The following is a 57359-nucleotide window of genomic DNA, read 5'->3' as shown; positions in this document are numbered from 1 at the left end:
GCGCGACCCAGTAAGTGAATAAAGTTGAGTTCTACAAACCGATAGGGAGCACAGGACTCAAAATAGCGAGAGCGATAGAAGTCCGACTTGGCAACGACCCGGACAAAATCTCGCACACTAATCGAGCGATCGCATAGCTGGGATTCCGCTGTCACCAGACGTTCGCTCTCCATGATGTGAGGATTGCCTAACACTTGTTTATAAACTGCTCGAATCACAGCCTGGACATCATTTAAGGAACTGGTAGAGCGCAGCTCTATAGGATCAGTATTAATAACACCGCTGCCCATGAAATTTCTCCCAATTAATTCAAAAACTGTAAACTGATAGCCTTTGGTAGATTACTTACGAAGCATAGCGTTGAGTACTACTTTGACATTAATCAAGCTACTAATCCTATGCTTCTCAATCTATTTATACGGCAGTAATGCTGGCAATCACTCCGCCCTGGCGATGAATTCGCTGATAGGTGGCAGACAACTCACTGAACGGCACTAAATACACCTGGTTGCTACGCCGGAACTGCGACACCGCTTTCACTGTCTTACTACGGTAGCCTGTCACCTCAATCCGGTAGACCTTACCCTTGTCATCCGCTCCTACACCTAACCGTGTTCTCGCACTACCACTCGGATCTGAGAATGTCGCGCCACTACTACCTGGAGAGACAACGGCGGTGGGAATCGCTTGAATCACCAGCGCATTCAGTCGCGGTGAAGTTCCAGCTAGATTCCCCTTCAAGCTACTACTGGATGCCCCTCGCACTAACTGAAAGGTGTGAGTAAACTGCACCAGACTTTGGCATGCCTCACTCTGATACCCACGAATGTAGGGCACGATGTTCTCGCCAAAGGTCGATTGATACTCGTCACTATCGACGTAGGCATCAATCTCCGCTGCAAAGCCCTGGGTATCGAGAATCATGCTGTGGTAACGCATTTCTTCCAGGTCGCGGGGCGATCGACCCAACAGATGGCGAAAGTTGAGTTCGATCGCCCGGTAGCGGGCACAACTGGTAAAGAAGCGAGCGCGATAGAGGTCAGACTGGGCGACGGCGCGGACGAATTCGCGCACACTCAGGTCACCCCGTTTGAACTGGGATTCAGCCACTGTAAGGCGTTCGCTGTCCATGACATAGGCATTGCCGAGGACTTGGCGGTAGACGGCGCGAATCACCGTTTCGGCAGTATCGGGGGTGTCACCGGACACCCATTCAACGGGTGGGGTTTCATCGAACAGGCTCACCCCTAAACGAGAAGCAGGTCCAAAAGGCATGGATGTTTTCTCCAGAAACAGAACAGAGGCTGGGAAGCGGCGGGTTAGCGGGAACTGCTCCGAACCTCTGTAGAATTAGAGGATCGCATACTTAGAGTAAGGAAACGGGTAAGAGAATGGTAAAGAAACCGGAAAGAATGAAAAGATTTCATATTTTTTAAAATTCTATTTTCCGAGTAAAACATTTTTCAAGAAAATGGTAAAGAAATCGGAAAGAATCTGGTGAGGTGAATGAATTTGACAATTCAAAATTTATCGATCAGCACTTTAGGTAATAAGCAGAACTAATTAGTATTGAATAGATGTTGTTGGTAACTGGCACAGTCAGTATGTTTTTTCTGATAAACGTAAAATTAATTATGCTGTTGGTCGAACTTAACATGACTTTAATTTTAGACAGCATTTAAAGGGCAAATTCTTGTAAAATTAGGTTGTGATGAGTAATACATTTTTTCGATCGTTGACAAGCGAGCTAATCAAAGCTGGTTGCTTGCTAAACCGTGGCAATCTATTCTCCTTAACCTTCACACGATGAGGATTCTCTTGGTTGAAGATGATGTGCGTCTGGCAGAAACGTTGGCAGAAGCACTAACCGATCAGCACTATGTTGTTGATGTCGCTAGTGATGGAGAAGTTGGCTGGCATCAAGTGAAAACTCTGGACTATGATCTGCTGTTGCTAGATGTGATGTTGCCTGAGTTAGATGGCATTAGCCTGTGTCATCGGTTGCGATCGCATGGCTACAATCTACCAATTCTGATGCTGACGGCTTGCGATACGATTAGTGACGAAGTTACTGGGTTAGATGTCGGTGCCGATGACTATGTGATTAAGCCTGTAGATCTGCAAAAGCTATTTGCCCGAATTCGGGCGTTACTGCGACGTGGGAGTGTCACCGGATCGCCTATTCTGGAATGGGGAAATTTACGGCTCAATCCCAATAACTACGAGGTCAGCTACGGAAAAACCTTAGTACATCTCACTCCTAAAGAATATGCACTCTTAGAGTTACTGCTGCGGAATAGCCGTCGTGTACTTAGTCGCAGTGTAATTATTGAACATGTTTGGTCACTAGAATCGCCCCCAGAAGAACATGTGGTGAAAGTGCATATTCGTGGGTTGCGGCAAAAGCTGAAAGCGGCTGGAGCTTCGGAAGATTTAATCGAAACAGTTCATAGTCGCGGCTATCGTCTCAATCCCTTAGAATGCCAGGTGAAACAACAGCATTAACCTTTTCTAGCACCCAGCACCTTCAAAACACATTCCAGGCAATTGTGGATTTAGCTCATTGGTACTTCATGGGCAAAACTCTGACGCTTTTCAAAGCATAGTGGACCATGCTCTGACCCCCAAACCTGTTGGTGAGTATTGATGTCCATACCTCTGTCCAAGCTAACCCAAGTAGTTTCTGTAATTTCGACTGAACTATCCAGATAGGTCTGACACCCATTTTTTTCAATCAGGCAACGGTTGCCAGGTTCAACACTGCCTCGAAAGCGATCGCCCTCCCATTTAAACACCATCGAGCAGTGATAGCGTCGTTCGATACAATCGGGAGTGATAGTTTGCAGAATGCTTAACTCTCGTGCGGCCCCCGCATAGATCAACGCATTCTTTAAACTATAGTTTTCAATGTAAATTTGATCACCTTGATCAACTAAGCGGTGAACTCCCTGACGATAAGGTAGCCATAGATCATAGTCATACACTTGTTCTGAATAAAACCCGATTCCAGAGAAAAATTCAAACGGTAAGGGGCGAAAGAAAATATGAATATGGGCGTAATCTTTAGCATTTCCTAACGCCTGCTGGTAGTTGCTAAAATCCCCAGCCATCCAATAAGCTAACCTGATTAAATGGCTGGTAGTGGCATCCGAAGACGGTAACGGAGTAAGTGACATAGCGAGATGAATCGAGAAGGCTTAACGCTGACTTTGCCGAATTTCGGAGGAAAAAGAGGCAGTCACAACGCCTGTCCCTGCACTCGTTTTGATCAAAGAAACGCGACATCGTACATCTGGATTAACAAACCAGATTTTCTCTTCCGCTGCGGCTCGATCGTAAGCGGTAACTAGCACAAAAGTGCCATCCTCAGTCAATGTATAGTCGCCTGCGGCTGCGATCGTTTCAGCATAGCCTTGATCACGCAATAGCTTGCCCCGATTTGGCTGAACTGGATCGGGAACAGGGACTAAAACGCAAGTGCCTTTGACAGCTTCACTGTCATCCCAGTCCGATTGCCCTTCCCAACTCATCCGAAAGGGAGATACGGCTGACTCTGGATCAACCTCATAGGTTTTGCACAGATCGAGTACCGCTGGATCTGTGATGGATAGGGCAACAATATCAATTTCGGATTGAATCGCTTCAAAGTGACCAAAGGCTAAATGATGGGCACTCCGCTGCGATCGCCAGTGCCCGATCGAACGCGCCACAAACTCCGTAATATCCATCAATCTGCCTAAGCGACTTCAGTCACACTGAGAATCTTGCCGCCAGTTTTCTGCAAGCTTTGGAGCTTTTGGGAGAGCTGGTTGTAAGCCACATCAAATGTGGTAGTTCCTTGAGTCACCCGAGGTCCATAATTCGCCTTAGCCACAACAATCCGAAAGCGTTTTCCGGTATTACCAGCCGCCCCTGAACCGCCCGTAGGCGCAACAATCCGGGTGGGTAAGTTACCACCAATGTCACTAATTAATTTGGCGGATTTACCAATATCGTTGGCAGCAAATCCGCGCATCAAGGCAAACGTGCGGTTAAAGCTGACATTCTTCATCCCAGTTTGAGTCTGATTACCCCGCGCAAATGGCACAACCCGATCGCCAAAGGCTTGGATATATTCCGCACTATCAAGGTAGGAATTGATTTCAGCCGCATAACCGTGATTGTTATAAATCTGCACATGCTGCGAGATTTCCGCTTGATCCTGCGGGGCACGACCCAAAAGATGCTTAAAGTTCAATTCCACAAACCGATAGGGAGAGGAAGTTTCAAAAAACAGTGATTGATACAAATCAGACTGAGCGATCGCCCGCACAAACTCTCTCACGGTAATATCACGGTTCCGCAATTGAGATTCGGCATGGGTTAGCCGTTGATTATCCATCACATGGGCATTTCCCAAAACTTGCCGATAAGCTGCCCGAATCACTGCCTGAAGATCATCTTCTGTAGCATTAGGACGCAATTCGATCGCCTCAGCCTCAATCCAAAGTGCCATATCTCATTCTCCCAAGTAGTTTTTGACGGTGTGTTTATTGAAGGATGCTATTGACTCAAAAAGATTCCATCTAAATTAGTTTGCTAAGCCCTCTAGAGTTAGGGACCTGGGTAGCTTGACTCCCCTCAGAATTGCTACGGTGTACACAGATGCCTGATAGAGTCGCAGATTCGGGTTTGATCCCCCTAAATTCCCCTTGTTAAGGGGGACTTCAAACAGCCATTGACCTGGTTTCCTCCTTGTTAAGGAGGGCTAGGGAGGATCGGCTCGATTTATGTGTACACCCATAGCCTCACAATTGGGGCATTCACTTAAACGGCCGTGATACTGGCAATCACTCCGCCCTGGCGATGAATTCGCTGATAAGTGGCAGACAACTCACTGAACGGCACTAAATACACCTGGTTGCTACGCCGGAACTGCGACACCGCTTTCACTGTCTTACTGCGGTAGCCTGTCACCTCAATCCGGTAGACCTTACCCTTGTCATCTGCTCCTACACCTAACCGCGTTCTCGCACTACCACTCGGATCTGAGAACGTCGCGCCACTACTACCTGGAGAGACAACGGCGGTGGGAATCGCTTGAATCACTAGCGCATTCAGTCGCGGTGAGGTTCCAGCCAGATTCCCCTTTAAGCTGCTGCTAGAGGCTCCCCGTACCAACTGGAACGTGTGAGTAAACTGCACCAGACTTTGACATGCCTCACTCTGATAACCGCGAATGTAAGGCACAATATTCTCGCCAAAGGTCGATTGATACTCGTCACTATCAACGTAGGCATCAATCTCCGCTTCAAAGCCCTGGGTATCGAGAATCGTGCTGTGATGACGCATTTCTTCCAGGTCGCGGGGTGATCGCCCCAACAGATGGCGGAAGTTGAGTTCGATCGCCCGGTAGCGGGCACAGCTAGTAAAGAAGCGAGCGCGATAGAGGTCAGACTGGGCAACGGCACGAACGAATTCCCGCACACTCAGGTCACCCCGTTTGAACTGGGATTCAGCCACTGTAAGGCGTTCACTGTCCATGACGTAGGCATTGCCGAGGACTTGGCGGTAGACGGCGCGAATCACCGTTTCGGCAGTATCGGGGGTGTCACCGGACACCCATTCAACGGGTGGGGTTTCATCGAACAGGCTCACCCCTAAACGAGAAGCAGGTCCAAAAGGCATGGATGTTTTCTCCAGAAACGTACCCAGAGACCGGAGGGCGGTAATGATTCCAGACCTCTGTAGAACTAGAGAATCGCATAGCCAGAGTAAAGAAACCGGTAAGAAAGTGGTAAAGAAATCGGAAAGATGAGAAAACTTAATATTTCTTAAGGTTTCTCGTAGGGTAAGTCATCTGCTTTGGTTAAATGCCTGAAGAGGGCGCACAGATCATGCGCCCAGAGCTTCAAACAGCCTATGAATCTATGTTTAATGGAACTGTTTCAGTTGTTCAATTAGAGGGTCGAAGTAAGGAGTAATCTGAGGCTGTTGTTCTGGCTCTAATCGCTGCAAACTGGCGGCTTTAATGTTCTCCAGCCCAACGATCATGGCATCCAGGGGCACATGCAGTTCCTGATACAACAGATTCATATAATGCAATCCTTCTGGACTGGTGTAGTCGGTGCGATCGCCCGCAATCCCATAGGTGATGCAACGCAGAAAATGCCAGAAGTCGCGCCAACAGGCATCAGCTCGCTCCGGCGGATACAAGCCACCACCGGGTTGAGTAATCGTCGGGAATGTGGTTAATAATTGAGCGCGAGCTTGATCAACAATTTCCTGGACTCGATCGCGCAATTGTTGAGCTACAGGCACAAATGTCGCCATTGCTGGAACCTGCTGCTGAATCTGCTGGAAATCTTCATCCGTGAGGTAGCGACCTTGATCATCCGCCAGTTGGAAGCGTTGGATGATGTCACTTGGATGAGTATCTTGCCAGGTAGCGAAACTGACGATGCGGGCTTTTTGAATCAGTTCCCGAACTTTTTCACTCAGCTGTGGTTTGGTCATTGTTAAAGCTTGATCTGAACATTACATTTTATCCTGCCTGACCCTGCCAGTACTTAATTTCAGCATCGGTTGGGGCGATCGTGACTACAAGAAGCTGACCTTTTGATAGAGTTCATCAATATCACTTGTCAGTATCACTGTAACTAGATGGTCTTGGAAGCTCACATCTGCCGTTGTGATGCTTTCTCTAAGACAATGCAGTGACTGAATAGGAGTGTTATTAACATGACTGGACAGATGTGCTGGCTGTCTAAATTTGGTGGCAATGGGGATTTAATTCTCCACCTAAGGTTTGAACCCCATCAGCCCTGGAAACCCTATACTCAGTTTGCTGGACTTGCAGTGCCAGACTACCCCATCCCCGGAGCCTCAAAAGGGTTTGCCACCTCTCAAAAACTATTAGCTGAGAATTGGAAATTGCTGTCGGCGGAACAAGCTAAAGCCACGTTTGACCCTCGCAAGACGGCTTAAGCTCATCAGGCAGTAGCATTAGCTCGAAATACCGGAATGAGACTGGGTAAAAAATGCAGATCTCACACTTGTTTCTTTTCCATAGGAGTATCTTCAGGTCTAAAGTGGAAACAATGTTGACGATCTGCACCTATGGACCTGAATCAAATTACAACCAATCTGCAAAATCCGGATTTTCAATATCGGATTAAGGCGATCGCAGCTCTCAAAGCCTATACGCCAGAGATAGCTGTACCGTTACTAACCAAGCATGTCTATGATCCAGAGTTTTTAGTCCGAACCTTTGTCGCTCGGGAACTTGGCAGACAACAAACCTCAGAATCTCTCGCTAACCTGCTGCAAATCATCCGGTTTGATAACACTCCCAATGTAAGAGCCGAAGCCGCCAATTCGTTATCGTTGTTTGGCAGAATTTCCGTCAGTTATCTCGTCCAAACCTTTTTTACCGATGATCATTGGCTCGTCCGTCGCAGCATTTTAGCCGCTTTGGTCGAAATGGACTGTCCAGAGGAGGTGCTGGAGGTTTGCGGGTTAGGGTTGGGCTGTGACGATGCCGCCGTACAAGAAGCGTCGGTTGAGGCATTGGGGACCCTAGCCGGGTCGCGGCAGTCAGAGGCAGCGCTGACGCTCCTCCTCACGCTCAAAGAGTCTGAGTTGGACTACATTCGGGTCAAGGTGGCTTACGCGCTCAGAGGGTTTGCTACCCCGGCAGCGAGAGCAGCCTTGGCGCAACTGAGACAGGATAGCCATCATCGGGTGGTGGGAGCGGCGATGGAAAATTTGGTGTCTTAACATCGCCCAGAGTGCAACCTCATGTCTGGATTAACAGCCCAAAAGTACCTCCAGAGGACGAGTTTTCCTGCATCAGATCACTTTACAGTGGATTTGCTTGTATATAGCCATTTGGTGAAAACGTCTAGATTTCATGTCATCTTCTTTACAGAATTTAACGTTCAAATTGGCAGAATGAGACAGGGCAAAGTTTGACTTGTTAAGGTTGACCCGATCGGGAGAACACTATGACTGATATTCCTACTGGTGGCGAAATGCTCTGGAAGCTGGAAGGCGACGATCGCGTCCTCCATCTACGCCATAATTCCTCTGAACCCTGGCGACCGTATGAGGAGTTTCCGCAATACGTCTTGCCCGATCCCGATGGCTTTTCTAAAGGAATTGCGACGTTTCTCGCCTTGTTGAAAAAAAATTGGACGGCAATGAAATCTTAAGAGAACGTTTTGAAAGGATTAATGTAATTCACTTGCCCCCTAAATCCGCCAATTCTGGGGGACTTTGAATCCGGTTCCCCCCAGAATTGGGGGGCTAGGGGGGCAGTTCAGGTCACTATCTTGCCTCGTTAAACAACCTCTCAAGCAGGTTTGCATCAGGCTCCCATCCTTATTCACTTAAACTGGCTAACGTTGTTTTCAGGGTTAAGGGATGGCGAGTGGCTAATTCATCCGCAGGGTAGCTGAGTAAGCGCGATCGCAGGGCTGCACTTAACCCTTGAACTAAGCTAAAGTCGGCTCCAGCCACGCTCTCAAGCTGATCAAATTCAACTTCAGTCAGATCAGCGGCTCGCAGATCCACTCCCGCTAAATTGGCTCCCTGCAATCGCGCCTGACAGAGTAATGCACCCGTCAAACTGGCTCCCCGCAAGTCTGCTTGTACCAACCGGGCACCGCTTAAGTTGGCTCCAGTCAAATCGGCTCCACCCAAATAGGCTCCCAGTAAACTCGCTCCTTGTAAATCGGCAGATCGCAGGTTCGCGGTATTTAGTGGGGCACCGTTGAGATTTGCTCCTGGTCCGATCGCCCCTGAGGATTTGTAGGCAAAATTGGCGGGAAAACAAGTTTGCGTATCATATAGAGCCCCTTTTAGCCTGACATCTGTTAAATCCGCTTCGCTCAGATCCGCTCCCCGCAAATCAACGCGATACAGGCAAGCCCCTTGTAAATTTGTATTCTGCAATACCGCTCCACTTAAGTCTGCTCCTCTTAAATCGGCTCCACTCAGGTTGGCGTGACTGAGGTTAGTTTGACTCAGATTGGCTCGAATTAGGGTCGCTTCCAGTAGATTCACAGTCTGTAAATCTAGCCGACTCAAATTGACCTGGTATAAATCCGCTTTGGTAAACGATTGTCCGGCTTTGAGGGCAACCACAATGTCTGGAATAGTTTTTGGCATTGTGTTGGTTAAGAGGGACTGTAGTTGTGACATGATGCTGAAGTGAGGTTTCCCTGTCTACAATTTTAGAATTGTAGCGTTACCACGATCGGTTTTTATTGAAGACAACTTGAGTAGAGGTGAATATATGGGGTTTGTGCCACCCATGACCATGATGGACTTTTTTCGGAAAAGTGCAGGCATCTGGTTTACTCAACGGACTGTCCATCACTTTGATGCCGTGACGGATGAATCGGGAGAGTCCAAATTATATGTGCAGGTGGTGGATGCCAGTGACTCACGAATTAAATCAATTTGTGAATTGCAGGGGATTGATCCGACGATCGCGGCTGGAGGAGCCAGTTTTATGTGGCAACCGCATGAAGCAGAACAACCTCCCGATGCCGATCACGCGGCTGTGTTAGTAGATATACCTGACGATGAGACGAGGCAATCTGGCAAGCTATTACGGAATCAGGGATATGTAGAAAAGATTCCCGTGGTGAGTCGGTATTGGTTTGGCAAGGATGGCATTTTGACGATCGACACCGATTATGAAAACAACCAAGGTCAGGAACGGTGCTGGTTTATTACCGATGATTTTCGCGTCCGGGTCAGCACAGTGCGAATGCTGAATGGCATTTATTTAATGACCTATTGCTCGGAGCGGCGGTATGTTACCGATGCCGACTTAGCGGCGATGATTCAATCCAACCAGTTCAAAATAACGGCATCACTGTCACCCTAATTGTTAAGGATCGTTACTTTGTTTCTCAGATTCGAGACGGCACGTTTGTCAGTCCCTTACGCTCCAAGGATCAAGACATATTCGCCGCTCAATTTATGTATCAACCTTTTTTGCTGCACTTGAGACAGTCATTGTCTCAACGCTTTGAGTTGCAAAATCGTTCGATTCCAGCAGGGCTAGAACTTCGGGTGAGCGATCGCGGTAAACACCCTGCCACAATTCAAAGCTGGTGTTATCAATGTCCTGAACTCCGGAAGATTCGCTACACCTATATCGATGCGGGTGCCAGTGCCCAAATTTTTAATAGTGTGATTTATCCCAGTCACCACTATGATTTACCGTTGCTAGGGATTGATTTTCTCTCCTTCGGGCAGGTGAAAAACCTGATTGTGATGGACTTCCAGCCGCTATTTCAGGATGAAGCCTATCTCGCTAAATACATCCACCCACTAAAAACATTGCGCGATCGTTATCCTGATCTGGCACAGGATCTGGAAATGAAGTTTTACGATGCCAACCAGTATTTCTCCAAATACTTACTGTTTGCCAAAACAGATGCAGCGACAGTGAAAACGCGAGTGTTTGCAGCCTTTCAGGATTATCTGAATCTGTACTGGCAAATGCTGTCGGAAGCAGAAGTACTCGATCGTCCAGCCGATATTCGCCGAGTTGCCAAAGCCCAAACAGATTACGACCAATACAGTGCCGATCGCGATCCCGCCTCAGGATTATTCAGTAGTTACTTTGGGCATGAATGGTCAGAACGATTTCTGTATGAATTCTTGTTTGAAGAGGCGATCCCGTTTGCTGCCGTCGCGGCTGGATAGGCGGCTTGTCCAATTACCCATCATCTGATTTCTGACGACTTCCCATGACCCTCTACCAACCATTTTTGGATTATGCGATCGCCTGTTTACAGGAGCATTTGGATTTGCAACCCTACCCTATTCCATCTGGGTTTGAGTCGAAATCAGCGATCGTGGGCAAAGGCAAACATCAAGAGACGATCCAGACCACTAGCTACGCCTATCAGTCGGCAAAACTGCGACAAATCCGCGCGGCTCATGTTCAGGGAGGTGATTCCCTTCAGGTCTTGAACTTCGTGATTTTTCCCCACCTCCACTACGACCTCCCCTTTTTCGGTGCAGATCTGGTGACTCTACCGGGCGGTCATTTAATTGCCCTGGATATGCAACCCTTATTTCGCGATCGTCCGGATTATCAAGCGAAATATACCCAGCCAATTCTGCCGATTTTTGAGGCGCACCAGCCGCATTTACCGTGGGGCGGTGAGTTTCCCGCCGAAGCTCGTCCCTTTTTCTCACCCGCGTTTCTATGGACACGTCCGGAGCAAACTGAAGCTGTGACAACCCATGTCTTTGCAGCGTTTCAAGACTATCTCCAAGCGTATCTCCAGTTTGTGGCTCAAGCCGAACCCATTACGGCCCCCCAAGCGCTTCAGGAAATTGAACAGGCGCAATTGCGCTATTTGCGATATCGAGCCGAGAAAGATCCAGCCCGAGGCATGTTTACCCGGTTTTATGGAGCCGAATGGACAGAGGAATACATTCATGGTTTTCTGTTTGATCTGGAACGCCAATTAAGCGATTGTAAAAGTGCCGCGATCGCAGTTTAAGATCAAAAAAGAAGATTGAGCCATAGATGTTTAGTAAGTTGCATTAAGGAATAGATTGATATGACAGATACGACTGAAATGCAGGCGATCGAGCAAGCTAGTCCGGAGGAACTGGCTGAAATCATTCGTGAATTGGAACAATACCGGGAACGCCTGGTCAACGATACTCTATCAATGGCACAACGAGCCAAAGTGATGAAAGCCCAAGCTCTAGCTGCCCTGGAACCGAGTCTGGCTCAAATTGATGCCAACCTGGAAGCATTGCGCCAACGGCAATCTATGCTGCTGGCTCGCCAGTAAATCGTTGTTCTAGTTCTTGATCTCAGAGAATTCGTGATGAGCCAATCTCTTAACTCCAAAGCGCCAGCCGTGGATGATATTACCCAGCGGATTCAGGATGAAAACGATGCACTCCTGCAACAAGTTGATGAACAAATTACCTTAGACACCCTGAATATTACCGATCACTTACTGTTAGAACGATTGGTTGAGGGGTTGGGTGATCCGCGCGGATTAATTCGCTTACGTTTTGCCGAAACGTTAGGTGAGATTGGTGAACCTGCGACACCATTTTTGGTCAAAGCCTTAGCCAATCATGCCAATGTTGTGGTGCGACGAGCCGCCGCTAAAACATTGACGATTATCGCCGATCCGGCGGCTGTACCTGCGTTACTCCATGCCTTTCTCAACGATGAAGATACCGTTGTCAAAGGTTCATCAGCCGGGGCATTAGCCAGGACAGGAGAAGCGTCTGTACCGGCGCTGCTGGAGATTCTAGCCTCTCCTGAACATTCCGAGGATATTAAAGGTCATGCAGCTTGGGCATTGGCATTTATTGGCTCTGAAGCCGCAGATTACTTGTATGCCGCCTTAAATGATGCCTCTTTAGATGTTCGCTGTGCGGTGATCGGCGCTTTAGGTCATGTCGCTCAGGAGCAATCGGATGAACGAGCGTGTAATTTGCTGATTTCAGTTCTCACTGATCCAGAACCACTAATTCGGACAGAAGCGGCGGCGGCATTGGGTCAGGTAAATTATCTCCCAGCCATTCCACACTTAATTTTGGCGCTGCAAGACCCGGATTTAGATGTCAGGAAAGCCGCGATTAATTCTCTGGGTAAATTAGGTGATCCCTTAGCCTTAACACCGTTACAGGAATTACTTGATGATCCGCAAGATGTGATTCGAGTTCTGGCGAAACTCGCGATCGCGCAGATTGAGCGTCAGTCTGAGGCTAAGGATGATTGGTGATGTGGTGTCTCTGGAGTTAGCTGATGATGCGCGGTGATGCGTGTCACAATTCAGCTGGCTAATTCTACCTCTATGATCAATAGGTTTGAATTGGAACTTGTTTAGGCATGGGAATTAAATCACTCCGCATCTTTCTGTACGGGCGCGGCATTTGGTAGAGATCTCTGGGATAATGGCAAGAACTTTCTACCAAATGCCACGCCCCTACGCAAATCTACATCTTAATCAATCTGCAATCCTTAAATATGCCAATTCTATTGGGTTGTGGCTGTATTTAGCGAAAGTTAAATATGGTCACAGTTAATTTTGTCATTTTAAATTGATCTAGAAGTTGCCTCACTTAGAAGTAGGAATTTATTCAAGTGTAGTTCCTGGCGTAGGGGCGTGGCATCGGTAAAGAGTCTTTGCGATCGACCCAAAATCCTGTGCTGGATGCCGCGCCCGTACAGGTCAAGGGTTAAGTTATTCAAGTTATTTCATTCTCATTTCTTTAGGTGTAACCAGAGCGATCGTTGTAATAATGCGAGCGATCGTTCTGTTTTTTTTGTAAAGCAATCAGAGAAATATTAAGGATTGTTGCTTTGTTTTTCATAATTGAGACTACAATCCGCTTCATCTTTTATGGTCTTTATTGTCTTGTTCAACTAACAAGCAAAGAGTTTTTACAGACACTATTTTTAAGGAGAGCGAAATGCTTGACGCTTTTTCCAGAGCTGTAGTCTCAGCAGATGCCAGCACCTCTGTGGTCGGTGACATTAATGCCCTCAAAGCATTCGTTGCCAGTGGCAACCGTCGTCTGGACGCTGTGAACGCCATTGCTAGTAACGCTAGCTGTATGGTTTCTGATGCAGTTGCCGGAATGATTTGCGAAAACCAAGGTTTGATCCAAGCCGGTGGTAACTGCTACCCCAACCGTCGGATGGCGGCTTGCCTCCGGGACGCTGAAATCATTCTTCGCTATGTCACCTACGCTCTGTTAGCAGGCGATGCTTCTGTGCTAGACGATCGCTGCTTGAATGGTTTGAAAGAAACCTACGCGGCATTGGGTGTACCCACCACCTCTACCGTGCGTGCCGTTCAAATCATGAAGGCTCAAGCTGCTGCTCACATCAAAGACACTCCCAGCGAAGCGCGGGCTGGCGCTAAACTGCGTAAAATGGGCAGCCCAGTTGTAGAAGATCGTTGTGCTAGCTTGGTGGCTGAAGCTTCCAGCTACTTCGATCGCGTGATTGCGGCTCTGAGCTAATTGATCTCAACGGCCTGAGACTCAACAAGAACCAACCATTCACTCTATATATTGGGAGACTTAAGACATGAAATCTGTTGTTACTACCGTAATTGCGTCTGCTGATGCGGCAGGTCGGTTCCCCAGCACCTCGGATCTGGAAGCGGTTCAAGGTTCCATTCAGCGAGCCGCAGCCCGGTTAGAAGCGGCTGAGAAGTTGGCTGGTAATCTGGATAACGTTGCTCGGGAAGCGTATGATGCTTGCATCAAGAAGTATCCTTACCTGAACAATGCAGGTGAAGCGAACTCCACCGATACCTTCAAAGCGAAGTGCATGCGTGATATCAAACACTACATGCGCCTAGTTCAATACTGCTTAGTCGTAGGCGGTACAGGGCCTCTGGATGAGTGGGGAATTGCGGGTCAGCGTGAAGTGTATCGCGCTCTAGGTCTACCCACGGCTCCCTATGTGGAAGCCCTCAGCTTTGCTCGGAACCGGGGTTGTGCTCCTCGCGATATGTCGGCTCAAGCATTGACTGAGTACAATGCCCTGCTGGACTATGCGATCAATTCTTTGTCCTAGTTGATTCGTAGCATATCGATTGAGTAACAGGGTAGATTTCTCCCTATTGTGCAAACCTGGAGGTTCTTTAACTCTTTGCTTTACCGAGGCAGGTTGAGTGATCAGCAAAGAACTTTCAGGCTTGTTTTATGGTGATTTACCTGTGCAGATGTTGATCTCTTTCCAGGTAAACAGCTTCAGTCATAATTGGTTTATTGGAATTGCAGTCTTGATGTATGGATAAGCGCTTTTTTAATCTATTTAATTTAACTGAAGAGCAAGCGATCGCTCTATTAGATACTCCACAAGCCCAAATCAGTGAGCATGATTCACGCTATATTGCCGCATCTCATTTAGTCAACTTTCCAACCGAGCGATCGATTCAAGCATTAATCCGGGCGGTTCAGCAAACGGATGAGATGCTAGAAAATCGGATTGTGCGGCGGAAGTCTGTCGAAACATTAGGACGGTTACGAGCCAGACAAGCGCTACCTGTGATTTCCTCCTGCCTGAGTGATGAAGATTGTTACACCGTAGAAAATGCCGTTTGGGCGATCGGGGAAATTGGGACTCAAGATCCGTTGATCCTGGAGATGATCACTCGCCTGCTCGATAAACCGGGACAAACCTATCGAGTGATTATCCATACATTAGCTAAACTGAATTACCAACCCGCATTGGCACGGATTCAGCGGTTTACGAATAACCCAGATTTACCGACCGCGAGTGCGGCGATTACGGCAGTCTGCCGACTCACCCACGATACAACTCAAATGGCACAGGTTGTCGCCATGCTACAGCATCCGAATGTGTTAGCTCGGCGGTTATCCATTCAGGATTTAATTGATGCCCAATATTACGATGCCATTCCCGATATCGCTCGGTGTCCGGTATCCCTCGTGTTTCGCTTGCGGGGAATTCGCTTACTCGCAGAGTCAGGATTTGCCAACGGTGTACTGACCTTCACTAAAATTCAAGCGTATCTAGAGCAAACCTTACGCGATCATCCCCAGGATTTGCGATTAGTCCATAGTTACGATCGCCTCCCAGAATTATCCGTTTTAATTCGAGAATTATACGAAACAGATTTTGGTCGTTGTTATCTAGCCACTAAAACCATTCTGGAGCATTACGCGGATACTGCTCCGACAGCGTTGTTTGCCACCTATGCGGAGGAAGCCTGTAATGACTACGGGGCACACTTCCATGTGGTTAAACTATTGGGCTGGCTGCAACATTTACCAGCTTATGATCTATTGCTGGAAGCCTTACATAATCGCCAACCCCAATTTCAAAAATCTCGGGCTGCCGCCGCGATCGCCTTAGGTGAACTTGGTGATCCCCGCGCCATTCCTGAACTACATGCCTGTTTAGACAGTACCATTTGGGATTTGCAGTATGCGGCATTAATGGCACTGGAACAACTGGGCGATCGCAGTGATCACACAAATCTCATGGATGCCGATAACTGGTTTATTCGAGAAAGAGTCCAAGCAAACCTAGCGGTAATCAATTAAGCTATCAGAACTGAAATCTGCAATGATAATATAAATAACTATGAGTAATTAACCTGTATAGAGATATATCCTCTACAGAATTGTTGCCCAGACAAAACCTCTTTTAGCTAGAATCTCTCCGGATCAATCGATGTCTACAGAAGCACTGTTTCAACAACTAAAACATCCAAATCCTCATCTACAAGAGCAAGCAATGTGGGCAATAGCTGAAAACCGGGATGAGACAACCATTCCGCGATTAATGAGTCTTTTGGATGAAGAGAATACAACCTACCGACGGGCAGCGGTGAAAGCCTTAGGCGCAATCGGGGCTGATACCGTTCCACCATTAGTTGAGGCATTACTGCACAGTGATAATGTGACGGTTCGGGGTAGTGCCGCGAAAGCCCTGGCTCAAGTAGCGATTAATTATCCTGAGGATCCCTTTCCAGCACTAGGTGTTGAAGGGCTGAAAATCGCGCTTAATGATCCCAATCCTGTTGTCCATATTGCCGCTGTCATGGCAATGGGTGAAATTGGGACTCCAGTGGTGAATGAGTTGATCGAAGCCTTACAAACTACCCAAAATCCAGCGTTAGCCATCTCGATCGTGAATGCGCTAGGTTCGATCGGGGATGAACGAGGGGTAGATGTCCTTACTATGCTAATTCAGGATGAATCAACGGACTCCTATGTTCGCGAATCGGCTACTAGTGCGTTAGCTCGCTTAGAAATGACGACGAACTTCCAACAACGGAGTTTTTCAGCGTCAAGTTAAAAAGTTACTGCAATAGTCACCCACTCTCTCCCTCATTCTACTCTCCTGATCAGTAGATATATCGGCGGATTTCTCGCCGTTCCTGTGCTTGAGCCATTGCAATGATGGTTGAATTAATGCTGTTGCAGAATAGGTTGAGACAACGAATTGATCCAGGGTTGCCAGGGTTGTTGTGTGATTTCAATCTGCCCCGATCGCACGACTGCATCCCAGCAAGTGCGATCGCCTTCACGCCAAAAGGTCAAATCAACGCAGGCACCGCCTACTTTCAGATTGCGGAGGGTAACATCAGGCAACCACTCAGGTAATACCGGATCGACCTGCAAGATTCCATGGGGAGCATCTGCCTGGAGTCCCAGTAGGGCTTGCAGTAGTTGAAACACGGATGCCGCTGCCCAGCCCTGAGGCACGTTTGCCTGCTGGTAGGGCGCGGGGAAAGCACCGACTGCACGGGATACTCCGGAGTACAGTTCCGGAATACGGTAACTGGCAAAATGTTGCGCCGCATTGAAAATTCCCTCGGCAACCTGGGCAACCTCTGTCGTTAAACCATACCGTTTCAAACCCAGGGCAATCAGGCTGTTGTCGTGGGGCCACACAGAACCGCGATGATAGGAAAAAGGATTGTAGGCAGGGTTGGTAGAGGAAAGGGTACGAATGCCCCAACCGCTCCACATATCAGGCTGCAAGAGTCGCTTCGCCACCTGCTCTGCCCGATCGCGCCGAATTATTCCACTCCAGAGGCAATGTCCCGGATTGGAGGCGATCGTCGCCACAGGTTGTTTATCCGGATCCAGGGCAAAGGCGTAGAACCCTGTATCCTCACACCAGAATTGTTTTTCAAACTGAGTCTGTAAGCGAGCTGCTTTCTGGTGCAGTTCCTGACTGCGATCGCCGTCGCCCAACACTTCAAACGCCTCTGCCATCCGCATCCAGGCATCAAAGACATAGCCCTGTAGCTCACACAGCGTTTTTGGAGCTTTTACCTGACTGCCATCGGGATACACCACTGAATCGCCGGAGTCTTTCCATGCCTGGTTTTCAATCCCTGCCGAAGACCGCATCTGGTATTCCTGGAAGCCATCGCCATCAAAGTCACCGTACTGATCAATCCAGGTGAGGCAGCGATCGATCACGTCACGATAATCTCGTAACAGTGAGGAATCCCCCGACCATTTCCAGACTTCATGCAGCGTAATCAAAAACAATGATGTGGTATCGGCTGCACCGTAGTAAGGCGTGTGGGGAATTTTCCCCAACTGTGCCAGTTCCCCCATGCGAATTTCGTGGAGAATCTTTCCCGGCTCCGCATCCTGCCAGTCATCGTAGTCGGTTGCCTGGAGTTCCGCTAATTTCTGTAAACACCCTTTGGCAAACCCCGGATGCACAATCATGTTTTGCAAACTGATGATCAAACTATCGCGCCCAAACAGGGTGACAAATTTAGGCACACCCGCTGCCGGAATCCAGACATTGGGGGCAAAGTCATAGTCATACAGTCGCATCGCGCCCAGGTCATCGATCGATTGGCGATACAATTGCACCACCGACTCCTGGGAAGAATCCAGATCCGTAACTGTCTGCTGCCACTGGTATTGTCCATCCTCCAGTCCGTTGGCGATCGCCTCCTGGTAACTGAGTGCCAATGGCTTGCGAGTGTGCTGGTGATCCGTCAGGATATAGTGACTACAGGCGTGCCAGGTGGCTCCCGGTTCTAACGTAATTTCAAAAACAATCCGTCCATTGCCATAACAGGGCTGTAAATCACAGTCGGTGACACGATACATAAACTGACGACAGTAATCGCCGTTCGTGTACAGGGTTCGCAATTCCCGTTTTTCTTTAATCCACCGGGTTTCAACCTGTCCCCGGCGCACCACTTGTTGAGATTCAACTTCAAAAATATCGGCAAAGTCCGATCGTAGAGCAATCTCTAAATTGAAATGAACGGGTTGCAAGCCATAGTTAGTCAAATCCAGTTCTTCTCGAATGCCCTGACTGGCAACCCGACTGATGATGAGTGACAATTCGTTTTCGGCGATCTCGCGCTCATTGGTACTGAAGGTGGGATTAAACAGATAAATGCGCGAGGCATAGTAAGCCGTTGTTGCAGAGGATAATCGCTTCCAGGAGTTGCCATCCACATAGCAGGCGTAATAGCTGAGAAAGCGGGTGTCGTCCGTAAAGATGCCCTGTTGACCTGTCGTGGGATCAATGTTGCCACTCAGATCTGTCACCATAAAAGTGCGACCGTGGTTAATAGTTAAAACAGGTGGCCCAACACTAATTTGCATAACTTGCCTCTATGAGAATGACTCATGGGAAATGCCATAACGAAATGCAGCCATCATCACAAACCTGCGATGGATTCTGTCTCCTAGCCTCGATCGCAAATGTGACGAGAAAATGACATCCCATATAAAATTTGGTTTGACAGTATCACTATTTCAAGTTTCTTAGAGCTATGAAAGTGTGTTAACCACCCTGTCAACAACTGACCTACTAAATGCCGCGTCTCTACATGAACTTTATGGCAGGTAAAACTTTTTCACCAAACAGTTCAATAAAGGGAGTTTGTTCTCGATTGACATTATGTAAGGAGATAGTTTGGAACCCTAATGCAATATCTTTCTGGAGCCATGCAATATACTGCTGTGGATCACTGGAGATGCGGACGTATTCGTACATATCCTCCGGTTTAACAAAGTCAGCAGCGGCATCAAACTGTTGCGGATTCCGCAGTTCTGCTAACACGGGGCTTTCAAAAATATTGGTGCGCCACTGATCATAAGCTCCTTGCAAAGCAACATCCTGGCTCTGGGCATAGGAAAGTTGCACCTTCAAATACATGGGTTTGTGCTGTCCCCCGCCCCGTTGAAAGGCTTCCACCACCTGTTTCAATTTGTCGTAAGGCTGGGAAATGGTAATTAAGCCATCCGCCCAACTTGCAACCCATTCGGCGGTTTTAGGGGTGATGGCGGCTCCCATAATTTGGGGTGGGGTGGGGGGACGGGTATAAAGTTTGGCTTCTTCCACCGTCACCAGACCATGATGAGTCACGGTTTCCCCGATCCACAGTGCCCGCATTATATCGGCACATTCTTGCAAGCGGGCATTTCGATCGGCTTTGATGGGAAAGGGTGTGCCCGTAATGGCTTCGTTTAATGCCTGTCCACTACCCAACGCCACCCAGAAGCGATCGCGAAACAGTTCGGCTAATGTGGCGGCAGCCTGGGCAATAATCGCTGGATGATAGCGCTGTCCAGGGGCACAGACAACCCCAAAGGGCAGGGAAGTAGCCTGCATCGCAGCCCCTAACCAGGACCAGGCAAAGCCGCTTTCTCCCTGGCGATCGCTCCAGGGATGGAAATGATCGGAACAGGTGATGGCTGTAAAGCCAGCCTGCTCGGCGCGTTGGGCATACGCTAACAGTACGCTGGGTGGAAATTGTTCATGGGAAGCGTGATAAGCAAACTGAACCATGAGAAATAACGATGCGATCGTTTTCTCTTCCACGTTTAATCACAAATGTGATCGGAAAATGACATGTTATAAAAATCTTCTAGCGGGGCGAACCGCTGATTAAACCTTTATGCCTTGCGACGGACGAGCGATCACCATACCACATGGTATAGCTACTTAGAATAGTAATATCGTGTTCTATGCCTAAAATTGACCATCCTCAGTTCGCCAATCTTGTGCGGGAAACGCGACAGCGTTTGGAACTCTCGCAGGCAAGATTTGCTGCGAAGTTAGGGGTTTCATTTCAAAGCATCAATCGTTGGGAAAATGGGCGGACGAAGCCCTTACCTATTGCATTGAAACAGATTGAGTCCTTACTGCATCAGATGGGCGAGGCAGGTCAAGATTTGCTGGTTAAGTACTTTTCAGAGTGAGACGGGGACTCTATGACCGATCATCTCCGCCGCTCTATTTCATCAGATGATGATTCATCTCAAAACCTGCCTCATGGCATGGCGGAAGCCCATGCCCCAACAACCGCAGACGTAGCCAATTCTCCAGAACAGCAGCCGGATTTAGCCCTAGACATTCAGGTACGGCAAATCCTGGATAGTAGCGATGACTGTATCAAGGTATTGGATTTGGGGGGGCGAATTCTGTTTATGAACCGAGGGGGGCAGGTGTTGCTGGGCATCCAGGATGTAGCACCCTGGCTCAACACCTCCTGGATAGAGTTTTGGCAAGGAGCAGATCAGCAAGCGGCACGCGAGGCGATCGCCCAAGCCAGGGCAGGTGAAGTTTGCACCTTTCAAGGCTATCACCTGACATCCAACAGCGAACCGAAGTGGTGGGAATGTAAAGTTAGCCCGATGCGAGGAGTCGATGGGCAAGTTGAGCGGCTACTGTGCATCTCGCGGAACATCACTGAGCGCAAGCAGGTTGAAGGTCAACGCCAACAAGTAGAAGAAAAACTGCGGGAGTCGGAAGAGCGGTATAGAGCCATTATTAATCAAGCTGTGACAGGTGTTGCCTGCACCGATCTCGAGGGCAACCTCACGTTGGTCAATCAGAAGTATTGTGATATCACTGGCTACTCAGCCGATGAACTGAGGCAGCGACGCATGCAGGACATTACCCATCCTGAAGACTTGCCCCGTAATGTTGAACTGTTTCATCGGATGCGGACTGACGGCACACCGTTTGAAATTGAGAAGCGCTATATCCGCAAGGATGGCTCGATCGTCTGGGTCAACAATAGTGTATCGGTGATCCGCGATCGCAATGGCAAACCGCAATCAACAGTCGCGATCGCGTTAGACATTACCGAGCGCAAACGCCGTGAAGCCCATGCCGCCTTCCTAGCTGAGATTGGTGAAGATCTCTCGCGGCTCTCGACTGCCAATGAAATCATGCAAACGGTTGGGGCAAAGATTGGTGCCTATTTGCAGATTTCGACCTGCAACTTCACGGATGTCGATGAAGCCCACGATCGGGTGACCGTTCATTACGGCTGGAGCAGTCCAGAGGTGCCCAGTACAGTAGGCACGTTTCGCACATCCCAATACCTGAGCCAAGAGTTTTTACAAGCCAGCCGGGCGGGAGAGACGGTTGTGATTCGTAACACGCAAACAGACCCGCGCACAGATGCCACAGGCTACGCGGCACTGAATATGCATTCCTTCGTTACGGTGCCGTTTCACCGCAATGGCAAGTGGACTCATTACATCGCCATCTGTCACTCGCAACCCCGCGATTGGCGGGATGATGAGATCCAACTGATTGAGGAAATCTCAAACCGCATCTTTCCCCGTCTGGAACGTGCCCGTACTGAAGCCGCCCTGCGCCAAAGTGAGGAGCGGTTTCGCACCGTCACAGCGACCGTTCCCCAACTGATTTGGACGGCAATGCCTGACGGGCGTGTGGACTACCTGAGTGACCAGTGGGCAGACTACGTGGGTCTGCCGCCAGAGCAATTGCATGGTTGGAGTTGGCAACAAGTTACCCACCCGGAAGATCTGCCCAATACAGTCCGGGACTGGCAGCATTGTCTTCAGTCGGGCGAGCCGCTAGAAATTCAACATCGATTTCGCCATCGCACTGGGGAATGGCGCTGGCAGTTAGTGCGTGGTATTGCCATTAAGGATTCAACTGGGAACGTCAAAAAATGGGTCGGCACCTGCACCGACATTCAGAGTCAGGTCGATATTAAAGAAGCATTGCGTAAGTCAGAAGTCAAATATCGATCGCTGTTCGATTCCATTGATGAAGGCTTTTGCATTATCGAAGTATTGTTTGATGCCGCCGGAAATGCCTTTGACTACCGCTTTTTAGAAGCGAATGCTGCCTTTGAGAAACAGACAGGGCTGGTGGATGCGATTGGCAAAACCATGCGAGAGTTTGCCCCCCAGATGGAGACGCACTGGTTTGAGATTTACGGCAGAATTGCACTAACAGGGATACCAGAGCGGTTTGAGAACACGGCACAGGAATTGAGACGGTTTTATGATGTTTACGCCTTCCGTATGGGTGAGCCCCAGGAGCGTAAGGTAGCGGTTCTCTTCAATGACATCAGTGAGCGCAAGCGCATCGAAGACGAACGCAAACGGGCAGAACAGGAGTTGCGAGAAAGCGAGGAGTGGGCACGCTTAGCGATCCAGGTTGCCAGATTAGGCGGGTGGCGGCTGCATCTGGATACTAGCCTCGTTGAAATGGACGAGCGGATGCGGGAAATTTGGGGAGAGTCAGAGGATATGGTAATGGTTCCTCTACCGCAGGTACTGGAGCGGATGCACCCGGACGATCGCAAACGAGTCGCTGCTGAGGTGAATGCAGCGATCGACCCTCAATCGACTGGAACCTATGAGATTGAATATCGCATTGTGTGGAATGACGGCACCGAACGATGGGTGTTGGCTAAAGGACAAGCCCAATTTGCAGGAGAAGGGGAGTCTCGCCGAACGGTTGATTTCTTTGGCACATTGCTGGACATTACCGATCGCAAACAGGCAGAAGTTGAACGAGAGTTGTTACTGCAACGGGAGCAGTTAGCCCGCGAAGAAGCCGAACAAGCGAACCGGATTAAAGACGAGTTTTTGGCAGTGTTATCCCATGAACTGCGATCGCCGCTCAATCCCATCCTCGGTTGGTCAAAATTGCTCCAGAGTGGCAAGCTAGACCAAGCTAGGACAGCCCAGGCATTAGCTACGATCGAACGAAATGCCAAACTGCAATCGGAATTAATTGAAGACTTGCTGGATGTATCGCGAATTTTAAGCGGTAAATTGAGCCTCAATGTGGCTCCAGTGAATCTTGCTACTAACATTCGGGCAGCGATGGAAACGGTACGGCTGGCGGCAGAAGCGAAATCAATCACAGTAGAAGCAACGCTTGCACCAGATGTCGGAATGGTTTTGGGTGATTCTACTCGCTTGCAGCAGGTGATTTGGAATCTTCTTTCCAATGCAGTGAAATTTACTCCAACGGGGGGAAGAGTTGAAATCAGGTTGTCATTCATCACTGCTCATACGTCACGCATCAGTCCCGACGGACAAGTGACACAGGACAAGGAACTAACAACACATTACGCTCAAATCACGGTCAGTGATACAGGACAGGGAATTATGCCCGACTTCCTGCCCTACGTGTTTGACTACTTCCGCCAAGCAGATGCGGCAACCACTCGCAAATTTGGTGGTCTGGGATTAGGATTGGCGATCGTGCGTCATTTGGTTGAACTGCATGGAGGAACGGTGAGAGCCGACAGTTTAGGAGAGGGACAAGGAGCAACCTTCACCATTCGGCTCCCACTCTTACACAGTCCATCACAAGCAACCCAGGATGGGCGATCGCCGCAACTGCCCCTCGATTTAAGCGGCATCAAAATTCTAGTTGTGGACGATGAAACCGATACCCGAGAATTGGTAGCGTTTGTTTTGGAGCAGCAAGGGGCACAGGTAACCACCGCAACTTCTGCCCATGAAGCACTGCTAGTGCTGCCTCAAGCCAAACCCGATGTGCTACTGAGTGACATTGGGATGCCAGGGATGGATGGTTATATGCTGATCCAGCAGGTAAGAACGTTAGCCCCTGATCAAGGGGGACAAATTCCGGCGATCGCTCTAACTGCCTATGCTGGAGATACCAATCAACAACAAGTGATTGCCGCAGGCTTCCAAAAACACATCTCAAAGCCCATCGAACCCGAGGAGTTGGTGCAAGCGATCGTTCACTTAATTCGTTCTACCTAGCTGCCATCCGCTCGAAGAAGCGGCACTCTGACAATCAGGTTGTTCCCCCCCCTTCTCCTACACTTTCGACCTGAATTGCGCCGCTATAAAGTTCGATGCCGTGGAAATTAGCTTGACGATTACAGTTGCTATAGTTTCTCTATGACTGATTAAGGTAAGGAAAATTTCTTACTCGAAGTTTTCTGGGCGGCTTTTGAGAGTGCAATGCTTGAAGCAGGTGTCTGGGAGATGGCTAGCAGAAACCTAATTACTGGGAAGCATGTGTGATATGAATGACGAGCAGGCTGAACATCATCTTCAGTTCCTTAGACAGCAAATTTTAGCTTTACGGAAGGGAAGTAGCGTAGATTGGGAGACCGTGGATGCGGGGCTAGAAGATTTGCAGGTGCTTTATGAGCAGATGCAGACGAACATAGAAGCAGCCGAGGTTGTTCAGGAGGAACTGCTGCTGCTGAAGCAGTATTATCAAGATTTGTTTCAGTTTTTCCCGATCGCGTCCTTAGTGACCGATGCCAATGGGGTGATTCTGGAGGCAAATCAGACGCTCTCTCAACTGCTAAATGTGTCTCGTAACTACTTAATCGGTAAACCTCTGATCGTGTTTATCGCCGAGGGCGATCGAGTTGCCTTTCGGACTCATCTCCATCAACTGTCTCAAAGTACGGGCACTCAAATCTGGCAACAGAGCTTGCATCCTCGAAATGGTACACCCATCATGGCTGAGTTGCAGGTGGCAATTACCCGTAACATCGATGGCTGGATTGAGTACCTGCGAATTGGTGTGTATAACTTGAGTCAATCTCAGTCAGTGATTTCCCACTCGCAGCAACGGGAACGTCTGGACAGGGATTTAGGAACAGGAGCACTAACTGGGTCGCAATTGCCTGCGTCGCTCGACGGCTTACGGGTGCTGGTGGTGGATGATGAAGCCGATGCTCGTGAATTTGTCATGGCTGTGCTGGGGGCGTATGGAATTCATGCCAGGGCGGTTGCCAGTGCGGCTGAAGCGTTAGCAGAACTAGGACAATTTCGTCCAGATGTTTTACTGAGTGATATTCGTATGCCTGACGGAGATGGCTATAGCCTGATTCGGCAAATCCGCGCTCTAGAGGCTGATTACGGTAGGCATCTTCCGGCGGCTGCCATGACTGCCTATGTAGATGAGGATCGAGAAAAGGCGATCGCGGCTGGATTTGAAGCGCATTTACACAAGTTAGCTCAACCCACTGATTGGATTGCCATCGTGGCTGAATTGGCAGGGCATCCCTGCAATCGGTAGTACAGGTGGGAATGGGATCTCACTCTTTGCTGAGACTCTCCTTGATACCTTTAAAGCATCCTCTAAAACGTACTGGCTAAAATTTGCGCCACGGTTAACGTCAACTCAGGGAAAGTTTGGGACTGAATTATGAACTCTCCTGTAAATACAGTGTCGTCGTAGCGACCTTCATTTAACTGGCAAATCGTCACTGTTGCGGCTAATGGGTCAACAATCCAATATTCTGGAATCTCCAACACACTGTATTCGCTATATTTGGCGCGGTAGTCTGCCGATCGAGTGGATTCGCTTACTACTTCCACCACTAACAAGGGGGGTGGTTCATTTAGATCAATCACCGCTTCCCGGTCTGCCATTGCTTCCCATTGGGCGATCGACAAAACAGTCACATCTGGAATTCTGGAGGTATCCCAACGTCCTCCCCGAGGCGATCGTACCCCAATCCGCATATCTTTGGCAGTCCACGGCAATCCCAATCGGCGAATCTCCTGCTTAAATTGGTCATTCAGGAACTCGCTAATGGCTCCATGCTTCCCCGTTCCTAAACTCATCGGAAGTAGCTCTCCATCCACAAGTTCATAACGGGTGTCTGTGCCATCATCATAGTTCAGGTATGCCGCAAAACTGAGCTTCTGCGTTGTTGTGGTCATGGCAAGCTACCTGCAATTGGGGGAGTAGTTTTATTTTAGACCGATTACGACTGGCTATAGAATTGCTCTTTGATGCGGTGGCAGTAGGCTGAGAGATTGCTTAAGGCTTCAGCCCGTTCTTTCAAAGGCGACTCAATGGGTGCCCAGAGAATATTGGTAAGCAACCCATAGGCGGCAGCATCCACACTAGTCGGGCGATCGCCCATTAAGAATGGCTGATCGGCTAAAAAGTCAGAGAGGGCCGTTAAATCCGTACTACCAATCTGATAAATTTCTGCTGGCGTATGCCGACCGATGCCATGCCCTTTGAGACTCTGCAACATTTGCTGGCGAACTTGTCTTGGCACAATAGTTTTCAGCACAGGGGGAAGATTAGAGAAATAAGCGGCTTTCACCGTTTGCCAGTTTCTGGGATCTTGCCAACGGCTATAGACCGCTACCCAATACAGGTTTTCCTCAATTAAGCGCTGCATTGCCAGGGCGATCGCGCGATCGCGATGGTTCAAGTGCTGATCCAGTGGATCTCCATAGGTGGCTTTCAAATACTCAATAATCAAATTCGAGTCTGCAATGGTCTTGCCCTGATCAGTAATGTAGGGCAGTTTGCCCTTGGGAGCCTGACTTAAATCAGCATTGGAGGCAAGTTCAAACGGCAGTTGTGCCATGCGCAGGTAGGTTTCCAACTTGAGACAGAATGAACTGGTATTCGGCAATCCCCAATCTGGGGCAAATTGATAGAGCGTGATCATATCTATCTCCTGGGCATAAGTGGGTCAGCGATCGCCGTAACGTGCTTTATTTTAGAGCAAACGTACTATTTGATCCAGCCTTGCATCAATCACAATGAGAGCCGCGATCGTAACTCCTATACAGACAACAAACTCCACCTGACAATTCCGGATTTCCCGGATTTACAAACCAGAGGTAGAGGTGCATTTGAGAGCATTCGGCTAATATCGTCAGCGATGCATCAGTTGAAGTGGATTCATGAACATTCAGATATCCGCTGCTTGGGAGAAGGTACAAGCCATGATCAATGGTTTTATTGCCCTCATGCCCAATGTAGTGCTGGCACTAATTGTCTTTGCGATCTTCTTTGCGATTGGCGGCACGATTCGCCAACTGGTAAGACGCTTCACCCGCAACCGTCGCCATGCCCGTAATTTAGGACTAATTCTAGGACGATTGGCACAATGGACAACAATCTTAATCGGACTCTTTATTGCCCTATCGATCGTCATTCCGACCTTGCAGGCAGGTGATTTAGTACAACTTTTGGGAATTAGTGGGGTTGCGATCGGGTTTGCCTTCCGCGATATTCTGCAAAATTTCCTGGCAGGAATCCTGATTCTGTTAACGGAACCTTTTCAACTGGATGATCAAATTGTTTTCAAGGACTTTGAAGGAACCGTTGAAAATATTCAAACCCGCGCTACAACGATTAGAACCTATGATGGTCGCCGGATTGTCATTCCCAATTCCGAGCTATTTACTAATTCTGTCACCGTCAATACCGCCTTTGAACATCGCCGCTTACAATATGATGTTGGCATTGGCTATGGGGATGATATTGATGAAGCAAAACGTCTAATTTTAGAAGCCATTCACGAAACGGCAGGCGTATTACAGAAACCTGCTCCCGATGCGATCGTCGTTGGTTTAGCCGAAAGTACCGTCAACATTCGTGCCCGTTGGTGGGTGCAACCGCCGCGTCGGGCTGAAGTTTTGGATTTACAGGATAAAGTATTGACGGCAATTAAGCGGAAACTAACGGCGAATGGGATTGACCTACCTTTCCCGACTCAACAGATTCTTTTCCACGACCAAACCGAAGAAACCGATGGCGATCGCTCCCGCCAACGGGAGGGCTGGCCGGCTGGTCAACGAGAGGTTCCCCAACCCCGGAGTATTGGCGGCTCCCTACGGAAATTGGCGGAGATGCGGGCGCGTCGGGAGGGCAATGGTCATGCGCGATCGAGCCAGGACGGATAGCACATCACGGTTTAACCAAGGTTGCTATGGTAGTGCAGGGGTAAGGTAATCGTAAATGTCGTCCCTACATTCAAACTGCTATCAACTTGAATTTGTCCATTGTGTAAATCGACAAACCGTTTGACGATGTTTAGTCCCAAGCCTGTGCCGGGAATATTACTGACATTCTTACCGCGATGGAAGGGTTCAAATACATAGGGCAAATCCTCGGGCGGAATGCCAATGCCTTGATCAATCACCCGCAAGATTACCTGTCCCTGTCGCTTCAGGAGTTGCAGTTTAATTGGGGTACGATCGCGGGAATAGCGGATAGCATTAGACAGAACATTCGTGAGGATCGATCGCAATAGTTTTTCATCTAATTCGGCAACTAAATGACGATGCCGACTGATCACCATACAGGGTTGCCAATCGGTGGTTAACTGCATTTCTGTAACCAATGTTTGACAGAATTGTACCAGGTCGATCGGTGTTGGTTGAATCATCAACTTATGAGCTTCAATTTTGCCGATCACTAAAATGTCATCAATCATCTGGGTCATCCGTTCCACATCCGTTTTGATGCCATGCAAATATTCGCAGCGATGCTCAGGAGATAGTTGGGCATCATAGCGTTCTAATGAGGAGGAAGCTAACAAAATGTTATTCAGAGGATTGCGAAATTCATGACAAACCATCGCCACAAACCGGGACTTCAGTTCACTCAGTTCTTGCAATTGCTCGTTTGCCTGTTGTAATGCGGCGGTGCGATCGCGAACTTTTAGCTCTAACTCTTCATTGGTGCGTTGCAATAATGCCTCTGCCCATTTGCGTTGAGTAATATCCTGAAATGCAACAACAGTGCCAATCACATTCCCCTGTTGATCCTGCATGGGAGTGCTAATATATTCCACCGGGAAGCTAGAGCCATCCTTCCGCCAGAATACTTCGGTATTGGCACGATGAATCCGCCCATCGCGAAACGCGGCATAAATGGGACACTCATGTTTAGGATAGGGGTTACCATCGGGTTTAGAGTGATGTAATACCGCATGCATTGACTGACCAATCAGTTCACCAATTTCCCAGCCAATCATATTCGCGGCGGCCGGATTCACAAACGTGACTTTACCGTCTACATCCAGCCCATAAACGCCTTCTCCCACGGCATTCAAAATCAATTCATGCTGACGGCGCAGAATATCTAGCTCGGTTTCAGTCGGCTGAGGCGAAACTGCCAGGGACGCTTCGATCGAGTTGGTTAACGATTGTGACCAGTAGTACTGCCGCATGGGGTCTAAATCACTGAAAATAGCGCGATCGCAGAAGGTCTGTATCCTACTACACTACCGAGTGCTTTCGGTACAGCTAAAAACAAGGATTAGAGACTACGCTACATCACTCAGGGCGTTCTGTGAATCAGGCAGCGATGACAAAAGTGTTAGTGATTGACGACGAGGCGCAAACCCGCAATATGTTCATGCGGTGTTTAGCGTTTGAAGGATTTTGTGCGATCGCCGCCGAGAATGGTGCGATCGGAGTGAAGCTGGCTCAGATGCACCTGCCTGATTTAATTGTCTGCGACATTATGATGCCGGATATGGATGGCTATAGCGTCCTATCGGCAATTCGTCACCAGCGATCGACTGCCGCAATTCCCTTGATTTTTCTGACGGCAAAAGTGACGATGACCGATCTACGGCAGGGCATGGAAATGGGGGCAGATGATTACCTGACGAAACCCTGTAGTGTCGAGCAATTTCTGGCGGCGATCGCGACTCGTCTAGAACGCCAAGCCCAACTGCAACAGCATTTCAGTACGCCGTCCGTAGACAGTTCACCAGATCCCGAATTCTTCCCGGACTGTCCGCGTCTGGCTGCGGTATTCACATTTATTGAAGCCAACTATCACCAACCGATTAGCCTCAACGATGTCGCGAAGGCAGTCGGCTATTCTCCAGCTTACTTGACCAATCTGGCACAGGAGTTAACGGGATATAGCATCAAACGCTGGATTACCGAACGACGGATGGCACAGGCACGCCAGTTGTTACGGGAAACCGATCAACCGGTGCGACAGATCGCGGAAGTGATTGGTTATCCCGATGTCGGTTACTTTACCCGCCAATTTCGCCAGTTGCATGGCGATCCGCCCCAGTCCTGGCGCAATTCCCTAAGGTTGCGATCGGCTTAGGATTGTGGATTTTTTAAGTAGCAATTTTTACCCTCACCCTAGCCCTCTCCCTGGGGAGAGGGAATCCGCTTTCTGGCTCCCTTCTCCTGTGGGAGAAGGGTTGGGGATGAGGGCGCAAGAGCAAGAGCGAAAGAAAATCCCATTCGGGCGAAAATAACTCCAATGCGATCGCTGGCAATCCCCTGGTATGTTGCAAGGCAACAGTAGCGAAGTTTTATTCTCATTGAGAGGCGGAGCGGCGTATGGTATCAGTGGATGTGCGATCGGACATAGAGTTAAGTCGTTGTCCCTGTGGGGGCAGCCACTTTCCTCAGGATCACTGGCAAGCGGCGGAAGGGATGCCGACCGATCCCGCCGAGTTAATCAATGACCTGATCCGGATGGGGTTGTATCAGCCGGAGGCGCTAGAACTGGCAAAGACCTTGACCGAACTGGAGATGAAAGAAGCGCTGCTGCTGCGGCAGGTCGGGGGTGGCAATCCGAAACGGGAGCGGTTCTGCCGAGAGCTGATTCAAGCGGCGGGTGGGTTGGATCAAGTTTTTGCTGCTGCCTTTGGGGTGCATGCCACAGAGTTTTTTAGTAGCGCTATTCGTAGTAGCGACTTTAGTCGGCGCGAGTTTTTGAAACGAGTGGCAGTCGCAGGAGCGCTGGTGGCAGCGGCGAGTTGTGGTCAGCAACAGTCCAATTCTCCAGCAGAACAGTCCCCAGCCGCCAATGCTCCGACCAATTTAGAGAAGAAAGATTTGACGATCGGCTTTATTCCGATTACCTGTGCCACGCCGATCGTCATGTCTGAGCCATTGGGCTTTTATAGCAAGTATGGCTTGAATGTGAATGTGAAAAAGATGCCGAACTGGGCAGCCGTCAGGGATTCGGCGATCGCGGGTGAGTTAGATGCCTATCACATGCTGTCTCCCATGCCGATCGCGATTACGATGGGCTTGGGGTCGGCAGCATTCCCAATCAAACTGGCTAGCATCGAGAATATCAATGGGCAAGCCATTACCGTTGCCTTAAAACACAAGGATTCTGTTAAAGAACCGAAGGACTTTAAGGGCTTCAAGATCGGCGTACCGTTCCCCTTCTCCATGCATAATCTGCTGATCCGCTACTACCTCGCGGCTGGGGGACTCAACCCCGATCAGGACGTGCAAATTTTCCCGGTGCCGCCCCCCGATAGTGTGGCAAAAATGGCGGCGGGTGAGATTGATGCCATGCTGATGCCCGATCCATTCAACCAACGGGCGGTGTTTGAGCAAGTTGGCTTTATTCACATGCTGACCAAAGACCTCTGGGATGGACATCCCTGCTGTGCCTTTGCCGCCAGCCAAAGCTGGATTGATGCGAACCCCAACACCTTCCGGGCAGTGAATAAAGCGATCGTGGATGCGGCTGCCTACGCCAATACACCTGCCAATCGTCCGGAGGTGGCTAAGGCATTAATTGAACGTAAATACCTCAACCAACCCTTGCCGGTAGTGGAAGCCGTCTTAACGGGTAAATTTGAGGATGGCTTGGGCAATACCCAGGAGGTTCCCGATCGCATTGGGTTTGACCCCTATCCCTGGAAGAGCTTTGCCAAATGGATTTCCTCACAACTGGTGCGTTGGGATTTGATGCCCCCGGATAAAGCTGACTACAACAAAATTGCTCAGGACATCTTTCTCACCGATCTAGCGGCGGAGTTGCAGAAAGAATTAGGGCAAACCCCACCCACAGAAACCGAACGCACCGAAGCTCTGAAGTATGACCAGTTTGATCCCAAAAATCCGGCTGCCTATGTAGAAGCCCAAGTTAAGCAGTTCAATGTGTAACCAGGTCTATCGCCATGACACAGGAAGTTTTACCGTCTGCCAGACCCCGACCCAAACCCCTTACTTTCAATTCAGATCAACGGGCATTTGTCCTATTCATTGTGATTCTGCTGGCGTTTCTGGGGCTATGGGAATTGGGGGCTAGAACCAAAATATTTCTCCCGATCATGCCCTCTGCCAGTCAGACAATCAGCGATGTCTGGTTCTGGATTTCCGATCCCTTTTTTGACAATGGCCCCAATGATCAGGGGATTGGGTTGCTGTTGATGACCAGCTTACGCCGCGTCTTGACTGGATTCCTATTAGGCTCCGCGATCGCCATTCCCCTGGGGATCTTAATTGGCTTATCCCAAGTGGTTGCCAAAGCCGTTGATCCGTTTATTCAAATTCTCCGACCTGTCTCTCCCCTGGCCTGGTTGCCGTTAGGACTAGCCCTTATGCGAGATTCCGAGAAAACGGCATTGTTTGTGATTGCGATTACCAGCATTTGGCCGACTCTGATCAACACCAAGTTTGGAGTCAGCAATGTTGACCCAACCTACATCAATGTGGCTCGTACCTTAGGAGCCTCCCGGTGGCGCACCATTACCAAGGTGATTTTGCCTGCTGCCGCTCCCCATATTGTGGCAGGGTTACGGATTAGCCTCGGTATTGCCTGGTTAGTAATTGTCGCGGCCGAAATTTTGCTCAGTGGTGGCATTGGCTACTTTGTCTGGAATGAGTGGAATAACCTGAAAATTACCAGTGTGATTACCGCCATTCTGGTTGTCGGCTTAGTGGGTCTGGTAATGGATCGCTTATTTAGTCTGCTGCAACACTGGGTGTCATTTGGGCAGAGGTCTTAGCGATGTATGACTCTAAAACTATGGTTTCCTCAATTAACACATCCGTTGCTCATCTCTCACTGCAACACATCTCTAAGGTGTTTCCGGGACGCAGTAGCCCCGTCGATCGCTTACTCCGACGCACTTCTAAAGAGTTTGTCGCCCTCGGCAATATTGATTTAGATGTGGCTCCAAATACCTTCGTCTCCATTATTGGACCTTCAGGGTGTGGCAAGTCCACATTACTGAATATCATTGCTGGTCTATCCCAACCGACGACGGGCAGTGTCACCATTAATGGTCAACCTGTAACTGCTCCTGGCCCCGATCGCGGAGTTGTCTTCCAGAATTATGCGCTGATGCCGTGGATGACCGTTGCCGAAAATATTCAGTTTGCGGTGGAAACCGTTTACCCGATGATGGCGATCGCGGAACGTAAGGCAATTATTCAGGACTACATTGCCTTAGTGGGGCTGCGGGGAGCGGAGGGTAAACATCCCCATGAACTCTCGGGTGGCATGAAGCAGCGGGTGGGTATTGCCCGCGCCTTAGCCATCAATCCCCAAATTCTATTGATGGATGAGCCATTTGGGGCGTTGGATGCGTTAACTCGCGGCTTCCTGCAAGACGAGATCGAGCGGATTTGGGAGCAGGAGCGCAAAACCGTAATTCTGATTACCCACAGTATTGAAGAGGCGCTGCTGTTGTCGGATCAAATTGTCATGATGACTCGTGGCCCGGCGGCTGAGATTGCCCAGGTGTTAGATGTCCCCTTTCCCCGTCCCCGGAAGCGGGAAGAACTGGATCAATATCCGGGCTACCACGCGCTTAAAACAGCGATGGAACAACACCTTTCCTATGAAACCCGGGCAGTGGAGGAGTCCCGAGTCAGAAAATAAGGGAGTTTCTTCCCTAAGTTAGCTACCGGATACACACATTTCTGCAACCCCAAAATTCGGCATTTTGCCCCCCTAGCCCCCCAATTCTGGGAGGAACTTAGGATTCAAAGTCCCCCAGAATTGGGGGATTTAGGGGACGAGACAGTTCGTAACGATAATCACTCAGGTTGCTGTGTACCCCATAGCCACATCTCCCCGTTTTGTCGTCAAATTATTGTTGAAAGGAGAGAACGATGTCAAACTCTGAAATTCCTACGATTACCGCAACTCTGTTAAAAGCCAAGCAAGCGAAAGGCGTGACCTTTACCGATTTAGAACAGGCGATCGGGCGAGATGAAGTGTGGATCGCGGCAGTGATTTATCGGCAGGCAAGTGCGTCAGAGGATGAAGCCAGTAAACTATTACATGCCTTAGGATTAAGTCAGGACTTAGTCCCAGAATTAACGGCTTACCCGGCGAAGGGCTTAGGGCCGATCGTGCCCACGGATCCCCTGATTTATCGCTTCTATGAAATCATGCAGGTGTATGGGATGCCGATGAAAGAAGTGATTCATGAGAAGTTTGGCGATGGCATTATGAGTGCGATCGATTTCACATTAGACATTGAGAAAGAAGCGGATCCAAAGGGCGATCGGGTGAAAGTGACTATGAACGGGAAGTTTTTGCCCTACAAAAAATGGTAGTCCGGAGTAATGCCGATGAAACGCCAGCCTATGACGGTACAACCACCAACGAGAACTACCTGGATCCCATTTATCACCAAAGTCTTAGCCTTTATTGGGTTGTGGCAAGTGCTGTCTAACAGCATCACGCTCTTAAATCGCTGGTTTTAATTTTCTACCCATCCTCAGATGTGCAAGTCCTGGGCATCTGGGGATAGGATTTTGTCTGCTCTGATGCTAATTTACGTCTCCTCCAAGCCCTACCTTGAGGCAAAAGCGGGTTCTGCTGGAAAACGGGGTAATTTAAGGCAATAAACCTGGCTTGGAAGGAAACTTAGCGATCGGATCTGAATGGCGATCGCCTGATTCCCAAACAGATTCAGATGTTAAACTTAACGATCAGCGGGAAAAGTTGTTCAGCATTGCCGTGATTGCCTGGAACTTGGCTATTATGCCAGAGAATAAGCGGCAACCCATGATTGACCAGTTGATCAAAGTGGGCTTGAAAGGAAATGAGCCGTTAGCTCAACAGAAAGTGACTTACGGGTTGCACTGAGAAAGTTTTTTCAGTTTTTGGCGACCGAAAAGGGGATGACCTATCAAAAAGTGCTGGATGCCCTGAAGTAGATATCCTACGGTATCTGATTGACAGCTCATTCAGGATTGCGCGACCCTTGCGGTATCTGCAAAGCAGTATGCTCTGCCAAGTCTTGCATAAACGCTTGATGAATTGGCTCAGCAATTCCAGTTTACAAATGCTGCGATTTTTCCGTCACCTCCAGAGTCATCCCCGCCTGACGTAACCGTTCTGCCAAAACTTGCCCTAATCCTGTGGCTGGAGTCAGAATGCCGCCTCGGGCTTGCCCTCCGGGTAGTTGATCCAGTTGCTGTGCCAAACTCAGTGCAGATTCGCAAACAAATTTCACCGTAGCGCGATTGCCAGGATCGCCCTGATCGCGAATGAGTCCTCGCATCTGGCGACCATCAACCGCCGTACCAATTAGTTCACAGGAAAACCAGCCCTCGTTCATGGTTTGCTCTGAGGGCCCACTCCCAGGTTGAGGGAGCCAGGGTTGCAAGAGCGATCGCAGTTGAGGTTGTAGCACAACTCCCGCGAACAGAGCCAGTCCGGCGGTGACACTGGTGGCTTTTAGCCAAGCTAATGGTGGATCAAATTTAAGATACTCTTGATAGGTAAACTCAGCCCCATAGGATTCTTGCCACTGATCGTATAGGGCACTGCTGCGACGCACCATCCGGGTATTGACAGGCCCCATGAAAAAGGGAGCCACCCAGGTATGGAGATCTGGATCAAAGGTGGGAACTTGCGGATCGCGATCGCCACCCGTATGGGGAGCAGCCGTTGGTGGGTTCAGCAGGAAGGGGTGTTGCATCTGGGCGGCAGCTTGAGAGTCATAGAGATTGAAGGCGGAGGCAAGAGTTCCCCCATTAAACCCACCGGCAGCCTGGAAATAGGCATTTACATGCCGACAGGACACACCCCAGTCGTGTTGCATCTGGCGGACAACCAGATAGGTACCGAGATCGGAGGGCACTGAATCAAACCCACAACCGGGAATGATCCGAGTCCCATCAGCCGCCGCTTGCTCATGGTAGCGATCGATCAGCGTTTTGACCCAGGGCGTTTCTCCTGTGATATCGACATAATGGGTTTGGTAACGCACACAGGCATCAACCAGGGGAGTGCCATAGAGGGCAAAGGGTCCCGCCGTCGTTAGCAATACGCGCGTTTGCGCCACCATTTGATCGATCGCAGATTGATCCCGACTATCAGCCACCAGAATATCAACCGCTACACCAATTTCATCCCTAATCGCAGCTAACTTTTGGGGGTTGCGTCCCGCGATCGCCCATCGCACTGGTTGGGCATTCACCTGGCGGGCAAAGTATTTTACAGTCTGTTTACCGACAAAGCCACTCGCTCCATACAGCACAACATCATAGGAACGGTCAGACATAGCCGTGGTACTCCTGGTGAACAGTGGTTTACATTACGGGTTTTCCTGGACTAAACCCGTAATCGCGGTGATCAACTCTTCCGGCTCAATCGGTTTAGAGAGATGCCTTTGAAACCCGGCGGCGATCGCTTGTTGACGATCGAGTTCTCCGGCATAGGCAGTGAGGGCAATGGCAGGAATTTGTCCGCCCTGTTCCGGTGGTAACTGCCGCACCTGCTGTAAGAATGTATACCCATCTATTTCGGGCATTCCAATGTCGCTAATCAGCAGATCGGGCTGAAACTCCGGCAATATCGTTAATGCCGCCACCGCAGATGCCGCCACTCTGATTTCGGCTCCAGTCGCTTGCAGAATGGTACTGATCAACTCTCGCATATCAGTTTCATCATCTACGATCAAAATGCGGCGGTGAGCTAAGGGCAACAGAGCGGAGGGTAGGTGTTCCGACTCCCGGTGTTCTACATGACCAACAGCACTTGGTCTGAGGAGCGGTAGTAATACGGTAAAGGTGGCACCGCATCCCACTCCAGGGCTATCAGCGTTTACTGTACCACCATGTTGTTCAGTTAAATACCGAACGATCGCCAGTCCCAAGCCCAAACCGCCGAATTTTCGCGTCGTTGTACCATCCTCCTGCCGGAAATAGTCAAACACTTGGGGCAGAAACTCTGGCGCAATGCCCTTGCCAGTATCTTTGACCTGGATCTGGGCGTAGTTGCCAACCTGGTCTAAACGAATTTCGATTTGCCCTGCCTCAGAGGTAAACTTCACGGCGTTAGACAGGAGATTCCACATAATCTGTTGCAACCGACTGGCATCACCTGAAATCAGTCCTACTGCATTCGCAACCCGTTTGTGAATCGCAATACCTTTTGCCTCAGCCGCCAACCGTACTGTCTCTAAGGCTGCATCAATCACTGTTTCCAAATGAACGGATGCCACGTTTAATACCATCTTGCCGCGTAAAATGCGGGAGACATCGAGTAAATCTTCAATCAGTTGCGCTTGCAATTTCGCATTACGCTCGATCGTCTCTAGCGCCCGAGCCGTCGCTACAGCATCAAACTGCCGCGTCCGTAATAGTTTTGACCAACCTAAAATGGGATTCAGGGGCGATCGCAGTTCATGGGACAGCACTGCCAAAAACTCATCTTTAATCCGATTGGCTTGTTCTGCCTCCTGGCGAGCCGCGCGTTCTCTGGCTAACAGTTGTTCTCGTTCTGCCTCCGCCTGCTTCCGTGGCGTAATATCCTGAACCACGCCGAGCATCCCTAAAACGGCTCCCGATGCATCATATTGTGCTCGACCTTTGGCAGCAATCCAGCGACTGGTGCCGTTGGGTCGGACAACGCGATATTCAATGTCATAGTTGCTACGGTGGGCGATCGCGTGTTCCACCTGGTAACGTGCCCGGTCGCGATCGTCGGGATGGATCAGCGTTTGCATCTGTGACCAGGTCATATAGGGACCAGGGGGAATACTAAACATGGCGGCGGCTTGCTCGGACAACGTCACCATATCCGTTGTGGCATGCCAACTCCAGTCACCCAGTTTGGCAGCTGTTAAAGCAAAGCTTAATTGCTCAGCACTGTTCCGCAACGCTTCTTCAATTTGTTTACGATCGGTAATATCTAAGGCAATTCCGGTCATCCGTTGGGGCTGCTGGTGTTGATCGTAAAATGTTTGCCCAATCGCGGTTAACCAGCGCTCTCCGTGGGTAGGATGACAAATCCGAAACTCCACATTCAGATCCGTTTGATGCACCAAAGCTTGATGGGAAATCTGATCCACCCGATCGCGATCGGCAGGAATAATTGACTTTAACCAATTTTCATAGGAGGGGGCGGTCGTCGCCGGATCCAGTCCATACAGGTGGTAGTATTCCTCAGACCAGGTAACCTGATTGGTGGTAATGTCCCAATCCCACACCCCGGCATTTGCCGCTTGCTGAGCAATACGCAACCGTTCCGCACTCTGCCGTAAATGCTCTTCTGTCTGCTTATGCTGAGCAATATCCGTGACTAACGCCACAAATCCTTCTACCTGCCCCTGGGAATTCCAGCGCGGTACATAGGTGACACTGACATCCCGTACCCCAACTGCCTCAAACGGAATCTTGCTCTCAAACGTAACTTCCTGCCCTGCCAGCACTTGCTCTACATACGGTCGAATGATTTCATACGCCGCCTGACCGAGCACGTTCCACAGGTACTCGCCCTGCAATTCAGCCGCCGATCGCTGGAACAACCTCTCGTAGCCCTGATTGACAAATCGATAACGCTGTTCGTGATCAACCAACGAAATTAACACGGGCACCGTATTGGTGATCAACCGGAGTTCAGCCTCTCGTTGCCTGAGGGTATCTTCGGCATGTTTGCGATCGGTAATATCCAGCGTCACACCTACCAGGCGAATCGGTTCTCCCTGGGAGTTGTAGACCAGTTGCCCTCGAACGGTTAACCAGTGCAGACTACCATCAGGGTGATAACACCGCTCTTCTACCTCATAATCTGTCCGAGTTGAGATCGCTTGCTGAATGGTAGCTTGCACCATGGGGCGATCGTCAGGATGCAACGCGGCAAATAACGTTTCATGGGTAAACTCCGCCTCAGGGGGTAACCCAAAATTGGCTTTGCATTGCGCCGAACAGGTGAGAACGCCCGTCGTCAAATCATGTTCCCAGGAGCCCAGTTTAGCGGCCTGGAGGGCAACCCGAAAATGCTGCTCTTGTTGTTGTAAGGCTAATTCGGTTTGTTTGCGATCGGTGATATCGCTCAAGGAAACCGCGATTTGATCCGGTAACTGCACCACTACATGGCGAAACCACCCGGTTAACTGGGGACTTTGATAAAACGTTTCAAAGGTTGTAGAAATCCCACTCTCGGCAACGGCAACATAGCGATCGAAAATCCCATTCGTTTGACAATCGGGAAATAGCTGCAATAGCCGCTGCCCCAATAATTCTGCTTGCGTTAGATTGACACCTCTAGCAGCAACTGGATTCGTGTAAGCAATCACAAAATCCACGATCGTCCCTGTTGCATCTCGGAGATTCTGGAGAAGAATAAATCCGTCCGGCGATGCTTCTAGGATCCGGCGAAATTGTTCCTCACTTGCCGATACGGGAACAGGTTCTAAATTCCCTGGAGGAGCGGAATCATTCGTCACTATAACCTCCGCCTCAGTCATCCAGCCTTTGACTCCATCTCAGTAAAATACTGTTCTAGTAACCGTTGGCTCTGTACCTGAATCGGGTTGGTTTGGGAACGACTGCACTCTTGAAGCATGATTTGAATCTGTTTCAGTGCCAGGGGTGAGGGTTGCATGTGACCATTCTCCCAGCGATTAATCGTGCTAAAGGCGACTCCCAGGGTACTGGCAAACTGTTCCTGGCTTAATCCAATCAAGTGCCGGAGTTCACGAACGAGATGCCCCACTTCTGGTTGCCTGAGGGCGACTGTCTTTTTCAGCATGAGGGTTTACAACGGGAATAGAGCAAGTCAACGCCATATAGCGTCTGCTATATCCTTATTTTCAGCGGATTAATTTAGATCGCTATCTACCGAAAGACGTAATTCTTTAGAGATAGACGAGTTTGAAGTCACAAAACCCCGATCGCCCAGTCGCTGCCCAATCAGTAGATTATCCGGGCAGGTTGAGCCAAGGCATTGACTCGGTTTGAGAGGTCTGAACCCCATTCGCGCCGATCGTACGTGCGGTTTTGGTTAATTTCTGTTCACTGGCAATCCGTTTATTTGCTTTTACAGCTATATAACTGTATAGTAGTTTAATCTCACTAAATCGCTGCAATGGGCAAGCTAAGGTGATGCGAGTGAGGGAACGGGGATTCAAACCTAACTTAAAAATTACACTTAGGGGTCGCAAACATGGCGCATATTATTGTGATTGGGGCGGGATTGGGCGGTTTACCTGCGGCTTACGAACTCAGGCATACGTTGCCCCGTCAACATCAGGTCACACTAATTTCTAACCAACCCAAATTTACCTTTGTTCCCTCGCTACCGTGGATTGGTTTAGGGCTCCGATCGCTCGATCGCATTCAGTTAGACCTTGCCAAAGTTGTACCGCCGCATGGTATTGAGTTAATCATTGATGCCGTCACCGCAATTAACCCCCAGGAAAAGCAAGTTACCCTCAAGGATCGGACCCTGAATTATGACTATGTGGTAATTGCGACTGGGCCGGAACTGGCGCTGGATGCCTTACCTGGGCTGGGGCCTGAAGGCGGCTACACCCAATCGGTCTGCAACCCGCATCATGCGGTCTTGGCACACGAAGCTTGGGAGCAATTCCTGCACGATCCCGGTCCGATCGTGGTGGGGGCTGCCCCTGGAGCCAGTTGTTTTGGGCCTGCCTACGAATTCGCCTTGCTGGCCAGCTATACCCTGCGACAACTGGGATTGCGTGATCAGGTGCCGATTACGATGGTGACATCCGAACCTTACGCCGGGCATTTAGGGATTGGCGGGATGGCAAACTCGCGCTGGTTAATTCGGGCGATGCTTGCCGATCGCCATGTGGATGTGATGGACAATGTGGCAATTAGCCGGATTGAGCCGGATATGATGCACCTCGCAGATGGACGCAGTTTGCCCTTTAAATACGCCATGATTCTGCCGCCATTCCGGGGTCCCCGATTTTTGCGCGAAGCTCCCGGCTTAACCGATGCCAAGGGCTTTGTTCCAGTGTTACCGACCTATCGCCATCCCGACTTTGACTCCGTGTATGCAGTTGGGGTCGTGACGCAACTAAAACCCATAGAACCGACTCCGATTCCGATCGGGGTGCCCAAAGTGGGGCAAATGACCGAAGAAATGGTGATGACCGTTGCCCACAACATTGCCCTGGATCTGGGAGTGCTGGTTGGGCAACCGATTAAACCCACATTGCAGGCAATTTGCTTCGCTGATTTTGGCGATAGTGGAGCATTGTTCCTGGCAGATCCCCTACTACCCGATAGTGAAGGTCGTCGTCACCGGGCGTTTACCACCAAGGGCATTTGGGTGTCGTGGGCAAAAACTGCCTTTGAGCGATATTTTATGGAAAAAATGCGGATTGGCTGGACGATGCCCTGGTTTGAACGGGTCGGGTTACGGGTACTGGGATTGCCGTTAGTCGAACCGATCGCAACCTCATCGGAACCCATTCAGGTCAAAGGATGAGGATGATCTCAAGTTCTCTTCAGACTAATGTTCCATGATCATTCCAACTGACTGGAGTCAAGCAAGGGATATGGAAATTGTCTTTAACCCTGGTGAACTAGAACGGCTTGCCAGCCGATTTAAAATCCTGGCGGAACCTACACGCCTGCAAATTTTAGGGGCATTGTGCAATCAGGAGCGCAGTGTTCAAGAGATTTGCGATCGCACAGGATTACTTCAGGGGAACGTCTCTAAACATTTGCGTTTAATGAAAGATGCTGGCGTGGTGGCGTGTCGTCGAGATGGAGTATGGCGCTATTACCGGGTGATCGATACTGAATTGTTGGCCCTCTGTCGGTATCGACGACAACCCCCATCACTCAGGGATGAGTAACGTTTCGATTCATGACTTCTGCAACACAGACTTGATCCTATGATGCATACCACTTCCAATGACTCGCCCTATGAATCACTGGATGATTCTGGGAACGAATCCGTTGAGTCAACGCCATCTACTTCACTCAAAGTATCCCAGAACCATTGGGGACTGTGGTTAACGAGCGCTTTGCTATTGGTAGGCGGAGCTTGGGGCATTTTACAACTGACGCATTCTCCCCATGCCACAGAACCACCAAAAACTTCTGCGATCGCGGTGGACAGTTTACCCATTCGTGCCCATGCGATCGCGGATACGCTGGAACTTTCTGGAACCATTCGTCCCTTGGAGCAGGCAACGCTATCCACGCGGGTGATGGGGCGGATTACGCAGTTATCCCTGGAAGCGGGCGATCGATTTCGGCAGGGAGATGTGCTGGCACGCATTGATGTCATGGATATGAGTGCCCAGACGAATCAGGCAGAGGCGGGAGTGGCACAGGCAGAGGCAGAGGTGGCTCGCTCCCAGGCAACGCTGAATCAATTGGAATCACAAAAGCTGGAAGCTCAAGCCAGTTTACGATTAGCCCAGATTAATCAGACTCGGATGGCACAACTACAAGCGGAAGGAGCGGTTGCCCGATCGCGCTTAGATGAAGCTAACACCAGCCTGGATGAAGCCAAAGCTCGCGTTGCCCAGACTGAAGCTGGCATTCGTCAAGCCCAGGCAGCGATCGCGCAAGCCAAAGCCGCCGTGAATCGGGCGGAATCCAGTGTCACCTCTGCCTCTGTGAGTGAAAGCTATGGTGACGTAATCGCCCCGTTTGATGGGGTTGTGGTGCAGAAGCTTGCCTATGTGGGTGAAATGGCGGCTCCGGGCACCCCCCTAGTAAAGCTGGAAAATCCCGATCGCTTACAGTTAGAAATCTCGGTGCCCGAAGAGAACCTGCAATTTGTGCGAGTAGGACAGTCGGTACAGGTGCGAGTGGATGCCGTCAATCAAACCGTGAATGCCACTATTCAGCAAATTGTGCCTGCTGCCGATCCCACCTCTCGGAGTTTTCTGATCAAAATCCCGTTGAACAATTCCGGTAGGTTGATTTCTGGGATGTTTGGGCGTATTGCCTTACCACACGGCACCCAACAGGCGATAACGATTCCAGTTGATGCCCTGATCCAACGGGGACAGTTGCAAGGGGTCTATGTGGTGGAGGATAGTTCTGAGCAACCGACCGCCGTATTACGCTGGGTGAAAACGGGGAAGGTGCAAAATGATCAGGTGGAAATTGTGTCGGGATTGATGGCGGGCGATCGCATTGTGACAACGAATCCCCAGCAACTGCATGACGGACAACCGATCGCCATTCGGGCATCAAGGAACGGCTTATGACACACAATGAACCGAATGGGCATCAATTGCCATCTCCGTATCGGACTCGCTTAGGGTTCGTCGGTAATTTAGCGAAACAGTTTATTGATTCTAAATTAACTCCCTTAATTATTGTGGTTGCCCTATTGTTGGGGATTGGGGCAACGTTGATTCTGCCCCGGGAAGAAGAACCACAAATTACTGTACCGATGGCAGATGTCTTCGTGCAAATGCCAGGAGCCTCTGCCCAGGATGTGGAACAACGGGTCACGGCACCGATGGAGCGGTTGATTAAAGAGTTACCGGGTGTGGAATATGTGTATTCAACCTCTCGTCCCGGATCATCGTTAGTCATTGTGCGGTTTCTGGTGGGACAGGATACCGAAGATTCCATTGTGCAACTGTACAACAAGCTCTATGCGAACTTTGACCAGATTCCTCCCGGTGTTTCGCAACCCTTAATTAAGTCGCGATCGATCGATGATGTCCCGATTCTCACATTGACGCTCTGGGGTGAACAAACGACGGGTGAAGAGTTACGCCAAATCGCGGCTCAACTGAATGAACAAATTAAACAAGTTCCAGATGTTTCAGAAACCACAATTATTGGTGGGCAGAAACGCCAACTGCGAGTGGATCTGGATCCCGTTCGCTTAAACGCCTTTGGATTAACTCCATTGGAAATATCCACTGCACTGCGATCGCAAAACGTAGAACTGACGAGTGGTGCGTTTAACCAAAATAATCAATCGTTTTTGGTGAGAACTCAAAGCTTTATTCATTCGGCTGAAGAGGCAAAGGGATTAGTTGTTGCCGTGGCTAATAATCATCCAGTGTATCTTCAGGATGTAGCAACGGTGACAGATGGCGCCGAGGAGCCAGCCAGCTACGTGTTCTTTGGGCAAGGGGCTAAAAGTCACGCTACAGAGGCAAACCATCAAGCTGATTCAGCGCCAACCGTTGGTGAAACGGATGCTGTGACGATCGCGATTGCAAAACGTTCTGGTGCTAATGCAATTCAGGTGTCCCATCATGTGCTGCATAAACTTGAGCAAATTCAACGGAACTATATTCCTAACAATGTGCATTTAACCGTCACTCGGGACTACGGCGAAACGGCGGCAGAACGATCGAATGAACTGCTGTTTCACATGCTGATTGCGGTTGGGTCTGTCACCCTCCTGATGTGGTTTGTCATGGGTAAGAAGGAGGCGATCGTCGTTGCAATTTCGATTCCGGTGACGTTAGCGTTAACTCTGGCAAGTTTTGTTTTCTATGGCTTCACCTTAAACCGGGTGACATTCTTTGCGTTAATTTTCTCGATCGGGATTTTAGTCGATGACGCGATCGTGGTGGTTGAGAACGTGGGGCGACATCTCCAATTACCAGAAAATCAAGCCCGATTGAAACAATCCAGCAATCGACGACGCACCTTACAAAAAATTGTGTTGGAGGCGGTCGATGAGGTCGGTAATCCCACTATTTTAGCGACCCTGGCGGTGATTGCCGCGATTCTACCAATGGCATTTGTGGGTGGGCTAATGGGACCCTATATGCGCCCGATTCCGTTAGGGGCATCGGCTGCCATGATCTTCTCCGCTCTGGTGGCATTTATTGTCGTCCCCTGGACAACCATGCGAGTGTTCAGCGGGTCGAGTCTTCACCATACCCATGATCATGAAGAGGATGCCCTGAGCCGATTATACCGTCGGTTCATGTATCCCCTGGTGCATTATCCCCGTCGAGGTACAACGTTTCTGGTGGCAACGGTACTGGCACTCGTCGTCATTGTCGGCGGATTGGCAGGCTTCCGGCTGGTGATTCTGAAAATGTTACCGTTTGACAATAAAAGTGAGTTGCAGGTGGTTGTGAATCTACCTGAAGGTACTACGCTGGAACAAACGGCTAGAGTCACCCGGGAGATGGGAGAGTACCTGGCAACGGTGCCGGAAGTGATTAATTATCAAAGCTATGTGGGGACTGCCTCACCTTATAACTTTAATGGTTTGGTGCGGCACTACTTTCTACGATCGGGGGCAAATGTTGCTGATATTCAAGTCAATTTTCTGCCGAAGGGTGAGCGTCAACGCCAGAGCCATGATATTGCTAAAGCGATGCGTCCGAAGCTGAAGGAAATCGGCGATCGCTATAATGCCCGGATTCAAGTGGCTGAAATTCCGCCGGGACCTCCGGTGCTACAAACCTTAGTCACGGAAATTTATGGGCCTGATTATCAGGGACAACTGGATCTGGCGAAACAAATTCGCCAACTGTATCAATCAACCGATGGGGTAGTTGATGTGGATTGGTATGTGGAAGCTCCCCAAACCGATTATCAACTCGTCATCGATCGCGAGAAAGCCGCCTTAAATGGCATCAGTCCGGCTCAAATTTCGGAAGTGTTGCAACTAGCACTGGCAGGTCAGGAGGTCGGACTACTGCATGATCAGAATGCCCGTGAGGATGTGACGATTAATCTGCGATTTAGTCAATCTAACCGGACAAGTTTAGATGATTTGAAAGCGCTGAACGTAAAGGGAGCCAATGGTAATTTAGTGCCTCTGAGTGCTCTACTCAAGACCAATCCCACGATCGCAGATACCAGCATTTACCACAAAAATCTCCAGCCTGTAGTGTATGTTCTGGGGGATGTATCTGGCAGAGTGGAGAGTGCCGTCTATGCCATGCTGAATCTCCAGCCCAAAATTGATCAATTAATGCCAGCGACCGGTAGCAAAATTCAAACTTACCTGACGGAACAGCCTCCTACGACCGAAACCTATGCGATCAAATGGGATGGGGAATGGCAAGTCACCTATGAGGTGTTCCGTGATCTCGGCATTGCTTTTACCGTGGTTCTGGTATTGATTTATGCACTCGTCGTCGGTTGGTTCCAATCTTTTACCACGCCATTGGTGATTATGGCAGCGATTCCCTTTTCACTTGTGGGAATTATGCCCGCCCACTGGTTAATGGGATCATTCTTTACGGCTACTTCCATGATTGGCTTTATCGCTGGTGCTGGGATTGTCGTGCGGAACTCCATTATCTTAGTAGATTTTATTGAATTGCGCCTGAAGGAAGGTATGCCCTTGGAAGAAGCGGTAATTGATGCGGGCGCAGTGCGATTTCGTCCCATGCTCCTGACGGCAGCCGCCGTGGTTGTAGGATCGGCAATTATTCTGGCTGACCCGATTTTCCAGGGCTTAGCGATCTCCCTAATGGCGGGTGAAGTGGCATCCTTGTTATTATCGCGATCGGCAGTACCAATCCTCTATTACAAACTCTGGCGTAATCGCCAACCCAAGCTACAGCCCCCTAACCATCCCATCTCAAAATCTCCCACGTTCACTGACCTTAGTCCCACCGATTCTTAACTCATGGAACCGATTCGTATCCTTTACTTCTCTGATGTTCTCTGTATTTGGGCATACATTGCTCAGATCCGGCTGGATGAGTTAAAAACCACCTTTCAAGACAAGATTGCGATCGAGCAACATTTTGTCTCAGTCTTTGGGAATGCGCGGGAAAAGCTAGAGAATCGTTGGCGCGATCGTGGCGGGTTACAAGGGTATAGCGACCATGTGCAGGGGGTTGTTAAGAAGTTCAACCACATCACAGTACATCCCGATATTTGGACAACCGTAGTGCCGCCATCCTCCGCATCCTGTCACTTGTTTCTCCATGCGATTCAGTTACTCGAAATCAAAGGAATTGTGCCTGCCTCGGATCAGATGTTTGAAAAAGCCATTTGGGCATTTCGAGAACAGTTTTTTACTCAGTTAGCCAATGTTGCCGATCGTCAAGTGCAATTTGCCATTGCTGAAGCATTAGGACTACCGATCGCGGACATTCAAGCACAAATTGATAGTGGTGCAGCATACGCCCAACTCTCGCAGGATTTCGACCTGGTCAAGGAACATAGCGTCTCTGTCAGCCCCACCCTGATTTTTAATGAAGGTCGGCAACGATTGAATGGCAATGTCGGCTATCGGGTGATGGAAGCCAATATTCGCGAACTCCTGCACAATCCACCGGGCGAACAGTCCTGGTGCTGATGTTAATGAGGTAACAGTGCGATTGGTGAGCCATTTACGGTGTTAGCATCAGATCCCGACTCGGTGGCTTAGCAAGTTGTAGTGGATCATATCCTAGTTGTTGAGTCATCCGCTCTCTGGCTAATGCTCGGTATTCCCAGAAATGCTCACCTGCTGCACATAGCCCTAGGTAGGTATTGAGAACTTGGGGTTTCTGGAATAAGATGATCCAGAGTTGCCACCAAAATTGTCGTCGAATAGCGGGGCGACGAATTCCTTGGTGCCAAATCAGTTGCATCACTAATTTCAACCCTTTATTGAGAGGAAACTGCATGGTTTGCTTGTGATTCTTTTGGAAATGCAGCTTCAGGCATTGCTGAAAACAGCGTCTCAGATAATTTCTCGGCTCATACAACGTCCACAAACCTTCGACATACTCTTCGGCTATTTCGGTGAGCGGGCGAGTTGGCACAAAATTCATCAGAGTATTCTGATCCCCCGTGGCAAGCTGACTGCCCTCAATTAACCGCCGCTCTTGTTGTAGCCGCTCCCACAAGGCAGTATTCGGCAATGCTTGCAGGATGCCGACCATCGGTTGGGGAATGCTGGTTTGTTCAACAAACGCGGCAATACGATCGCCCGCGCCCGATCGTTCGCCATCAAACCCCAGAATAAATCCAGCATAGATGAGTAACCCAGCTTGATTAATTTTATGACAGGCTTCTACTAGCGGATTGCGAGTATTTTGCAATTTACGAGTGACTTGTAAACTATCCTGATCAGGCGTTTCAATGCCAAGGAAAACGGCATAAAAGCCAGCCTCGCCCATCAGGTTGAGCAATTCATCATCCTCGGCTAAATTAACTGACGCTTCGGTAATAAAGCTAAACGGATAATGATGTTGCTGCATCCAGGGAATCAGTTCCCGCAGAAAGCGTTTGACATTGCGTTGATTACCAATAAAATTATCATCCACAATGAAAAGTGATCCACGCCAGCCTAAATCATAGAGGGTTTGTAGCTCAGCTAGGGCTTGTGTAGGTTCTTTAGTGCGGGGTTTGCGCCCATAGAGAGAAATAATGTCACAAAATTCACAATTGAATGGACAACCCCGCGAAAACTGGATCGCCATCAGTAAATAGGCATCCCGCTGCAACAGGTCAAACCGGGGCATCGGGCTTTGGGTAACATCCGGTTTTTCTGGAGAACGAAAGATGCCGTGGGTTTCGCCTTGACTGAGCGCTTCCAGGAATAGTGGTACGGTCATCTCCCCTTCATCCAGAATCAGAAAATTGGCACCAGCCTCCAAGGCATCCTGGGGCACAGATGTAGGATAGGGTCCCCCCACCGCGACAGGTTTACCGAGGCGAGCCGCTTTGCGGATCAAGGCTTGAAAATCAGATTTCTGTACAATCATGGCGGAAAGAATGACCAGGTCACACCACTGCCAATCAGCGTCAGTTTCACTCGCGACATTGCGATCGCGAAACCGGATCTCCCAGGTTGAGGGTAAGAGAGCTGCAACTGTAATAATTCCGAGCGGCGGAATCACTGCTTTCAATCCAGCAATTTCCATGAAGCGATCATAAGACCAAAACGATTGAGGAAATTGAGGATAGAGCAGGAGTGCTTTCATAAATCCCTTGGGTAGTTAAGTTGACTTGAATGTACGGAAAAGTATCGGATCAAGCAGCCTTTTGAAACCTCAGGATGTCCTGCCTTGTTTACAGCCTACAACCAGACAGGCATCACCTCATGGCAGTGGCTACAACGCCAGTACACGCCCCTTGAGCCAATGTGACGGAGTAAAACATACGAACAACAGGGGCAGGTATGTTGCGCTGTCATACTGTGATCAAGAGGAGTTGATGACCGGGTGCTCTGAGGCACTCGAACAGTTGGTTTCAGAGAAGTGATAATTAAAGCTAGCATGTTAAAGATACTGCCTATGAGGTGAGCTTAAGTGAAATAGGACTCAATCCTGATCTATCCTCAGGATGAAAATACGATTACATTAGAGGTGTCCAAAAACGCAAAATTGTCGTATTCTATTCTTGCAAGTTATATTCAAAAGAATAACTTCTTAATTGATCAAGACTAAGGCTCGTTTGCGTTCGGCAGAAGAGTTGCCTTGATCAATTGTAACTACATTGGGCTGGTATAGCTTAACCAGCACAACACTGGTTGACTCTCTATCACCCATAGAGCCAATTATAAATTGTGCCGTTTGGCATTATGGTTTTGCTCAATTCTGCTCTATCAATATTCGCCCCTTGAAGATTGGCTCCAGTTAAATCTGCTTCACCTAAATACGCTCCATCTAAGTCGGCATTACTCAGGTCTGTCTCCCGCAAATTGGCTCCAGTTAAATCTGCTCCGCGCAAATCAACGCCACTTAAATCCGCTTTGCCAAGGTCTGCTGACCGTAGATCAGAGCCTCCCAGCTTGGCTCCGCTAAGGTTCGCACCATTTAAATTGGCGTGGGTTAAATCTGCTCCACTCAGGTCTGCATCACTTAGGTCTGCATGAGTTAAACAAACTTGAATCATCGCAGCATCAGCCAAATTAGCCTGATTTAACTTGGCTTGATTGAGGTGAGCCTCTGTTAGATCTGCTCCACGTAAATCTGCCCCAATCAACTCGGCTCCAACGAGGTTTGCCCCAATTAACTTGGCACTGCTTAAACAAACTTGAACCAGGTTAACCCGACTAAAATCTCGTTGCCCTATGGCGTAGAGCCTCAAAATTTCTTGAGCATCCATATTTTCTCCTAAACTGTTAGTGATTTGTATGCAAGTGAATGTTGATTTGGTGTCATATTCTCAATGATGTATGAAATTAGAAATCTAATGTAGATCAGAGTTCCTTAGAAGCTCCGTGTTACAGGTCAAAACAACTTGCTATAGCTCCTCTTCCTCTTCCTCTTCATCTAAAGGATAGAGTTCTGGATCTAAAAAATCATTGATGTCCTCTGCCATTTTGTAATCTTTCAATTCATTATTCTCTTCACTAGAATGAAGCCTGCCGGAGCTTTCTAACCAACTCAATAATGATTCTCTGGCTATGGGCGGAACCACTTTAATTCGTTGGTTCCGAGGTTCTTCGCTTAGAGAAGGGTTATAACAGGGAGGTGTTGTAACTATTTTCTCTTTCATCAACGTTGCTCCAAATTGAGAATAAATGAATAAATAGGAGAGAATTAAACGACAATTCCGATTAAAGAACTATCGATTACTTCATCAACCTCTGGGTGCTTGAGGTGAGACTATTGCTCTGTTAGAGTAGTGACCAGCAGATGCGTTAAACTACTAAGAACCAATATGATTGTGATTTAATCAACACTATCAATAGTGACAAAAGAGCATAGTGCCTAATTCAGCCCTTTTGAGTAAATACTAGCTTTGAGCTTCTATCAGAACCAGTTCACGACCGACGCTGTGAGACTGTTGATCAGATTAAGGTTTTTCCAACAGATTTTGGTGTCACTATGGATAGCCTCTTAAATAGACCTCACCAGTTCCATTATAGTCTATTTAATCAGTAAATGGATTGCCTGACAGCTTGTACTAGATCAACGTTATGCACTCTATAACGCTCCTATGGGGATTGTGAGCAGTATTTCCGCCAGAAACTTCCTGACAAAGCCTCTACTATCTCATAAGCGATTTGAGAGTGCTACATAAGTTACAGCGATTAAGAACATACGACTTGAGCCAGTGAAGATAGCTACGTGGCTCGATCGATATTTTTTAGTTAAAATTGTCCTATTCTTGTAAGTCTTGTGCTAGTGTCCTTATCACAGGCTTATTTTCGGCTGTTGTAATTCGTTTTCAAAGCGTTTCTCCGAATCTAACTCTCTACACCATTGATCTCTGATTTGGGAGAATCCTTATGTCAGTTTATGTTGGCAATCTGTCTTACGACGTTACGCAGGATAGCTTGACTCAAGTTTTTGCAGAGTACGGTACTGTCAAACGCGTTCAGCTACCTACGGACCGGGAAACAGGTCGGTTGCGGGGGTTTGCTTTTGTTGAAATGGAGACAAATGCTGAAGAAACTGCGGCGATCGAGGCATTAGATGGTGCCGAATGGATGGGACGGGACATCAAAGTTAACAAAGCGAAACCTCGTGAAGAACGCGGTTCCTCCCGCCGCTATTAAATCTAAGCAGGCAACCAGAAAGGCAGACTCACCCTCGTGTTTGTCTTTCGGTTTTCTTCGCTGGCTCAATCTGTCAACTCATGAGGACATTCAGTGACCCAAGTTATTCCTGGGGAAAATGAAGGAATTGAATCAACATTGCGCCGCTTCAAGCGGGAAGTTTCTAAGGCTGGGATTTTTCCAGACATCAGGAAACATCGCCATTTTGAAACTCCAATCGAAAAACGGAAGCGCAAAGCACTGGCTAAGCATAAACAGCGTAAGAGAAAGTTTCGCTATTGATGGCTAAGGTTTCTCCAGGGCGATCGCAATTTTTTGCAGAACTCTGGTAATAGGTAGCTCAGAACACAAGTTTAAATTGCTGGCTGATTAGTAATGGCTGGCATTTTAGGGCTTGATGCGTATGGTTAAGTTGATTTTTTAACTCTCTGGAACACCATGAATACTAAGGAACTTTTGAGTCGATATGCAGCCGGACAAAGAGATTTTAGAAATTTGAATTTGATCGCAGCAAATCTGCGAAATATGAATTTAAGTGGAATCAATCTCAGCGGTGCTAATTTAACTAAGGCAAATCTGACGAGAACGAACTTAAGCCATGCGAATCTCACAGATGCTGTGTTAGTTGAGGCAAATTTTGCTGAAACAAATTTCACCCAAGCTAATTTGACCAATGTTAATTTAGGTGAAACTAATTTAAGTCAAGCTCATTTGCAAGGAACAACAATGCCCAACGGCATGAAGTCAACTACACACTCTCATCAACTTCAGGCTACTCTTACCAGAAAAGCGTGACTATCTCATTCCAACGATCCTAATTAGCTCAGTAGTGAGTGCGTTAGCTTTCTTGGTATACATCTTTCAGCAGCCTCCTAGCTTAATTCACCAGACATGGTTTGGTGAATTTTAGTCAGTCCTAAACTCCGACGCAAGAATCTGTCCTATCCTACAAAAATCGCTTGGCTATGCCAGTCTAATGGTGTGGATGATTCGAGGGCTACTATATGACCTTTGCAAATAAAACGGTAATCCTCACGGGGGCTTCGGCTGGAATTGGTCGATCGCTCGCCATTGCTCTGGCTGAACAAAGCAGTAATTTGGTTTTAGCGGCTCGTAGCCAAACGGCGCTAGAAGACGTTGTTCAGGCTTGTACTGAGGCAGGAGGTAAAGCGATCGCGGTTCCAACCGATGTCACCCAACCTCAAGCCTGCCAACACTTAATTGAGCAAGCGATCGCCACCTTCGGACAGATTGATGTTCTAGTCAATAATGCTGGAATTTCGATGCTGACTCGCTTCGACCAGATTACCGATCTGTCAATTTTCGAGCAAGTGATGCAGGTCAATTACCTCGGTGCTGTTTATTGTACCCATTATGCGCTCTCGTACCTCAAAGCCAGTCAGGGACTATTAGTTGCCGTCTCATCCCTCTGTGGTAAAACCGCCGTCCCCACTCGTAGCGGCTATGTTGCCAGTAAACATGCCATGCAGGGCTTCTTCGATACGCTGCGGATTGAACTTCAGGGAACTGGCGTAGATGTGCTGGTTGTGTCCCCCGGATTTGTGGCGACTGATATTCGGCAGCGAGCGTTAGGAGCCGATGGGCAACCCTTAGGTCAAAGCCCTCGGGACGAAAGTCAGGGCAATATGTCGATCGCGGAATGTGTCCGGCAAATTCTGGGGGCAATGGAACGGCGACAACGGGAGCACACCATGACCTGGAAAGGCAAAATTATCCCGTGGGCAAAATTACTGCTGCCAGGACTGGTCGATCGCATGGCTGCCAGGGCGGCTCAAGGTTCGTCCTCCCAACCAGTGAGACCCCGTTGATTCGGGAGAGAGGATGGCGACCACCACGACCAACTAGAGCTGTTGTAAATTATCGGTGTGAATTTTGAAGCGAGAGATGGCTGTTTGTAAGCCCTGGGCAACATGGCTGAGTTGGGTAATCACTGTGTTGGTTTCGTTGAGCGATGCGGCTGTTTGTCCAGACGATTCTTTCAACTGCATCATAGCTTCGCTAATCTGCTGCGCTCCCTGTGACTGCATCTCCATCCCATAATTGACCTGAGTAAATTGTGGCGTTAGGGTCTGTACTTGCTCAATGACCTGGGTGATTTGAGTGCTAATGGTGTCTATATCCTCTACGCCCCGATCGACCTGGCGAGCAAACTTATCCATCTCCATTACTCCCGTTGAGACGGCTGATTGCATAGCTTTCACCATCTGTTCAATATCTAATGTTGCCACAGCAGTTTGGTCAGCTAACCGGCGAATTTCGCGAGCGACCACACCAAAACCCAGCCCATGCTCCCCTGCCTTTTCAGCCTCGATCGCCGCATTAAGAGACAACAGGTTCGTTTGATCTGCCACCTTGGCGATCGTCGTAACAATGGTATTAATGTTGTTGGCTCTCTCGCTGATTGTCCCCAGCTTACTTGAAATGGCTGTCGTTGAAGCGGAGAGTTGCTGCATAGTACCGGCTATTTGTAACAGCCCCTGTTGGCCAGCATCCGCCGCCGCCGTAGTCGATTGAGCCGTGGCAGCAATCTCTTCCATCACTCTCGCCAGTTCACTCGCTGTAGTTGCGATCTCTTTAGCAGTGGCAACCACTTGGGTTGTGGCGGCTACTTGTTCATTCAGGGTGGCTTCCAGTTGTTTGCCGGAGGCAGCAATCTGAGTCGTTGAGGAGGTGACTTGAATGCCAGACTGCTGAACCTGGCAAATTAAGGTATTGAGGTGATGGGTCATGGAGCGGAACGCCATGAGCAACTTAGTAATCTCTTGGCTATCTGCTACCGTGATTTCGATCGGTGTTGTTAAATCTCCTACAGAAATGCACTCGGCAGTATGAACCACTTGATTGATTTTACGTCCCAGAGGAGCCGCGATCGCATGGCTCACCCATAGCCCGACTAGCACAACAAATACAGTCGATACCGCCGTTCCACCCAGAACTAAGAGGAGCATCAGGTGGCGAGCATCTGCTTCTTCCTGATTTTTCTGTGCCAGGAGTTGTGTCTGCTGAGCGACAATTTCTTGTCGTCTTGCTTCGGCTTCTAACATTCGTAGCGAGCTGAGTAACTCCTTCGCTTCATTGAGTTTGCGTTGCTCTACCAGAGCAAAAATTTGATCTGCCCGTCCCTGGATCTCTGTCCAATGGGTATTAAAGAACGCTAGCTGGGTTTTCAAGTAGGGATCTTGTCTCAGTTGACTCAGTTGAGTGGATCCCGATTGAAACACTTGCAGCCCATTTTCGTAACTTTTGAGATAGCTTTTATCGTTGGGAAAGAGCACATAGCCCCGCACATTCCGCACCATAGTGCCCATACCAAACGTCATTTCGTTGATGCCACCAATGATGATTTGAGCTGTTTCTACCGCCTCTTGTCGCTCAAATGTACTGAGGGCACTGGTATATACGATCGCTCCCAGACCTACTAGACAAAGAATTGGCAGTGAATAACCAAACAAGATCCGAATTTTGAGATTGGAGTTGTTAAACATGAGTCATTCCTGCATTGGAGTTCCAATATATGCCTAAAATCCTATGGATAATGCAATTTTTCCCAGGATGCTCAACAGAGATACAAAAGCGCCCTAATATCCACTCCAAGCAATTTCTATGTCAGAGGAATATAGAAGTAGTTTAAGTATTATTACCAAGTCATCTTAACTAACGATCGTGATTCCGTAGTTTCTCGATGGTTTTTCAGCGTTTGAGTGGAAGGTAGAAATGATCTCCGCAATTTCCTCCTTCTAATTTAATTTTCCTGGAGCTAGTTTTTATTTAGCAGATGTTTGAAAGGTCAGGATTGCTACTGTTCAATCATCCTCAAACATGTTTTGCAGCTTAAACCGTTCCACTATTGCGATTCACAGGTCATATACCAGGAGTTGTTTCATGATGAATTCGTTGCTCAAGGCGACAGCAGCAATATTAATGATGGCGGCTGGTTCTACAGTGTCTTTAGCGCCTGCATTCGCGCAAGAAGCACCAAGATGGGCAGTAGATGCTTGTACGAATGAAGTTGCCAAGTATGGCGTGTCGGTGACTGAAATTACAGATGTAATTACGGGCAAGGGTGGAGCAACATTGACCATGAATGGCTACAATTCAGCTTCTGTTCCAGTGACCTTTGTTTGTACTTATACGATCGATACCAATGAGGTCATGATTGAATACCAATAATCATTGGAATGGCGATCGCAAAAATCACTTGTTAGTCTAGAACTAACTACAGCTTGCACAATCATCGCTTGCCCTGGAACCTGGTTATCATGCCAGGTTTTTTATGCTGATCACAGCATCCTGAGTATAGGAGCTAACGGCAGATATAATCTCCCGTAGGGGATATTTCATCCCTCAAAAGCCGTTTTTTAGCTATCGCAATATAAAGATAATCTGTGCTTCTTACAGCCGTTTTCAAATGAATGCACCACACTTGTCAATTCGGTCAGCCCTCTTTTCTAGTATGCCCGTAGGGCTTTAAGCCCCCTTTCTACGATGCCGTCAGACCATATTCTGGAGGACTTTAGCTCCTGTTCCCCCAAAATTGGGGGCTAGGGGGGCGAAAACTGCTGTAAGCAGGATTCAGCCGATTAGCATGATGTTTGGCTATGGTGGAATAGAAGATAATTAGTCTGTCCATACTGTTATAGGTCAGAAGCTATGGATCACCTGATTGGTCATGTTTTACACGATCGCTATCAGATTCAGTCCTTGCTCGGTCGGCAAACCGGTCGGAGGACATTTTTAGCAAGCGACCTACAAACAGGATCGTCGGTTGTGATTAAGCTACTACTATTTGGGCCCGACTTTACCTGGGAGGATTTGAAGCTATTTGAACGGGAAGCTGAAGTCCTCAAAGCGCTTAATCATCCGGCAATTCCTAAATATCTGGATTACTTTGAGGCAGAAACGGAACTCGGTAAAGGGTTTGGATTAGTTCAAACGTATATCGAAGCGCAATCGCTCCAGGATTGGATTCAGTCTGGTCGTACCTTCAGTGAGACAGATTTAAAGGCGATCGCCAAACAGCTATTAAGCATTCTGGATTATCTACATCATCGTCAGCCACCTGTGATTCACCGAGACATTAAACCGAGCAATATTTTGTTGGGCGATCGCAGTGGGAATCAGTTGGGGCAGGTTTACCTGATTGATTTTGGGTCGGTACAAACTGCTGTACATACCGGAACCCGGACTGTCGTTGGCACGTATGGTTATATGCCACCTGAGCAATTTGGGGGTCATGCCACCCCGGCATCCGATCTGTATGCTTTAGGCGCAACGCTAATTTATCTGACGACAGGACAGCATCCGGATCAATTGCCTCAGCGTGAGATGCGGATTTTGTTTGAGGATAGCGTTAGTCTCAGTCACCATCTGACAGACTGGCTAACCTGGTTGACCGAACCCAGCACCGATTTACGGCTGAAGTCTGCCC

Annotated in this window: 55 protein-coding genes (2 of these 55 running past the window's edge); 35 read left to right on the top strand and 20 right to left on the bottom strand. The window is 48.9% G+C overall.

The features are described from left to right. Together ACN4EK_RS01770 and ACN4EK_RS01765 are read right to left on the bottom strand one after the other, a co-directional pair. Nucleotides 1-290: the 5' end (the start) of a phycobilisome rod-core linker polypeptide gene (locus ACN4EK_RS01770; protein WP_431655646.1), read on the bottom strand. Its footprint begins 475 nt before the window's first position; only the first 290 of its 765 coding nucleotides appear in the window; it begins with the start codon at nt 288-290; the stop codon falls past the left edge of the window. A 124-nt stretch (nt 291-414) separates the two neighbouring features. Beyond that, complete coding sequence (locus tag ACN4EK_RS01765) at nt 415-1275, bottom strand: phycobilisome rod-core linker polypeptide (protein ID WP_431655645.1); 861 nt, start codon at nt 1273-1275, stop codon at nt 415-417. Nucleotides 1276-1806: 531 nt separating this feature from the next. Between ACN4EK_RS01765 and ACN4EK_RS01760 the strand changes: the two genes are divergently transcribed. Continuing rightward, nucleotides 1807-2505, top strand: coding sequence for a response regulator transcription factor (locus ACN4EK_RS01760; RefSeq protein ID WP_431655644.1), 699 nt, complete (start codon nt 1807-1809; stop codon nt 2503-2505). Nucleotides 2506-2555: 50 nt separating this feature from the next. On the opposite strand, the gene ACN4EK_RS01755 is transcribed toward ACN4EK_RS01760, so the two are convergent. From ACN4EK_RS01755 to ACN4EK_RS01735, 5 genes are all read right to left on the bottom strand, one after another. After that, nucleotides 2556-3176 carry a chromophore lyase CpcT/CpeT gene (locus ACN4EK_RS01755; RefSeq protein WP_431655643.1) on the bottom strand — a complete coding sequence of 207 codons (621 nt, stop codon included), beginning with the start codon at nt 3174-3176 and terminating at the stop codon, nt 2556-2558. A gap of 21 nt (nt 3177-3197) precedes the next feature. Next, the gene (locus tag ACN4EK_RS01750) at nt 3198-3728 is read right to left on the bottom strand and encodes a phycobiliprotein lyase (protein ID WP_431655642.1); all 531 of its coding nucleotides are present in this window, start codon (nt 3726-3728) and stop codon (nt 3198-3200) included. An 8-nt stretch (nt 3729-3736) separates the two neighbouring features. Next, complete coding sequence (locus ACN4EK_RS01745; protein WP_431655641.1) at nt 3737-4495, bottom strand: phycobilisome rod-core linker polypeptide; 759 nt, start codon at nt 4493-4495, stop codon at nt 3737-3739. Nucleotides 4496-4806: 311 nt separating this feature from the next. Further along, a complete protein-coding gene (locus tag ACN4EK_RS01740) occupies nt 4807-5667 on the bottom strand; it encodes a phycobilisome rod-core linker polypeptide (RefSeq protein WP_431655640.1) in 861 nt (286 codons plus the stop codon). A gap of 246 nt (nt 5668-5913) precedes the next feature. Next, entirely contained in the window at nt 5914-6495 is a 582-nt protein-coding gene (locus ACN4EK_RS01735; protein WP_431655638.1) for a phycobilisome protein, read from the bottom strand. A gap of 225 nt (nt 6496-6720) precedes the next feature. Between ACN4EK_RS01735 and ACN4EK_RS01730 the strand changes: the two genes are divergently transcribed. From ACN4EK_RS01730 to ACN4EK_RS01720, 3 genes are all read left to right on the top strand, one after another. Then, nucleotides 6721-6966, top strand: coding sequence for a hypothetical protein (locus ACN4EK_RS01730; RefSeq protein WP_431655636.1), 246 nt, complete (start codon nt 6721-6723; stop codon nt 6964-6966). Nucleotides 6967-7098: 132 nt separating this feature from the next. Then, entirely contained in the window at nt 7099-7758 is a 660-nt protein-coding gene (locus ACN4EK_RS01725; RefSeq protein WP_431655634.1) for a HEAT repeat domain-containing protein, read from the top strand. 227 nt (nt 7759-7985) lie between these two features. Further along, entirely contained in the window at nt 7986-8192 is a 207-nt protein-coding gene (locus ACN4EK_RS01720) for a hypothetical protein (RefSeq protein ID WP_431655633.1), read from the top strand. Nucleotides 8193-8361: 169 nt separating this feature from the next. On the opposite strand, the gene ACN4EK_RS01715 is transcribed toward ACN4EK_RS01720, so the two are convergent. Further along, nucleotides 8362-9150 carry a pentapeptide repeat-containing protein gene (locus tag ACN4EK_RS01715; protein WP_431655632.1) on the bottom strand — a complete coding sequence of 263 codons (789 nt, stop codon included), beginning with the start codon at nt 9148-9150 and terminating at the stop codon, nt 8362-8364. Nucleotides 9151-9259: 109 nt separating this feature from the next. Between ACN4EK_RS01715 and ACN4EK_RS01710 the strand changes: the two genes are divergently transcribed. From ACN4EK_RS01710 to ACN4EK_RS01670, 9 genes are all read left to right on the top strand, one after another. Next, nucleotides 9260-9877 (top strand): phycobiliprotein lyase, encoded by a 618-nt coding sequence (locus tag ACN4EK_RS01710; protein ID WP_431655631.1) that lies wholly within the window; start codon nt 9260-9262, stop codon nt 9875-9877. Nucleotides 9878-9972: 95 nt separating this feature from the next. Beyond that, nucleotides 9973-10704: a 15,16-dihydrobiliverdin:ferredoxin oxidoreductase gene (locus ACN4EK_RS01705; protein WP_431655630.1), complete on the top strand. Its 732-nt coding sequence runs from the start codon at nt 9973-9975 to the stop codon at nt 10702-10704. 44 nt (nt 10705-10748) lie between these two features. Continuing rightward, nucleotides 10749-11513, top strand: coding sequence for a phycoerythrobilin:ferredoxin oxidoreductase (locus ACN4EK_RS01700; RefSeq protein WP_431655629.1), 765 nt, complete (start codon nt 10749-10751; stop codon nt 11511-11513). Between the two features lie 60 nt (nt 11514-11573). Then, nucleotides 11574-11813, top strand: coding sequence for a hypothetical protein (locus ACN4EK_RS01695; RefSeq protein ID WP_431655628.1), 240 nt, complete (start codon nt 11574-11576; stop codon nt 11811-11813). Nucleotides 11814-11849: 36 nt separating this feature from the next. Continuing rightward, nucleotides 11850-12764 carry a HEAT repeat domain-containing protein gene (locus ACN4EK_RS01690; RefSeq protein WP_431655626.1) on the top strand — a complete coding sequence of 305 codons (915 nt, stop codon included), beginning with the start codon at nt 11850-11852 and terminating at the stop codon, nt 12762-12764. 691 nt (nt 12765-13455) lie between these two features. Beyond that, the gene (cpeB, locus tag ACN4EK_RS01685; RefSeq protein WP_431655625.1) at nt 13456-14010 is read left to right on the top strand and encodes a C-phycoerythrin subunit beta; all 555 of its coding nucleotides are present in this window, start codon (nt 13456-13458) and stop codon (nt 14008-14010) included. Nucleotides 14011-14077: 67 nt separating this feature from the next. Next, nucleotides 14078-14572, top strand: coding sequence for a globin family protein (locus ACN4EK_RS01680; RefSeq protein WP_431655624.1), 495 nt, complete (start codon nt 14078-14080; stop codon nt 14570-14572). A gap of 215 nt (nt 14573-14787) precedes the next feature. Next, nucleotides 14788-16068: a HEAT repeat domain-containing protein gene (locus ACN4EK_RS01675; protein ID WP_431655622.1), complete on the top strand. Its 1281-nt coding sequence runs from the start codon at nt 14788-14790 to the stop codon at nt 16066-16068. A gap of 130 nt (nt 16069-16198) precedes the next feature. Further along, complete coding sequence (locus tag ACN4EK_RS01670; RefSeq protein WP_431655621.1) at nt 16199-16825, top strand: HEAT repeat domain-containing protein; 627 nt, start codon at nt 16199-16201, stop codon at nt 16823-16825. A 113-nt stretch (nt 16826-16938) separates the two neighbouring features. Here ACN4EK_RS01670 and ACN4EK_RS01665 read toward each other — a convergent pair whose 3' ends face one another. Both ACN4EK_RS01665 and ACN4EK_RS01660 read right to left on the bottom strand, forming a co-directional pair. Beyond that, nucleotides 16939-19119 (bottom strand): amylo-alpha-1,6-glucosidase, encoded by a 2181-nt coding sequence (locus tag ACN4EK_RS01665; RefSeq protein ID WP_431655620.1) that lies wholly within the window; start codon nt 19117-19119, stop codon nt 16939-16941. Between the two features lie 223 nt (nt 19120-19342). Beyond that, a complete protein-coding gene (locus tag ACN4EK_RS01660; RefSeq protein ID WP_431655619.1) occupies nt 19343-20308 on the bottom strand; it encodes a TIGR03885 family FMN-dependent LLM class oxidoreductase in 966 nt (321 codons plus the stop codon). Between the two features lie 179 nt (nt 20309-20487). Here ACN4EK_RS01660 and ACN4EK_RS01655 point away from each other — a divergent pair, with 179 nt between their 5' ends. The 3 genes from ACN4EK_RS01655 (at nt 20488) to ACN4EK_RS01645 (ending at nt 25813) form a co-directional block, all read left to right on the top strand. Beyond that, the gene (locus tag ACN4EK_RS01655) at nt 20488-20721 is read left to right on the top strand and encodes a helix-turn-helix domain-containing protein (RefSeq protein WP_431655618.1); all 234 of its coding nucleotides are present in this window, start codon (nt 20488-20490) and stop codon (nt 20719-20721) included. Between the two features lie 12 nt (nt 20722-20733). After that, nucleotides 20734-24534, top strand: a complete 3801-nt coding sequence (locus ACN4EK_RS01650) for a PAS domain S-box protein (protein WP_431655616.1) — start codon at nt 20734-20736, stop codon at nt 24532-24534. 268 nt (nt 24535-24802) lie between these two features. Next, the gene (locus ACN4EK_RS01645; protein WP_431655615.1) at nt 24803-25813 is read left to right on the top strand and encodes a response regulator; all 1011 of its coding nucleotides are present in this window, start codon (nt 24803-24805) and stop codon (nt 25811-25813) included. Nucleotides 25814-25875: 62 nt separating this feature from the next. Here the strand turns inward: ACN4EK_RS01645 and ACN4EK_RS01640 are convergent, their stop codons facing one another. Both ACN4EK_RS01640 and ACN4EK_RS01635 read right to left on the bottom strand, forming a co-directional pair. Continuing rightward, nucleotides 25876-26463, bottom strand: coding sequence for a Uma2 family endonuclease (locus ACN4EK_RS01640; protein ID WP_431655614.1), 588 nt, complete (start codon nt 26461-26463; stop codon nt 25876-25878). A 44-nt stretch (nt 26464-26507) separates the two neighbouring features. After that, nucleotides 26508-27212 (bottom strand): glutathione S-transferase family protein, encoded by a 705-nt coding sequence (locus ACN4EK_RS01635; protein WP_431655613.1) that lies wholly within the window; start codon nt 27210-27212, stop codon nt 26508-26510. A 238-nt stretch (nt 27213-27450) separates the two neighbouring features. On the opposite strand from ACN4EK_RS01635, the gene ACN4EK_RS01630 reads away from it, so the two are divergent. Further along, a complete protein-coding gene (locus ACN4EK_RS01630; protein ID WP_431655612.1) occupies nt 27451-28455 on the top strand; it encodes a mechanosensitive ion channel family protein in 1005 nt (334 codons plus the stop codon). Nucleotides 28456-28466: 11 nt separating this feature from the next. Here the strand turns inward: ACN4EK_RS01630 and ACN4EK_RS01625 are convergent, their stop codons facing one another. Beyond that, entirely contained in the window at nt 28467-29726 is a 1260-nt protein-coding gene (locus tag ACN4EK_RS01625) for a PAS domain-containing sensor histidine kinase (RefSeq protein WP_431655611.1), read from the bottom strand. Between the two features lie 137 nt (nt 29727-29863). On the opposite strand from ACN4EK_RS01625, the gene ACN4EK_RS01620 reads away from it, so the two are divergent. The 7 genes from ACN4EK_RS01620 to ACN4EK_RS01590 all read left to right on the top strand — a co-directional run bounded on the left by ACN4EK_RS01620 (nt 29864) and on the right by ACN4EK_RS01590 (nt 35383). Then, nucleotides 29864-30628: a response regulator transcription factor gene (locus ACN4EK_RS01620; protein ID WP_431655610.1), complete on the top strand. Its 765-nt coding sequence runs from the start codon at nt 29864-29866 to the stop codon at nt 30626-30628. 242 nt (nt 30629-30870) lie between these two features. Beyond that, complete coding sequence (locus ACN4EK_RS01615; RefSeq protein WP_431655609.1) at nt 30871-32442, top strand: ABC transporter substrate-binding protein; 1572 nt, start codon at nt 30871-30873, stop codon at nt 32440-32442. A gap of 14 nt (nt 32443-32456) precedes the next feature. Beyond that, nucleotides 32457-33287: a nitrate ABC transporter permease gene (gene ntrB, locus ACN4EK_RS01610; RefSeq protein WP_431655608.1), complete on the top strand. Its 831-nt coding sequence runs from the start codon at nt 32457-32459 to the stop codon at nt 33285-33287. A gap of 2 nt (nt 33288-33289) precedes the next feature. Beyond that, the gene (locus ACN4EK_RS01605) at nt 33290-34165 is read left to right on the top strand and encodes an ABC transporter ATP-binding protein (RefSeq protein ID WP_431655607.1); all 876 of its coding nucleotides are present in this window, start codon (nt 33290-33292) and stop codon (nt 34163-34165) included. A 233-nt stretch (nt 34166-34398) separates the two neighbouring features. Beyond that, the gene (gene cynS, locus ACN4EK_RS01600) at nt 34399-34848 is read left to right on the top strand and encodes a cyanase (protein WP_431655606.1); all 450 of its coding nucleotides are present in this window, start codon (nt 34399-34401) and stop codon (nt 34846-34848) included. A gap of 15 nt (nt 34849-34863) precedes the next feature. After that, nucleotides 34864-34998, top strand: a complete 135-nt coding sequence (locus ACN4EK_RS01595) for a hypothetical protein (RefSeq protein WP_431655605.1) — start codon at nt 34864-34866, stop codon at nt 34996-34998. Between the two features lie 151 nt (nt 34999-35149). Beyond that, nucleotides 35150-35383, top strand: a complete 234-nt coding sequence (locus ACN4EK_RS01590; protein WP_431655604.1) for a hypothetical protein — start codon at nt 35150-35152, stop codon at nt 35381-35383. 193 nt (nt 35384-35576) lie between these two features. Here ACN4EK_RS01590 and ACN4EK_RS01585 read toward each other — a convergent pair whose 3' ends face one another. Genes ACN4EK_RS01585 through ACN4EK_RS01575 form a run of 3 tightly spaced genes read right to left on the bottom strand, consistent with a single transcriptional unit; the run spans nt 35577 to nt 40279 of the window. Continuing rightward, nucleotides 35577-36806 carry a saccharopine dehydrogenase family protein gene (locus ACN4EK_RS01585; RefSeq protein WP_431655603.1) on the bottom strand — a complete coding sequence of 410 codons (1230 nt, stop codon included), beginning with the start codon at nt 36804-36806 and terminating at the stop codon, nt 35577-35579. Nucleotides 36807-36839: 33 nt separating this feature from the next. Further along, a complete protein-coding gene (locus ACN4EK_RS01580; RefSeq protein ID WP_431655602.1) occupies nt 36840-39974 on the bottom strand; it encodes a hybrid sensor histidine kinase/response regulator in 3135 nt (1044 codons plus the stop codon). A 17-nt stretch (nt 39975-39991) separates the two neighbouring features. Next, nucleotides 39992-40279 (bottom strand): helix-turn-helix domain-containing protein, encoded by a 288-nt coding sequence (locus ACN4EK_RS01575; RefSeq protein WP_431655601.1) that lies wholly within the window; start codon nt 40277-40279, stop codon nt 39992-39994. Nucleotides 40280-40693: 414 nt separating this feature from the next. On the opposite strand from ACN4EK_RS01575, the gene ACN4EK_RS01570 reads away from it, so the two are divergent. The 5 genes from ACN4EK_RS01570 to ACN4EK_RS01550 are packed head-to-tail and all read left to right on the top strand — an operon-like array spanning nt 40694 to nt 47770. Beyond that, complete coding sequence (locus ACN4EK_RS01570; protein ID WP_431655599.1) at nt 40694-41989, top strand: NAD(P)/FAD-dependent oxidoreductase; 1296 nt, start codon at nt 40694-40696, stop codon at nt 41987-41989. 34 nt (nt 41990-42023) lie between these two features. Beyond that, nucleotides 42024-42362 (top strand): ArsR/SmtB family transcription factor, encoded by a 339-nt coding sequence (locus ACN4EK_RS01565; RefSeq protein WP_431655598.1) that lies wholly within the window; start codon nt 42024-42026, stop codon nt 42360-42362. 39 nt (nt 42363-42401) lie between these two features. After that, nucleotides 42402-43733, top strand: coding sequence for an efflux RND transporter periplasmic adaptor subunit (locus ACN4EK_RS01560; protein ID WP_431655596.1), 1332 nt, complete (start codon nt 42402-42404; stop codon nt 43731-43733). Beyond that, complete coding sequence (locus tag ACN4EK_RS01555) at nt 43730-47089, top strand: efflux RND transporter permease subunit (RefSeq protein ID WP_431655595.1); 3360 nt, start codon at nt 43730-43732, stop codon at nt 47087-47089. The genes ACN4EK_RS01560 and ACN4EK_RS01555 overlap by 4 nt, the downstream gene beginning before the upstream one ends. Nucleotides 47090-47092: 3 nt before the next feature. Further along, entirely contained in the window at nt 47093-47770 is a 678-nt protein-coding gene (locus ACN4EK_RS01550; protein WP_431655593.1) for a DsbA family oxidoreductase, read from the top strand. A gap of 34 nt (nt 47771-47804) precedes the next feature. On the opposite strand, the gene ACN4EK_RS01545 is transcribed toward ACN4EK_RS01550, so the two are convergent. The 3 genes from ACN4EK_RS01545 to ACN4EK_RS01535 form a co-directional block, all read right to left on the bottom strand. Continuing rightward, nucleotides 47805-49385, bottom strand: a complete 1581-nt coding sequence (locus ACN4EK_RS01545) for a B12-binding domain-containing radical SAM protein (RefSeq protein ID WP_431655591.1) — start codon at nt 49383-49385, stop codon at nt 47805-47807. 559 nt (nt 49386-49944) lie between these two features. Continuing rightward, nucleotides 49945-50511, bottom strand: a complete 567-nt coding sequence (locus tag ACN4EK_RS01540; RefSeq protein ID WP_431655589.1) for a pentapeptide repeat-containing protein — start codon at nt 50509-50511, stop codon at nt 49945-49947. A 138-nt stretch (nt 50512-50649) separates the two neighbouring features. Beyond that, nucleotides 50650-50904 carry a DUF3134 family protein gene (locus ACN4EK_RS01535; protein WP_431655588.1) on the bottom strand — a complete coding sequence of 85 codons (255 nt, stop codon included), beginning with the start codon at nt 50902-50904 and terminating at the stop codon, nt 50650-50652. 736 nt (nt 50905-51640) lie between these two features. Here ACN4EK_RS01535 and ACN4EK_RS01530 point away from each other — a divergent pair. The 4 genes from ACN4EK_RS01530 to ACN4EK_RS01515 all read left to right on the top strand — a co-directional run bounded on the left by ACN4EK_RS01530 (nt 51641) and on the right by ACN4EK_RS01515 (nt 53739). Continuing rightward, nucleotides 51641-51910, top strand: a complete 270-nt coding sequence (locus tag ACN4EK_RS01530; protein WP_431655586.1) for an RNA recognition motif domain-containing protein — start codon at nt 51641-51643, stop codon at nt 51908-51910. 93 nt (nt 51911-52003) lie between these two features. Continuing rightward, nucleotides 52004-52192: a 30S ribosomal protein S21 gene (rpsU, locus tag ACN4EK_RS01525; protein ID WP_431655584.1), complete on the top strand. Its 189-nt coding sequence runs from the start codon at nt 52004-52006 to the stop codon at nt 52190-52192. 156 nt (nt 52193-52348) lie between these two features. Continuing rightward, complete coding sequence (locus tag ACN4EK_RS01520; RefSeq protein WP_431655582.1) at nt 52349-52705, top strand: pentapeptide repeat-containing protein; 357 nt, start codon at nt 52349-52351, stop codon at nt 52703-52705. A gap of 209 nt (nt 52706-52914) precedes the next feature. Beyond that, nucleotides 52915-53739 (top strand): SDR family oxidoreductase, encoded by an 825-nt coding sequence (locus ACN4EK_RS01515; protein ID WP_431655580.1) that lies wholly within the window; start codon nt 52915-52917, stop codon nt 53737-53739. Nucleotides 53740-53772: 33 nt separating this feature from the next. Here the strand turns inward: ACN4EK_RS01515 and ACN4EK_RS01510 are convergent, their stop codons facing one another. Next, the gene (locus ACN4EK_RS01510; RefSeq protein ID WP_431655578.1) at nt 53773-55416 is read right to left on the bottom strand and encodes a methyl-accepting chemotaxis protein; all 1644 of its coding nucleotides are present in this window, start codon (nt 55414-55416) and stop codon (nt 53773-53775) included. Nucleotides 55417-55813: 397 nt separating this feature from the next. Between ACN4EK_RS01510 and ACN4EK_RS01505 the strand changes: the two genes are divergently transcribed. Both ACN4EK_RS01505 and ACN4EK_RS01500 read left to right on the top strand, forming a co-directional pair. Continuing rightward, nucleotides 55814-56101 carry a hypothetical protein gene (locus ACN4EK_RS01505; protein ID WP_431655576.1) on the top strand — a complete coding sequence of 96 codons (288 nt, stop codon included), beginning with the start codon at nt 55814-55816 and terminating at the stop codon, nt 56099-56101. A 480-nt stretch (nt 56102-56581) separates the two neighbouring features. Continuing rightward, on the top strand, nt 56582-57359 hold the 5' portion of the coding sequence (locus ACN4EK_RS01500) for a serine/threonine protein kinase (protein WP_431655574.1). 614 nt of this gene lie beyond the right edge of the window; the window shows 778 of its 1392 coding nt (coding positions 1-778); the start codon lies at nt 56582-56584; its stop codon lies beyond the right edge, outside the window.

This window comes from Pantanalinema rosaneae CENA516, from assembly GCF_050753385.1.
In the GTDB taxonomy this organism is placed as follows: Bacteria; Cyanobacteriota; Cyanobacteriia; order Leptolyngbyales; family Leptolyngbyaceae; genus Pantanalinema; species Pantanalinema rosaneae.
Note: the sequence above shows the minus strand (reverse complement) of the source record. Positions and strands in the feature narration are given on the sequence as shown.

Coding starts and splice junctions, on each gene's coding strand:
- cynS (WP_431655606.1), top strand. CDS start 34,399: ATGTCAAACTCTGAAATTCCTACGATTACCGCAACTCTGTTAAAAGCC.
- ACN4EK_RS01530 (WP_431655586.1), top strand. CDS start 51,641: ATGTCAGTTTATGTTGGCAATCTGTCTTACGACGTTACGCAGGATAGC.
- ACN4EK_RS01745 (WP_431655641.1), bottom strand. CDS start 4,495: ATGGCACTTTGGATTGAGGCTGAGGCGATCGAATTGCGTCCTAATGCT.
- ACN4EK_RS01555 (WP_431655595.1), top strand. CDS start 43,730: ATGACACACAATGAACCGAATGGGCATCAATTGCCATCTCCGTATCGG.
- ACN4EK_RS01655 (WP_431655618.1), top strand. CDS start 20,488: ATGCCTAAAATTGACCATCCTCAGTTCGCCAATCTTGTGCGGGAAACG.
- ACN4EK_RS01750 (WP_431655642.1), bottom strand. CDS start 3,728: ATGGATATTACGGAGTTTGTGGCGCGTTCGATCGGGCACTGGCGATCG.
- cpeB (WP_431655625.1), top strand. CDS start 13,456: ATGCTTGACGCTTTTTCCAGAGCTGTAGTCTCAGCAGATGCCAGCACC.
- ACN4EK_RS01700 (WP_431655629.1), top strand. CDS start 10,749: ATGACCCTCTACCAACCATTTTTGGATTATGCGATCGCCTGTTTACAG.
- ACN4EK_RS01680 (WP_431655624.1), top strand. CDS start 14,078: ATGAAATCTGTTGTTACTACCGTAATTGCGTCTGCTGATGCGGCAGGT.
- ACN4EK_RS01765 (WP_431655645.1), bottom strand. CDS start 1,275: ATGCCTTTTGGACCTGCTTCTCGTTTAGGGGTGAGCCTGTTCGATGAA.
- ACN4EK_RS01585 (WP_431655603.1), bottom strand. CDS start 36,806: ATGTCTGACCGTTCCTATGATGTTGTGCTGTATGGAGCGAGTGGCTTT.
- ACN4EK_RS01575 (WP_431655601.1), bottom strand. CDS start 40,279: ATGCTGAAAAAGACAGTCGCCCTCAGGCAACCAGAAGTGGGGCATCTC.
- ACN4EK_RS01630 (WP_431655612.1), top strand. CDS start 27,451: ATGAACATTCAGATATCCGCTGCTTGGGAGAAGGTACAAGCCATGATC.
- ACN4EK_RS01660 (WP_431655619.1), bottom strand. CDS start 20,308: ATGGTTCAGTTTGCTTATCACGCTTCCCATGAACAATTTCCACCCAGC.
- ACN4EK_RS01740 (WP_431655640.1), bottom strand. CDS start 5,667: ATGCCTTTTGGACCTGCTTCTCGTTTAGGGGTGAGCCTGTTCGATGAA.
- ACN4EK_RS01670 (WP_431655621.1), top strand. CDS start 16,199: ATGTCTACAGAAGCACTGTTTCAACAACTAAAACATCCAAATCCTCAT.
- ACN4EK_RS01515 (WP_431655580.1), top strand. CDS start 52,915: ATGACCTTTGCAAATAAAACGGTAATCCTCACGGGGGCTTCGGCTGGA.
- ACN4EK_RS01755 (WP_431655643.1), bottom strand. CDS start 3,176: ATGTCACTTACTCCGTTACCGTCTTCGGATGCCACTACCAGCCATTTA.
- ACN4EK_RS01735 (WP_431655638.1), bottom strand. CDS start 6,495: ATGACCAAACCACAGCTGAGTGAAAAAGTTCGGGAACTGATTCAAAAA.
- ACN4EK_RS01725 (WP_431655634.1), top strand. CDS start 7,099: ATGGACCTGAATCAAATTACAACCAATCTGCAAAATCCGGATTTTCAA.
- ACN4EK_RS01540 (WP_431655589.1), bottom strand. CDS start 50,511: ATGGATGCTCAAGAAATTTTGAGGCTCTACGCCATAGGGCAACGAGAT.
- ACN4EK_RS01595 (WP_431655605.1), top strand. CDS start 34,864: ATGAAACGCCAGCCTATGACGGTACAACCACCAACGAGAACTACCTGG.
- ACN4EK_RS01760 (WP_431655644.1), top strand. CDS start 1,807: ATGAGGATTCTCTTGGTTGAAGATGATGTGCGTCTGGCAGAAACGTTG.
- ACN4EK_RS01570 (WP_431655599.1), top strand. CDS start 40,694: ATGGCGCATATTATTGTGATTGGGGCGGGATTGGGCGGTTTACCTGCG.
- ACN4EK_RS01640 (WP_431655614.1), bottom strand. CDS start 26,463: ATGACCACAACAACGCAGAAGCTCAGTTTTGCGGCATACCTGAACTAT.
- ACN4EK_RS01705 (WP_431655630.1), top strand. CDS start 9,973: ATGTATCAACCTTTTTTGCTGCACTTGAGACAGTCATTGTCTCAACGC.
- ACN4EK_RS01715 (WP_431655632.1), bottom strand. CDS start 9,150: ATGCCAAAAACTATTCCAGACATTGTGGTTGCCCTCAAAGCCGGACAA.
- ACN4EK_RS01720 (WP_431655633.1), top strand. CDS start 7,986: ATGACTGATATTCCTACTGGTGGCGAAATGCTCTGGAAGCTGGAAGGC.
- ACN4EK_RS01695 (WP_431655628.1), top strand. CDS start 11,574: ATGACAGATACGACTGAAATGCAGGCGATCGAGCAAGCTAGTCCGGAG.
- ACN4EK_RS01505 (WP_431655576.1), top strand. CDS start 55,814: ATGATGAATTCGTTGCTCAAGGCGACAGCAGCAATATTAATGATGGCG.
- ACN4EK_RS01560 (WP_431655596.1), top strand. CDS start 42,402: ATGATGCATACCACTTCCAATGACTCGCCCTATGAATCACTGGATGAT.
- ACN4EK_RS01665 (WP_431655620.1), bottom strand. CDS start 19,119: ATGCAAATTAGTGTTGGGCCACCTGTTTTAACTATTAACCACGGTCGC.
- ACN4EK_RS01605 (WP_431655607.1), top strand. CDS start 33,290: ATGTATGACTCTAAAACTATGGTTTCCTCAATTAACACATCCGTTGCT.
- ACN4EK_RS01535 (WP_431655588.1), bottom strand. CDS start 50,904: ATGAAAGAGAAAATAGTTACAACACCTCCCTGTTATAACCCTTCTCTA.
- ACN4EK_RS01675 (WP_431655622.1), top strand. CDS start 14,788: ATGGATAAGCGCTTTTTTAATCTATTTAATTTAACTGAAGAGCAAGCG.
- ACN4EK_RS01690 (WP_431655626.1), top strand. CDS start 11,850: ATGAGCCAATCTCTTAACTCCAAAGCGCCAGCCGTGGATGATATTACC.
- ACN4EK_RS01635 (WP_431655613.1), bottom strand. CDS start 27,212: ATGATCACGCTCTATCAATTTGCCCCAGATTGGGGATTGCCGAATACC.
- ACN4EK_RS01565 (WP_431655598.1), top strand. CDS start 42,024: ATGATCATTCCAACTGACTGGAGTCAAGCAAGGGATATGGAAATTGTC.
- ntrB (WP_431655608.1), top strand. CDS start 32,457: ATGACACAGGAAGTTTTACCGTCTGCCAGACCCCGACCCAAACCCCTT.
- ACN4EK_RS01545 (WP_431655591.1), bottom strand. CDS start 49,385: ATGAAAGCACTCCTGCTCTATCCTCAATTTCCTCAATCGTTTTGGTCT.
- ACN4EK_RS01645 (WP_431655615.1), top strand. CDS start 24,803: ATGAATGACGAGCAGGCTGAACATCATCTTCAGTTCCTTAGACAGCAA.
- ACN4EK_RS01615 (WP_431655609.1), top strand. CDS start 30,871: ATGGTATCAGTGGATGTGCGATCGGACATAGAGTTAAGTCGTTGTCCC.
- ACN4EK_RS01730 (WP_431655636.1), top strand. CDS start 6,721: ATGACTGGACAGATGTGCTGGCTGTCTAAATTTGGTGGCAATGGGGAT.
- ACN4EK_RS01510 (WP_431655578.1), bottom strand. CDS start 55,416: ATGTTTAACAACTCCAATCTCAAAATTCGGATCTTGTTTGGTTATTCA.
- ACN4EK_RS01620 (WP_431655610.1), top strand. CDS start 29,864: ATGACAAAAGTGTTAGTGATTGACGACGAGGCGCAAACCCGCAATATG.
- ACN4EK_RS01550 (WP_431655593.1), top strand. CDS start 47,093: ATGGAACCGATTCGTATCCTTTACTTCTCTGATGTTCTCTGTATTTGG.
- ACN4EK_RS01650 (WP_431655616.1), top strand. CDS start 20,734: ATGACCGATCATCTCCGCCGCTCTATTTCATCAGATGATGATTCATCT.
- ACN4EK_RS01625 (WP_431655611.1), bottom strand. CDS start 29,726: ATGCGGCAGTACTACTGGTCACAATCGTTAACCAACTCGATCGAAGCG.
- ACN4EK_RS01520 (WP_431655582.1), top strand. CDS start 52,349: ATGAATACTAAGGAACTTTTGAGTCGATATGCAGCCGGACAAAGAGAT.